Origin of the sequence: Nodosilinea sp. LEGE 06152, assembly GCF_015207525.1 — a bacterium.
In the GTDB taxonomy this organism is placed as follows: Bacteria; Cyanobacteriota; Cyanobacteriia; order Phormidesmidales; family Phormidesmidaceae; genus Nodosilinea.
Map to the genome: position 1 here is coordinate 1 of NZ_JADEWR010000010.1, position 56119 is coordinate 56119.

Here is a 56119-nt window from a genome sequence, read left to right on the forward strand (position 1 = left end):
GCAAAAGATTTGGGTCAAGTCKARRCSYGYYRGWSTSRWWGAYRYGGCKGNMRSYGMKWWSWAYWCWAYANCYTKSASYSTWWCCCTNCANGMCKYTCTTYCNAKCNACTTCACTCGTTGTCGAACTCAGGTCTAATAAGATTCAGGTGGCGGTTTGCAGGGCCTGGAGGTCAGATCCGCAGATGGCGGGCAGATGGCGGGTAATTTTCTCAATATCCCAGTGCCACCACTGAATGGTGAGTAGGGTTTCTATGGTGGCCTCGTCGAAGCGATAGCGAATGATTTGGGCAGGGTTGCCGCCGACCACGGCATAGGGAGGCACAGCTTTGGTAACCACAGATTGAGCAGCGATAATGGCTCCGTCGCCCACCTGTACGCCGGGCATGAGCGTAGCGCCGTAGCCAATCCAGACATCGTTGCCGATCGCGGTGTCGCCCTTGTGGGGCCATTCGCTGGGCATGACTGACTCCCAGCCCTGGCCAAACACAGGAAAGGGGTAGTTGGTAAACCAGTCGGTGCGGTGGTTGCCGCCGTTCATAATGAATTTGACATCGGAGGCAATGGAGCAAAACTTGCCGATAATCAGCTTGTCGCCGATGAAGTCAAAGTGGTAGAGCACATTGCGCTCAAAGTTCTCAGGATTCTCGAAATCGTCGTAGTAGGTGTAGTCGCCGACGACGATGTTGGGGTTGGTGATGAGGGTGTTGAGAAAGGCCGTGCGGGTGACACCGGGAATGGGGTAGCGGGTGGTAGGGCTGGGACCGTGGGACATGGGGAGGGCGAGGTAGGTGAGGGAGATTGGGAAAGGTGAGGGTTGGTCCCTGAGCGGAGTCGTTCGCGCTAGCGTCTCCCGTAGGGAGAAAGGGAGAGGATGGGGAAGGTGAGGCGATCAGCCGGTCCCTGAGCGGAGTCGAAGGGAGCGGAGTCGAAGGGAGCGGAATCGTTTGTCCTGTGGATAGGCTTCGCCAACGCGCTAGCGTCTCCCGTAGGGAGAAAGGGAGCTACTTTTCGCCTAAGAACAGGCCGCTTTCGGAGCAGACCCCGGCCAATGGTCTATCCCACACGTCTTTGGGCAGGCTGGGCAGGCGGGCGTACTCAAACACAATGCCCACCGTGGGAATGCTTTGCCAGGGCGACTGGCTGAGCAGGCGATCGTAGTAGCCGCCGCCGTAGCCGAGGCGGTAGCCGCGCACGTCGCAGGCGACGGCAGGAACGAGGATGAGATCGACTAAGGAAAGGTCGACCTGGGGTGACCTGGGATGGGGTTCGACAATGCCGTAGGAGCCCTTGCGCAGGGGCCAGCGATGGTTGGTCGACCAGTAGTGCCAGGTTAGCTGTTTTTTATCGGCGCAGCGGGGTAGCCCCCAGTGCTGGTGATGGGCCGTCAGGGGGCTGAGGTCGGGTTCCTGACGAAAGCTGGTATAGGCCAAGATCACTCGGGACTGGCGAAAGTAGCTCCAGTTAAGCAGGTGGGCGCAGATGCGATCGCTCTTTTGCTTCCACACCTGGGGGGGAATGCTCTGACGGGCGCTGATGAGGCGGCGGCGCAGATCGGATTTAGCCTGATGGTTGAGCTCTGAGGAAGAGGATTGAATCACGGGGGGAAGTAAACGGTCAATGGATAGCCAACAGCGACGCTCGGGCGTGTCATCAATTTTGGCCCAAAATCTTGAGAAATCAGCGTTGCCACGCCCGACCCCACAAATAGGCTAGGGGCTGCAACACGTTATCCTTGGGCAGTTAGTAGACATCTTGATGACAGCCCCTAGAAGTAAATCAGGAGATTCAAACCTGGAATGGTGCGCGAGAGCGTCCACAGGAGCAGTGCTGTGTAGAGCAGACCCAACCCCCATTGATACCACACCAGCGCGGTAACGAGGCCGGGTACATGCTCGTCTCGTAACCGAATGTCATTAAAGCCAAATTTAAGCCAGTTGTTAAGACTGAAGTCGAGATAGTTGAGCCAGTTCCAGCGGCGATCGAGCAGCAGGTAGGTGTAGCGATCGCGGAAAAACGGAAACTTTGGAATCACCGGCAGCCGCGCGATCAACAGCCTGAGCTGGCGCATGCTGCCGTCTTCGACAAAGTAGCTCTCATCCATCAGGTCGTGGTATCGACCTCGCTTGATTACCAGGCCAATCAGCACTGCTGGCACCGGCACCAGCAGCACAAACAAAAACCCCAGGGTGAGCAGCGGGTAGTCGGCGGCGCGCAGCAGGGCATTTAGCCCCAGTCCCAGCAGCAGGCTACAGCCCCCAACCAGCCATAGCCCCTCGACCAGCGGTGGCAGAATGGGCGGCGCACGGCGGCGGCGGTAGCGATCGACCAGCCAAAACATCAGCGCAAAGGTGGGAATCGCCACCAGCCCCAGGCCAAAGGTGAGGCCAAAGCTGGTGCCGTAGCGGCTCAGCACCACCAGCCCCCCCAGCCACAGCCAGCGCAGCCCCAGCGCCAGCCGCTGGGTAATTGGGTAGGCATCGCGGGCAAAAATGCGATCGCGCACTTTTAAATACGCCGCCAGGTCAACCCCCGCCACGCTCAGCACCCCCTCAGTGCCAATAAAGGTTTGAGTTTGCCGCTGCTCTACCACGGCCGCTGCCTGGGTCTCGGTAAAGCCAGCTCGCACCAGGGCTGGCACCGAGGCGGTGTTGATGTTGGTGCCCAACAGCCGCTGCTGCCAGGCCTTGAGGCGCAGGCGCTCGGCAGTATAGGCAATGTAGTTAGCGTCGCTAATTTGCTCCAGGCGGCGAAAATTGCGCTCCAGGTTGCGCAGCAGGGTTTCGTTGCCCGCTAGCTGCGGCACCGAAAACACCCGGCCAATTTTGCCAGGGGTGCCCAAAATCTGGGTCTGCTCCAGGCTAAACTCTAGCCCCGCAACATTCAGGTATGCCGAGGGCGGAAACAACGCGTCGCCAAAATCTACTTCGCTGCCCAGCATGGCGTTGCGCAGGTTGATCGGCTCACCAAAGCGGGCCTGGCGCAGCACCAGCGGCGCGTCAAAGCGGGCCTCGGTAAAAAACAGCGCCTTGGCAAAGTAGCTGCGCACAAAAAAGGCCGACCCCAGCCAAACCGTGCGGGCAAAGTCGGCTACTCCCTGCCACTGCACTCGGCTAAAGTTGAGGTCGCCCGCCAGCACCGCCCGGCTAAAGTTGACATCAGCTTTAAACTCGGCCCCCTGAAAGTTGGCCCCGGCCCGAAACTGGCTCTGATCAAAACGGGCGGCATCAAAAAACAGGCTGCCTTTGGCCTGAACCCGTTGGCGAAAGTCGGCCCCCGACAAATTTACGGGCTGATTAAAGCGCGCCCCCGGCAGCGATAGCCCCTGCTCAAACACGGCTCCGCTGGCCAGCACCCGACCTAAAAAGAAGGTGTCGCCCCCCAGCACCTGCCCCTCAACGCGAGTTTGCACCGCCACCAGCGGCGCTTTGAATAAGTAAATTTGCTGGCTGCTGCCCTGGCCCTGAATCAGCAGCGACTGCGACAGCCGACTGAGCTGCAGCAAACGCTGGCGATCGCGCTTGAGCTGCGCCTGGCCCGCCTCACTCAGCAACGGCGAGAGCGTTTCACCGTAGAGGGGTTCGCGCTGGCCCAGCCGCTGTAGGTCAAGATCGCCCTGCACAATGGCATAGCTGAGATCTAGGGCAGGAGCGGTGGCCGGCCTTTGCAGACTGTTGCTCAGCAGCCGATAGAAGCTGTCGGTCAGCGGGCTGTCGGGGCGCAGATCAATGGTGTAGTAGCGTAGGTCGATGGCGGCTCTGCCTTCCCGCTGCACCGGGGCGGCTAGCCGCTGGCGCAGCCCGTCGAGGGTGAGCGGAGGGTGACTGTCAGCGGCCAGGGCAGGGGTAGCGATCGCAATCCCCAGCGCAAACCCCGTTACCACAAACACTAGGCCGAACCAGGCTATCCACCGCCGCCAGCAGTCGGGCACCGCCGCTTACAGCGCCGCCTGCTGGCCAACATACATGGCCTGCAGCACCAGAGCGGGGTCAACCCAATTGTCTCGATATTTTAGGCCCCAGTGCAGGTGTGGTCCGGTGGTGCGGCCTGTCATGCCCACGCGACCAATGCGGGCTCCAGCGGGCAGGGTTTGACCTGCTCTGAGCTGAATGCCACCGTCGCGATCGACCATGACTTTGCCGTGACCACTGCCCTCCACATGGCCCTGCATGTGGCAGTAAATGTGGGTCCATTCGCCCGATTTGATGGCAATAGAGGTGCCACAGGCTCCGCTACCTTCGACCCAGAGCACTTCTCCGGCCCACCAGTTGCGAATGTAGCTGCCGTTGGGGGCGGCCAAATCTAACCCATAATGAAAACGAGAGCTACCGCTGTAGGGGTCACTGCGGTAGCCAAAGGGAGAGGTATAGGTTTGAAAATTCTCGACCGGGAAGGAGGCCCTTGTCCACAGCGCGGCGGTGAGGTCTTGGGCGCTGGCCGGGGGCATTGAGCGGGGCATCAATACCGCCACCGCTAGAGCCGTCGATACCCCTAGCCCTAGGAGGGCCTGAGGTCGGGGCAAGGTCTTGATCAGCTTGATTAAACGAGAGGCTACCGTCTTCACCCAGGCGGGCTTGAGGTGAGCAGCAAAGGATAGCCGGGGCAGAGTGCGGAGTCGACCGATCATGGTTCAAATGGCGATCGTAGGAGCAGCGAACATCGCCAATTAGCTTATCCCAGTTTTAGAAACTGGAGCGACTTTTTTAAAGGCTTTGCATTTAAACATCAACCGAGCATCAAGGCTCGCGAACTAGCAGAAAGCCAAAAATTTGGCCAAATTTTTGGCTTAGGTGGCTTCAGCACTTCTGTTCGCCCGGCTGCTGATAGTAAACCAGCATTCTCGCCGGTTTGGTAAAAGCACAAAACCACGGTGCAGGCCGCGCCCGATGCGGCCCGTGCAGGTGGTTCTATCTACAAAGTTGGGCTGTAGGGTTGGGCAGTGGCCCAGGGCGCGAGTCAGGCACCGTCGTCTGGGAACGTGAGCAACCGATTAGCGGCCAGCCTGGGTCGAAGCGGTGGCGGTGGCCAAAAGCTGGGGCAGCCCAATTTCGCTACACACTTCGTAAAAGGCAGTTACCGGCGGAGTCTCAAACAGGTGAGCAATTTTGCCCAAAGTCTGTTGGTAGACGGCGTCCTGGTGGCCGTCCATATTCTCAATGCTGTCCCAGAGAATGATGGCAATGCCGCGATCGCTGCCTGGTTCCTGCAGCAGGTACGCTCCCTTAAATCCTTCGGTGTAGGTCGATACCGCTTTTTCGTAGAGCTGGCGGGCTTCACTAAAACAGCCGGGCTTAAACTCGCCGATGGCCACGTAGGCGTACTTGTGGCGCAAGAAATCGTCAAAGTCACTCATAAACAGAATTAATCCTAGGTCTGGTCGTAAATGTCGTACGTTTAAGTGTCGATCAGATGGTGACAACCAGCACTTTTTCTTACCCAGGCTTTAGATTCTGTTACCGATCTTCTAAGAGCCGCTGGCCCAGCGCTTTGAGGGAGTGCCCCAGCGAGTGCCGCAGGCGCTGCCAGTTCCTGACCAACCGCTGGCCCCAGCCTTTATCCCTGGGCAGCGTGACGACAATGGCTCCCTGTTGGTAGGCCACCTGCACCTGGCGATCGATCACCCGCTCGGGCAGGGGCACCGTCTGCTGAAAGTAGTTGATGCCAAAGTTTTGTAGCAAAGAGGTACGGTAGCCCGACTGCCGCTGACCCGAAAAAATGAGCGATGTTTGAGTGGCCCGCACCTGCACCGCCTGTGGGTCTACCCCCGGCAAAAAGGCGGTTACCACCAGCGTGTCGGCGGTAGTTTCAATCTCAACGGAGGGTACCTGCACCCGGCCCGAGGGTGAAACCCCAAGCGGCATCAGGGCGGCGGCGATCGCATCCATCTGGGCCTGGGCCGCACCCAAACCCCAAATGGGCGACTGAAACGACGACTGCCGAGACGATGATTGCCAGGTCACCATAGCCTAACTCCTGCTTTCTATACTTATAATCATCGCGGTCAGCCCTCCATTTCACAGGTCGGGAAAGCCCCCTGCCCCAGTGGGGTATAACCNGYCWCYYRYMSMCACCCGCCTATGAAAAAAATCCTCCATATCGATATGGATGCGTTCTTTGCCTCCGTGGAGCAGCGAGACTTTCCGCAGTACCGGGGCAAGCCGCTGGTAGTGGGCGGTCGGCCCGAGCAGCGGGGGGCGGTGGCGGCTGCCAGCTACGAGGCCCGTCAGTATGGCATTCACTCGGCAATGCCTGCCCGCATTGCCCAGCAGCGCTGCCGCGATCTGATCTTTGCTTTACCCCGCTTTGACGTTTATAAAGACGTCTCGCGGCAAATTCGCGCCATTTTTCATCGCTATACCGATCTAGTCGAGCCGCTGTCGCTCGATGAGGCCTACCTGGATGTGACGGTCAACGCGCTGGCAGAACCCTCGGCCCTGGCGATCGCCCGCCGCATCAAGGCCGACATTCTCGCCACCACCCAGCTCACCGCCTCCGCTGGCGTGTCGGTCAACAAGTTTTTAGCCAAAATGGCCAGCGGCCAAAACAAGCCCGACGGCCTGACCCTAATTTTGCCGGAGCAGGCCGCCGCCTTTGTCGCCGCTCTGCCGATCGAAAAATTTCACGGTATTGGTCAGGTTACCGCCCGCAAAATGCACGCCCTGGGCATTGCCACCGGAGCCGACCTGAGCCAGTGGGCCGAGGCCGACCTGGTGCGGCACTTCGGCAAAGCCGGGCGCTTCTACTACCGCGTGGCCCAGGGCGAAGACGATCGCCCCGTAAACCCCAACCGCATTCGCAAATCGATCGGAGCCGAGCGATCGTTTTCCCCCGACCTAACCACCATGGCCGCCATGATCGAGGCCCTAGAGCTGGTGGCCAACGACGTGATCCGTCGGCTGCGGGAGCAGCGCCGCCGGGGTCACACCCTCACCCTCAAGGTCAAGTACGCCAACTACCGGCAGATCACCCGCAGCCGCACCTTTGTTGAGGCCATTGGTCCCGAATCGCCTCTGTTGCCCTGGGCCAAGGATATGCTGATGGCGCACTGCGATTATCGCCAGCCCGTGCGCCTGCTGGGCCTCACCCTCTCAAATTTAGAACCCGTTGGGGAACCCGGCTATGTTCAGCTTTCGCTAAAGGTCTAGACACTAGCCCATCGTTGTCAACCTACCCATGCTTTAAAAGAGCCAGCACCGCCTCGTAAATACAGGTCCCAGTACCGACTACGTAGACAAAACAAGTGAGAAAAAAACCAACCGCGCGACCGGGCGATGGCCCATAGGTTTTGATTACCCCCCAGGCATGGGCAATGCGAGCAATGGTCAGTGTAATGCCTAAAAGCCACACCACCCAGCTCGAAACCTGCATCAACTCCAGGGCCAGAATGAATAGCAGGGCAAGAGGAACAAATTCGATAAAATTGCCGTAGGCCCGTACTTTACGCTGCAACAAGCCATCATCGCTGGTCTTAGCAATCACCAATTTTTGCGCGTAGTCTTCGACAAAAGTGGCCCATTTTCCAGGTTTTTCTAGGTAGTCTGGCTGATTCGAGATATCTGCCTGAGTCTCCCCATGCCAAAGCCGAGTACGGGTTCGCTCCATGACTACCAGGGAAGAAAGGGCCAGGGCAATTAGGCCGTGTAAGCCAATAAATAGCGTTGAGATAGGAATCAGGTTGGCCATACATGCTACCTAGAAAGCCGTTGCCAAAATTAAATCACAAAACCAAAAGCCAGCTAATACGGTATGAGCGATGGATCACCCTGCGTGACTTTTGGATAGTTAACTCAAACCTATTTTGCGCTCAATTTAGTAAATGCATTGACTAAAGCTTCCGAGGCCTTGGCAAAGCAAGGCCTCGGAAGCTTATTGAGCGGGCTTTGGCAACAGAATGCTGCTTTCTGCTAGTTCATAGAAGCTGCCATTTCTTGCTGAAGCCTTTTCTTAGCTGTTTTGAAGTCGGTCGACATCTGCTCTTTCTGGGCATCACTACAGTTTTTGTCGATGGCCGCAAACATGGTAGATTCTTCCTGGCGAATGTGGTCGCCTACCAACTCCATGACCTGCTTGACTTTAGACTTGAACCTGTCGGTTTCAGTGGAAGGAATCGCTTTTATTTCGTCTAGCAAGCTTTTCATCTGGGCTTGCTCATCATATAGTTCCTGGGTGTCTTCGTCGCCGTAGTATGAGCGAATATTGGGGTAAACGACGGCTTCCTCAGCCTCAGCGTGGGCGAGCAAGTCTTTGTAGAGCTGCCCGAAATACTCCTGAAGTTTTTGAGGATCGTCTGTGGCTCCAATTTCGGTAAAGATGGTGTTCGCTTTGTTGTGGTCTAACCGAATTAGAGTTTGGATATTCATATCCTGTTTGTCGGTATTTTGGGTGACCACACTGCCCGCTACACCCGAGAGGGCCGCAACGGCGTCCTGTACCCGGCTCCATAGCCCCTGATCGGCGTCCTGGCCAGTCATCTCGCGCACACCGACCTGCTCAAGCATCCCCTTCAATTGTTCCTGGTGGGCACGACCCTCAAAGTTGACCGTGTTCAGCGGCGTAATAGCTACTTCAATATCTGCTCCCACCTTCTGAGCAGCTTTATGAATCACAATCCCACTCATGGATTGACCGTGCTTAAGCAGTTCATGGTGAACGAGCTTCTGGTAAAAGGAAAACTCATCGTCTTCCATCATCTGCTCGAACTGCGAAACAAAGGTATTCGTGGCAGTACTGGGTTCAGCTTGGATACCGTACTGAACGGTGACGGTTTCAATAATGCCAAGATTTTTCTGGTCATCGTCTAGAAAGCTCTGAAGGCGATCGCGAATATCTTGGTAAGGGCAATCTCTAATGAGCTTTTGCTCATTGGAAATAATAAGCTCCTGAAATGCTTTCAAATCCGCTAGTCTTTCGCCGATCAAAAGCCGCTTGGTATCTTCTAACGTTGCGACCATGGTTGACTCCTTCTTTGGGTTAGGTTGATTTTGCTTAAATTATTGCCGGAAGAATCTAGTTGAACACAGGCACCTCATAACGGAGCGCAGGTGTTTTAGATACTTTTCTTCATCGATTTTTTACAATCTAGAGAGCATGGACATTCATCGTCTATCTAACTTTGGGTAGAAGTTAAAATAACTCTTTGCATAGCGAGTTTGCCGAGGCACAACGTATCTTGCTGAAGCAAACTCGCAAACCCCTAACTTCCTCAAATACTGCGCTGCTCCGGTAGCTAAAGATATAAGCTGATAGCCGAAAGGCTGAAGGCTGAGTTGTTGCCCGCAAGTGCCGTAAGTGCCCCAGTAAAGCCGAGGTTTATTATGCAAAAGGAAAAGTAGTTATTTAGATGAGAAAACCTTAATTCCTTTGGTAGAGGTTTCTTAAAGGAACAGGTTCTGATCTATCCCCCATCGCTGCCCAGGGAGGGGAGCTAGGTCTGTATTAAGTGGGCAGTGCCAGACCTATTCTGGCACTCCCTGGCGCTGGCTTCGTATTTTCGGTCAATGCGGGAGGAGTACAACGAGGAGGACTCTGTGGGTTTGCTTTCTACCGAGGTAGATGCGGACCGATGCGCACAGCAATTCAAAGCGTTAGCCTGCTGAAGTATGGCTGCCTGTGACAGGAGCTTACATTATCGCCCAGGGTAATTGGCTAACCGCTGCGATCGCTACCTCCGCTCTTCCCTAGTTAGCCCTAAATCCATTAAGAAAGCTGATTAGTTCGCAAGATTTTCGGTTGATCTGCCCAATTCCTTCAAGATCCTTACTGCATCAATGGTAGAAGCTACGAGCAACGTCAGTGAATGGTCGTTTGAACATTACTTGGGCAGCAGCAGACTGAGTCGATAGCAGAGCCTATAACCATTGACAGGAGCAAGTTCTAGAAAAACTAACCCTTAAGATGATGCATCGCCTGGTCTTAATCGATACGCTTTAAACAGAAATAAAAAGAAGTTATCTTTCAGGAGAATTTGCTTTATGACGAGTACAAGCAGTAACCAATATCCATCTGGAAAGCCCGATGAGAAAATCGTAATCCAGACTACCGACCTCTCTTCTCCCCAGTCTGAGCAGACCGAGAAGTCTGAAAAAAGTCAAAGCGGCGGGCATACCGTAGCTAAAGCAGTTGGCGCAACTGGAGGCAGTGTTGCAGGTGCGGCAGTTGGTAGAATGGTCGCCGGTAAAATGGGTGCAGCCATTGGTGCTGTAGGTGGCGCGATCGCAGGTGCAGCCATTGGTGATCAAGCCGCTACAAGCATGGACCAGCAGCTAGAAAATGCGGCGGGTTCAATTAAGGATGCCGCTGAAAACGTTACCCATCAGGTTGAAGATACCCTTGATAGCGTTAAAGCGAAGATTGACGAAACCGATGTTAAAGGGTTGGCTGAGTCTGCAAAGCAGAAGATCAACGAAGCGGATGTCCGCGGTGTCAGTCAATCTATTCAAGGCAAAATCGACGAGGCAGATGTTCGCGGCGTAAGCCAGTCTGTGCAAGGCAAAATCGACGAGGCAGACGTTCGTGGCGTAAGTCAGTCTGTGCAAGGTAAAATTAACGAGGCAGACGTTCGCGGCGTAAGCCAGTCTGTGCAGGGCAAAATCAACGAGGCAGATGTCCGTGGAGTCACAAACTCTGCCAAAAGAACAATTGATGATGTAAGGCCTACGGTTAAGAACACCATCAATCAAACATCTCAAAAAGCTAGAGATGCTGCCAACAGCGCAACTTCAGCGGCCAAGAAGTCCCTAGAGGAACCCTCCTCCAACAAAAACACGAAGCCAGCGGGTTGGAAAGATCCTTTGATTGAGCAGAAGCTCCACGAGAACCAAGGGAAACTTTAGTTCTTCTAGCGCTTAGTGACTTATAAAGTTGGGGAGTTCCTGAAGAGGTGCTCCCCAATTTTTATATTTGTTCATTGCTTGCCAAGAAAGTAATTTTTTGATGGATTGCCTATATCTCGAGGAAATCGGCGATGCCGATCGAACGCCGGAAGTCTACTTCAAATACCCCGTAATTGAATTTGGTGTTCCCGAAGGAGTATCGTCTCTATCAAACACTCTTGAGCAGCTCAAGCAGTTTGCTGCTTCGCTTCAGGCAGGCCTGCGCCCGCAGCAAGTAACTTTAGCATTAGTTGCAGGAGCGATCGCTAATATTAGTGCAGTAATGTACGCTAGGCTCCTAAGTTCGCTACTAAGAATGGTTATCATCCACCAGGATGCTCCGCTGGTGTTAATAGCTTTGATAGCTCAAGCAATCCCTTTTCAGATGGCAACAACTTGGCGACGGCAACGCACATGTCCCCTCACGCTACAGGTTGGTAAGGGTTTTGCAACTCCAGGTCATGCATTTATTTAGGTAACGTATTTGGAGAAGCGAGCAATCAAACCGGGGCAAATCTTATTTCAGCAAGGCAATCTGATCGATTGCATCTATTTCGTTTAGCAAGGATTCGTTCAGCAAGGACAGGTTACCGCCTGGCTAACACTACTCGATGGGAACTGCAAGCGTATACGGAATCAAAGATCAGTAAATGAGGGGTTTTTGGTCTTGCCCGCAGCCGTATTCCTAATGCCTTTGGCGACGCCACGCTAACAGTCACCCGGGTGTGCTCTAGACCACCCAACGCTTTTTCAGCCGAACAACCCCTTTGCTTTGCTGCAGTCGTACCACGACCTCGACAACTTAATTGGGCCATCCGAACTGTTGCTGCCTGTAACAGGAGGTTACGTTTTTTACGGTCTAGGGCGATCGCAGCGGTCAGGCGATCGCCCTAGACCCGCATGGTGCAACGGTTGCGTCTTTGTATACCAATGTAAAAAGCCTGCCGAAATAACGATGCCGAAAGAATAGTTCACATCGGCAGCTAGTAAAGTTCGCTAGGCTGAAATCATTGATAAATCAGGAACTCAGCTAGACAGCAGAGTTCTAAACGGCGGTTCACCATTCATAATTCACAAGGCCTACATCAATGAATACGCTATCTCACCGTACTGCCGCGAGGCCCACCCGCTGGGTTGGGGCCGTTTTGTTTGCGCTCATGTTCTGGTTCAGCAGCAGCCTGCTGATGGACTTCGTCATTATGCCCGGCCTGTTTGTGGGCGGCATGATGAGCCAGCCCGACTTCGGCCCGGCTGGCTACGCCATGTTTTGGGTGTTTAATCGCCTGGAACTGCTGTGCGTGGGCGTCATTCTTACCGGGTTGCTGGTTGCCCGTCAGGCTCGTCACGAGCAGGATGTCATTGCTAGCGGCTTCCGCAGTCGGTGGGCAACCGAAATAGCCGTGGTGCTGCTGGGCATTACGCTGGTGCTGACCTACGCGATCGCCCCAGCTATGGGCGCGCTGGGCGCATCTCTAGACCCATTTGCTACCGCCACCGCCATACCGCCTGCTATGGATCACATGCACGGCCTGTACTTTGGCCTGGAAGCGATTAAACTGCTGGGCTGTGGTGCTCTGCTGAGCCTGTTTTATAGCGATTTTAGTCGGGCTAAAGACGCCTAATTAAGCCCTGGTTTTAATCATTAAAAACGATCGCGCCTCCGAACTAACTGGGGGCGCGATCGTTTTTAGCGTAGGTTAGAGCGAACTGAGCGTTCCAGGCTGGGGTCGTTGGCCACATTGAGGCGGGTTATTTTCTCCAGGCTGTAGTCCAGCATGGTGGCAAAGCTGTGGTTGGCCCTATATAGAACCCTCTGGGTAATGAATCGGTGTGCGATGGATTGAACTGTGCTTAAAAACCGTATCCAGCTCAGGACAGGCACCTGCGGTATCAACCTCTGATTTGTCGTCAAGGTTTGAACGCCAGCGTTTAGGTATAGAGTTGGCAGACTCATAGCTTGAATCTCTAGATGAATAACGCATGGCAGTACTTTTCTAAAGTGATAATACTATTGGACAAACGCTTGCTTAACCGTAGGGAAGCAGGCGCAATGGTGAGAAAGCGGCTTAGGGAGCAGGTTTAGGACGAATGGGACGGCGATCGCGCCTTTACTCAGCAAACGGTGCTGATAGAATTGGCCCTTACCTCAATAAACTATCCCACACATCTATCTTAAGGAGTAAATGTGACATTTTAGTGAGCACTGGATCAAGGTTGAGACCCAACTAGGTTTTGGCAGCGGCAGCCAGCGGGCGATCGTCTGAATTAACCCCCCAAAACGTTCTAGGGGGATCCAGTCTATAATTTGAGGTTTATTCTGTGGGTTAATGGCTGACGCGATCGCACTGCGGCGAGTCACTATGTCTCAGCTACCTCAGCGTTAGCACCTACCTGAGTAAGATAAGTAGATCTACTCAAAGTTGGCTTGGGCAGGGGAAGCCCTATCTCTGGCGTGAATGACCTTCACTATTAAGAGAGAGGGAACTTCACGTTTTAATTGGTTAGCTAAAGAATGATTTCGCACGAACGATTATGACATTTAGCTGGCTACGTAGTCGCCGGTTTTGGCTGCTAATTTTGGTCGGGGTTTTAATCAGCTTGGTCGGCAGCCAGCTACCGCTAGCTGAGTGGTTTACTGTGGTTAATGAGAAGCTCGCCACGCTGGGAATATGGGCAGTCCCCGCCTTTATTCTGGTATATTTTGTTGCCACTATTTTGGGATTGCCTAACATTCTTTTAATCCTGGTGGCCGGGTCTTTGTTTGGGCTATTGAAGGGTACGGTTGTAGCGTCAATTGCCGACATATTGGGTGCAGTGGGCTGCTTTTTGATTGGGCGCACCTTGGCCCGCGATCGCATCAGTCGCTGGGTGCAAAAACGGCCGCAGTTTGCTCGCATTGATCAAGCGGTTGAGCGCAAGGGCTGGAAAGTGCTGTTGCTGACCCGCCTCTCGCCGCTGCTGCCGTCGAGCATTTTGAACTATGGCTTTAGCTGTACCAACGTCAACTTCTGGCAATACGTTTTCTTCTCGTGGGTGGGCATGTTGCCCGTGATTACGCTCTACACCTATATGGGGTCGTTTGGCTCCTACCTGCTCACCAGCGAAATTACGGCACAAAAAGTAGCGCTTCAGGGGGTGGGCCTGGTGTTCGCGCTGGGGGCGGCTCTCTACATCACCCGTTTTGTTCGCCGAGCGCTAATTCCTCCGTGCTCGGCAGAAACGCCCAGCAAAGATCCTGAAACCTCTGGACGACGCTAAGCCCCAACTTTGCCGCAGTCGTTAGCTTTGTTGAGTCAATGACGCGCCTGATAGCCTTCCAGAACCGAGCTTTTTAACTAGTAGTCTGCCAATCCAAAGGTGACAGGTCAGTGGGGCCACGGTGTAAGGTGTACGGTTCACGGCAGTCCTTGAACCGTACACCTTGTACCCTGCACCCTTAGACCGTTAGAGCCTGTCACAATTAGGTTGGTCAAGTACTAGCAGCTAGCAACCTAGACTGCCGGGTCTAGTACTAATCGTTCATATCGCTGGCACGGTAGCCAATGACGACAACGGCCATAGCCGTTTCTCTGAAACGACGGCTATAGTTGGTCATTCCCAATGTTGTTGAGCCGCGTTGGCTACCCATCGGATAACAACCGCCAGGGCTCTAGCCCGCCGCTTATTCGGCTCTGACCACATCCGGCAGGGGGCGCTTCAGCCGGTACAGCCACAGCAGCCCAACCACGCTAAAGGTAATGCCCGTCAGGCTTACGACTTGAGCGATTTTCAGCGGCCCCAGCATTAGGCTGTCGAGGCGCAGGCTCTCAATCCAAAAGCGGCCCAGGCTGTAGGTGGCGAAGTAAATTAAAAAGATAGTGCCAGTCCTCAGCCGTCCAGGGTGGCGCAGGCCCCAAAAAAACAGCCAGAGCACCAGGCCCAGCACCCCCAGGTTCCACAGCGACTCGTAGAGAAAGGTGGGATGGTAATAGGCGACATCGCCAAGCCCCGGCGGACGCTGGGCCGGAGGAATGTAGACTCGCCAGGGCAGCGATGTGGGGCTACCAAAGGCTTCGGAGTTGAAAAAATTGCCCCAGCGCCCGATCGCCTGCCCCAGCACTAGGGCCGGAGCCACGACGTCTGCCAGCTGCCAAAAGGGGATTTTGTAGCGGCGGGCAAACAGCAGCGCGGCGATCGCACCCCCCAAAATGGCCCCGTGAATGGCAATGCCCCCCTGCCAAATCGCCAGAGCTGAGAGAGGGCGATCGGCATAGCGCGGCCACTCAAACAGCACGTAGTAGAGCCGCGCACCGGGCAGCGCCCCCAGCACCAGCCAAATGGACAGGTCACCAATGCGCTCTGGGTCTAGACCGCGCCGCTGGCCCAGCCGTTGGGCCAGGGTAATGCCCAACAGCAGCCCGGATGTGATCAGCAGCCCGTACCACCGAATGGTAATGGGGCCAAGCTGAAAGGCGATTGGTCCAGGGGAAGCCAACTGCCCAAGGAGGCCAAACTCAGCTCCGGCGGCAATTACATGCATCATCAACGAAATGTAGGAACGGCACAGACCCGATCGCCAGCGGTTGGCACAGGGTCGTTAGGTTCAGTGTATGGCGCTGAGCTACCCTTCTGGCCATGCAGTTTGGCTACTTTGGCGTTATTGCGCCTGCTGAGCGGCCCTAACCCTGGGGCGCAACGGCTGGGCAAGGCGCGATCGCCGCCCGGTTGCAGCAGTGGGCCTCAGCCAACACCGCCTGATGCAGCTCCCTCGCCGAGGCGATCGCCCCTCAAAACACTGTCGGGGTAGGCCAACCTAGCCCAAAAAAAGACAGAGCGAATGCACGCCGTCAGCTAGCCTGCTGATCTAGCGCCAGGTCGTGGCACAGCCTGCGAACCGAGTTGGCAACGGCGGGCGAAGCGGGCTGCAGCACCCGCTGGTAGCTGCGATAGGCGGCCCGAAACTTGCCTAATGCGTGCAGGGCCACCCCTCGAAATAGCCAGGCCTGGGTGTGGCTGGGCGATCGCCAGAGGGCCTGGTTACAGCAGGTCAGCGCCAGCCTGGGCTGGTTGAGCAGAATCAGCAGCACCGCCTTTTGTACCCACAGACGAGCATTGGCCAACCCAGCCAGGGCCTGGGCCTGCTCAATACTTTGCAGGGCATCTTCGTAACGACCCAAACAGCTCAGGGCATCGGCACGGCTGCACCAGCTTTCGGCCTGATGGGGGTCAAGGGCCAGGGCCTGCTCAAACTGCGCTAGGGCCTCCTGGTAGCAGCCCTGCTCTAGATAAAGCTTGCCCATCTCGCCGTGGCGCAGACGTTCAAAGTCGTCAGCAGGCCGACCTGAAGCCAGCGACGTGGGGCGAGGGCCAGTGGGTAAAATTTGACGATTGCGCACACAGGTTTCCATGGGTTTATCCTTCTTGTGTGAGAAAGCGATTGATTTGGTAGCTAACGGTAATTAGCCCGTATGGCAATTTTGTGTCAGCGCCATACCAGAGATATTGCGGCGATGTTGCAGCCCTTAACTTACTCAACGCCTAGAACCTATCCAGTCGCCTCAGTGGTAGGAACAGGGCGTATCTAAAGACTGGGGGACTACTGACCAACGTTAGCGATCCCTGTAATGTCGAATCCTCTTTGGTTACACCGATTTTTGGGGGCACTGCACTCCATGCCCCTACAAGATCTCTGTTTTAATCTGTGGTTTCTCAAGGCGAATTTCGTATAAGTCCTCGCCAAAAGCGATCCCCTCAAAGTTCTCTTCAGAAGGTGACTTTGAAGCGGATTAAAACCCACCTTTGAGGGGATGCAGAAGGCTTGGCCAACCGTTGCATGTGCCCGTAAGAACACCTCGTCGTCACACTATCGCCATATCAATGACATAGCTCGCCCCTAAGCTGAGGCTCAACTGAGGCTCAATACTTAGGCCACTTGTTGGCCGCTTACTGTGAGGAGGTGAAATATGCAACTGGGCCTATCCTACAAGCGCTATCAGCTCGACATTCCCCCGGCGGTGTGGTCAGAGTTTTTTGACCAGCTCACCGACGAAAATCGGGGCCGGTTGATTACGCTAAAGCTGCTGGATAACCAGTTGGGGGATTTTGAAGTGCTGCGCCACACCCCTCTCTACGCCATCACCTACGCTTTTACAGGCGATCGCCCGGACTGTGGCAGCGACTTAATTGTCACCGTGGGCCGTCCCCAGGGCCTGGGCGAAGCCACCTACGCCCACCGGGTCGTGTGCCCCCAGGCCGTTAGCATCGTCACCGATGAGGATGGCACCGTGCTGTCCTGCACAATCACCAACCGAGACCAGGCCCAAAGCAAGATCAGCTTTCAATCCTAGGGGCTGTCACTAACTACCCGCTGTGCTGCGGGAACCGACGGTTGCAGCTCTTACCCTGTGTTTTGGGGTCGGGCGTAGCAACGCCGATGGAATAGGGCTTTTGGTCAGAATTGATGACACACCTGAGGCGGCTCAAGCAAGGATTTTTATGTGTAGAAGAGTTTTTATAACGTAGTTTTGTACAGCCACTAAGCGTGAATAGTCAATGTGAGTGGGCAGCTTGGCTGACGGTGAGATGCCGAAACGGCTATCCCACGGCTGAATCTTGGTTACGGCCCCTCTGCTTGATTAAGGGGCTGCAGCTCAGGTCTGCGGAGTAAATAGGGCAATGTGCATTAAAAGCTACAAAACGTTCCTCTACGGGCAGCCTTTTAAAGCGCTGGCACAAAACCCGGCGCTACCATAGGATTCATCAACCTAAGATCCAGATAAAATCAGGCAGGCGATCGCCTTCTACCCTGGTCTTTTGACCGTTGTATCATCCCCTACCCATTTGCCGTCCGCCCATGCACAATGCCAATAGCCGCCCCTCTGATCCTCAGACCCCTCCGGCTGCCAACGTTAAGGGAGTTTTGCGCGAGACCGCCGAGACCCTGGGTTTAAGCGTGCTGCTGGCCTTTGGCCTGCGGACCTTTGTGGCCGAGGCTCGCTATATTCCTTCCGAGTCGATGCTGCCTACCCTGGAGGTCAACGATCGCCTTATTATCGACAAGGTTAGCTACGACTTTGGCAATCCTCAGCGGGGCGACATTGTGGTGTTTCGGCCCCCCGATGCCCTTGGCCAGAAAGACGCCTTTATCAAACGGCTGGTGGCGCTACCGGGAGATGTGGTCGAGGTCAAAGACGGTCAGCTCTACATCAATGGCGAGTCGAAGCCAGAGCCCTACATCGCCGCCAAACCTGACTACCAGTACGGGCCGGTGACCGTTCCTCCCGATGCTTACCTGGTGCTGGGCGACAACCGAAACAAGAGCTTTGACTCCCACTACTGGGGCTTTTTGCCCAAAGATCACTTGATTGGCCGGGCTGTCTTTCGGTTTTGGCCGCCCGATCGCCTGGGTGACTTAAACTAGAGACGATCGCCCCTGGCCTGGTTGAGCAGGGTTAAATCACCTCTGTTCGGCAGCCCTTGGGTATCAACTTGGTCAGAACGGGGGCATGCCCTTGTCACCAGCCCCAGAGCACAGCACTTAAGGAGACTGAACCCGATGGCTAAATTGGTTGCGATCGGTGACAGCATCACCCAGGGCTTTCAAAGCGGGGCTATTTTTCGCACCGATTTGGCTTACCCAACGCTAATCGCTAGGGCTATGGGCTTGAGAGTGCCCAGCGAATTTCCGATTCCGTCGTTTGCGGGCAGCGGTCTACCCGTCAATATTGAAGATCTGCTGCGATCGATGGAGCAATCCCTGGGCCAGGAGATCAGCACTTGGGAATGGGTTGTGCGGCTGCCCACCCTGCTCAACCAGTACGTCGATCGGGTCGAAGACCTCTACGAACGCGGAGCTGGATCTCGACCGGCTTCCTACGGCGGTTGCTATCACAACCTGGCGGTGTGGGGCTTCAAGGTCATCGACAGCATGACGGTCTCCTCCGCCTACTGCGACCAAGCGATTAATCGAGCTGAAGGATGGCTCGAAGACGACTTCTTTGGCCTGCCTGCGGCCCCCATGTACCGCACGGCCAAGCAGGTGCTAAACCCCAATTTTCAGGCCCAAAAGGCTAGCTGGACGCAGGTGCACAACCTCAAAGCCATTGTGCAAAGCGACGGGCAACTCGATGCGCTTATTCTCTGGCTAGGCTCTAACGACTGCTTGGGTACGGTGGTTGACCTGAACATCAAAGACATGACCGCTGCCGATGTGCAGCAGCTTGAGCAAAAGGGGCAAATTAACGACCCACAGGCCCGCCGCGACTGGAACCTCACCAACCTGAATCTGTTTCAGCGCGACTTTACCGCCCTGGTCGAGACCGTGGCCAAGATCATTTTGCCCAGCACTAAAGTGTTTGTGGGCACCGTACCCCACGTCACCATTCCGCCCATTACCCAGGGGCTAGGAGACTTTGACGGCAAATACTTTGAGTACTACGGCTCGTTTTTTGCCAGCCCCTACAACATTGGTGATCCGCCCCAGCGTCGCCACCTCACCAAGGCTGAGGTGATCGCTATTGATCAGCGCGTCGATGGTTTCAATGAGGTAATTCGCGACGTCGTGGGTCGTCAGAGCCAGGCGTGGACCATCGTTGAGACCGGAGCCATGCTAGACGCCCTGGCCGTCAAGCGCAACAACAGCACCGATGCTCCGGGCATGCCTTTGATTGAGTACTGTCGCCGCAAAGGTCGCCCTGACCATCCGCTGCTCAACCTTGAGCCAGTGCCCAGTATTCTGCGGTTTAGCACTCAAAACGCAACCCGGCTCCAGGGCGGCTTGTTTAGTCTCGACTGCATTCACCCCACCACCATTGGCTACGGGCTGATTGCCGAGGAGTTTTTGACGGCCATGCAGACCGCAGGCGTTGCCGGGGCCGACCCGCTTCGGCTCGACTGGCCCGACATCATTATCCACGACACGCTGCTTCAGGCTCCGCCGGCCCTGTGGGATGACATTCTCACCGCCGCCGAACACAATGCGGCTCTTTGGGATACGCTGCTCAGCTTTATGACCTAGTGCAGCGTGAATCCCGAAAATTAGGGTTCGCCTAGGTTGGGTGCAACGAAGTGTTCGCGCAGCGTCTCCAAAGGAGAAAACTCAGCAGCAGCAAGCCTTTGTTGGGTTCCGCTGGCGCTTCACCCAGCCTACAAATTATAGCAATGGCCATCGCGCTTAGGACGTTGGCCTCTTCCAGTGGCAAAAACTGGGACAGCGTCATGGCATATAGCCACCGCTTTAGGGGATACAAGTCATGTCCTAACCGTTTTGGCGATGGCTATAAAGCTTGGCAAAGCAACAGGTCGGCGCTAGCCCTACTGAATTGGTTTTAGCCCATCTGCAAGAGCTTATTCCAGTGATGTTTGTAGCTGCGGTAGCTAAGTCTGCTGCGGCACTGGGTCGCTGGGGCGATCGCCAGCGCTACCACCCTTAGTCGTACAGACGGCAGCGGCTAAAGTCGATTTGCTGGCCAATGGAGCACTGCACCAGACTGCGCCCCGCCGCTAGAGCGGCCTGGCTGGTCGTGTAGGCCTCACCGTCGGTGAGGGCTGACAGTTCGGGCGTAATCACCCAGCAAAAGAACCCGGCTGAGTGGCGCTGGGTCACCGCTACAATCCATTCGGGAAAGGCAATTAGGGTATTTAGCGTATCGCTTGCCATTGGCTTTACTCCCCCCAGCGGAGGCTCTAGATCAGAGGCTCTAGGTGGAGACTCTACGTTAGTTATAACCAGCCCAGGTAAGCTACAGCCAGACCAGCGGGCCGCCCGCCGTTTGGATAACTACCTATTGCTATTAAGTGCAAGTGTACTATAATGGTTCTTCAAAGACAACTGTCTCAGGGTTCAGGGGTCTGGTAACACCGTACCGAGGCGATTATGGCGGCGAAAAAAGGCAAAGAACAGACCGAGAAAGATAAGGCGCTGACCATGGTGCTGGGTCAGATCGAGCGCAACTTTGGCAAGGGCTCGATTATGCGTCTGGGCGATGCTGCCCGCATGAAGGTTGAGACTATTCCCACCGGAGCGCTAACCCTCGATTTGGCCCTGGGGGGCGGTCTGCCCAGGGGGCGCGTGATCGAAATCTACGGCCCTGAAAGCTCGGGCAAAACCACCGTAGCTCTACATGTGGTGGCCGAAGTGCAAAAGGCGGGCGGGGTGGCCGCCTTTGTCGACGCTGAGCACGCCCTTGACCCAATTTACGCCGCCGCCCTGGGTGTCAACGTCGAAGAGCTGCTGGTCTCGCAGCCCGACACGGGTGAGATGGGGCTGGAGGTGGTCGATCAGCTGGTGCGATCGTCTGCCATTGATGTGGTGGTGGTAGACTCGGTGGCCGCGCTAGTGCCTCGCGCTGAGATTGAGGGCGAAATGGGCGATGCCCACGTCGGTCTTCAGGCCCGCCTAATGAGCCAGGCGCTGCGGAAAATTACCGGTAGCATCGGCAAGTCGCAGTGCACGGTCGTCTTTCTAAACCAGCTGCGGCAAAAGATTGGTATTTCCTACGGCAACCCGGAGGTGACTACCGGCGGCAACGCGCTCAAGTTCTACGCCTCGGTGCGCCTGGACATTCGCCGTATTCAAACGCTAAAGAAGGGCACCGAAGAGTACGGCATTCGCGCCAAGGTGAAGGTAGCGAAAAATAAAGTTGCTCCCCCCTTTCGGATTGGCGAGTTTGACATTCTCTTTGGTCAAGGCATCTCCACCATGGGCTGCTTGATTGACCTAGCCGAACAGCATGGTGTGGTTGTTCGCAAAGGGGCCTGGTATAGCTACGAGGGCAACAACGTTGGCCAGGGCCGCGAGAATACGATCCAGCGCCTGCAAGAGGATGCCGAGTTTGCCCAGAAGGTCGAAGCTCAGGTCAGAGAGAAGCTAGAAATTGGTGCTGCCGTCACAGGGATTGAAGATATTGAAGTTGAAGTGGAGGACGAGGCCTACCTGAGTGAGGATGAGTAAGGGCTTGTCCTGGGGTTAGCGCCCTGTACTGCGGCAAGAACAGGCAGGCTCCATTAGAAATTTAGCTGTGCTACCAACCCCCATCCATAGCGATGGGGGTTTTCTTTGAGTCTTAATTGAGCAGGGTGCGGCAGCGGTTGAGGCCAATGCTTAGCAGCAGGCAAATCCTGCCAGGGTCGACACCTGAGCTTTGGCAGGAGTAGTCTGAGTCAATCGGTGCGACCCGGAGGCGATCGCGCCTACGCCCCCCATCTGGCGCTCGATCGCCTGGTAGACGTGCTGATCGGCCAGCCCCACTGGCCCTACAGTGCCTCCTCAACCCGTTTTAAGGCCACAATAACCGCTGTTAGCCACAGAAGGCCAATCACCACCCCAGCTACGACATCGCTGGGCCAGTGGGCTCCGAGTTCCAGGCGCGAGCTGATAATTAGACCAATCCAGCCGGTGACGGCCAGGGTAATCAAGACCCTTTCGACCCAGCTGCGCGAGGCGCGACCCCACAGGTAGCCCAGCAGACCGTAGACCGTAATTACCACCACCGCGTGCCCCGATGGAAACGAGTGCAGCCCCGAAGCTGCTACCCCATTGGCAATTAGATCGGGGCGATCGCGGTTCCAATAGCCCCAGCCAATCCATACCAGGGCAAACTGCAGCCCGTAGGCCGCTAGCATGGTAGCGGCCAGCAGAGGCCGCGATCGCGCCACCATAATGCCCACAAACACCGTCACCACAGGCAACATGCCGAGCAAATTGCCCGGCGACTCCCAGGTAATGGCCCTCGAGAAGTTCAGCGGCAGGCGATCGGCCAGCACGGTCAGCATACGGACATCCCAGGCCTGCAGCCCCTGGTCGGTGTAGGCCTTAACCCCCACGGTCAGGGCCAGGGTCATCAACGCGCACAGCCCCAGCCCAATCGCCAATGTGCCCGCCCACCGTCGCCAAATCTTTTGAGGCACCTGGCGACTATCTTGCCAAAACTGGTACCAACCCCGTTTGAGAGTCTGAGCTGTCGTCCAACGCGCCATACCGAACTCAATCTCCGATAGCCATAGGTGATTTTAGCGGACATCCGGTGATGCTCGCGCCTGCACTGCTGTCCTGGCTCAAATATCTCAAATATAAAGAACTCACCGACGATGCCGTCGAATAGGCTTCGAACACGGCGAAGATGCGAATTGTTCTGAGAGTTCCTCCAGCTCGTAACTCACAAACGCGACTGGCCTGCCAAACCTGTGCAGCTAGGGTAACTCTGCATACGGCTTTGTCTCAATTCATGCTTAAAAGTAGATCGACTGGCAAACCCTACTGCTGGAGCTAAGCTGGGGCAATACTGGCCAAAATGGCTCCCAGGATAGAAGTCGCGGCAGATAGTTTTCTTTAACCTAAAAGAGGTATAGCAGGTGTAGAAATTCATCTCGCTGCTGTCAGCGACTCGAACTGATGTCCTGAGGCCATCTGTTCCACAGCATTTGTCCTCTAGGTTTGAATTTATGGCTTTGAGTCGTGTGCCTGTGTAAATAAAAGTAGGAGCTTACTATGTGGAGTATCTTTTTGTCTGGTTTAGCCACAGCCTTAAGTCTGCTGGTCGTCGATTTGGTGGTACCTGGTATAACCATTAACACAATTACGGCTGCCGCGATCGCCGCTGGTGCTGTAGGTATCGTCAACGCGTTTGTTAAACCCTTTCTGCAGACGCTAACCTTACCCATTAACACCGTCAGTTTCGGAGCTTTTTCTCTGTTCGTGAACGGCCTCTGTCTCTGGTTGGCATCTTTGTTTGTACCGGGCTTCTACGTCACGGGCATCATCGGATTTTTGGTGGGGCCGATTGTGTTGTCTGCGGTCAACACATTTTTGGGTAACTACCTCGATAAGAAAGCCCCTGCTTTCATGAAGGATGGCTCTGAGCTAAATGCTGCCCGCAACCCTTCTCAGCTGCCCAACAGCAGTGCCACCCCAATGACGATCAAGGAAAGCGAACTCAGCACTGACGGTAGTTCTCAGGTGTAGTCTTCTGGCTATGCCCTATTTGAATGATGTCTTGAGTCAATGCTCCAGAAAGTATCGAGGTTGAGGTAGTTAAATCAGTCATTTTTTTGAAATGGCTAGCGTTATTTTCTGGAGCATCAATCTTGTCACTTGGGGCGGGCAACCAGACCGCTGCCCTATGGGTTAAAGTAGGTTGGCTTGAGGTACGAAACCCAACGCCCGCATAGATTACGCTGTCGCCAACCCATCCTAAATTTAAGTTGGCACCGCCACTTACAAAAAATTTTAGCTTTTCCTCTGCTTAGAAAAGCGTGGCGTGAAAGCCTACGCTCAGTCAATTACAAGAACAGCTAATCACCGATAACTGAACTGTCGAAGAACAGTGAAGACTCAAAAGCCCTGACCAATGGCCAGGGCTTAGTTTTGTTTGATGACAACTGTGTCAAGCACAAAGCATTGATCAAGTGCTGCGTTAGGGTGTGTTGTAGCAGCGGTTCAATGTGCCTCTATGGTTTTTCGATGCGCCATCGCTATGTTGACGCACCGAAAATCTAATAAAACCGGGTTTATTCTGTGACCGGGCCTCACCAAGATCGCTCACTAGAGCTACCTGTGCGCTCTTTCTATCGCTTAACGATAACCCACACAGCGTGAATGATGCCGGGAATATAACCCAAAAGAGTTAACAGGATGTTAAGCCAAAACTGAGCCCCAATTCCTTCCTGCAGGAAAACCCCTAGGGGCGGCAGCAAAATCGCAACCAAAATTCTAAAAAAGTCCATAAAGCCTCCTTTTACATAGCTTCTCTCATCACTAAATTAAAGAGGATAATTGACCCGTTTCCATCCTTCTTTGGGCGGTAATTTAATCTGTAAAAAGGCATAACCTAGAACTGTATGATTCTTGAGAAGGATGACTATCTTAAGAAAGCAGACAACAATATTAGTCAGATGATTTAGATTCGGTTAATTAACCCTGAGGGTGATGTCCAGTTTGCTTCCTATTTCCTCAGCTTGCTCGTTCAGGCCCTTGGATTCAAGCTCTACTGAGCTAGCTTCGACGGAAACGGTTTGGGAGGGGCGATCGCTGCCCACCCTGATCAGCCGAGAGGCAGGGCGAATCGAGAGCCGAATGAATCGGAAGTAGATAGGTGAAGTTTGGCGTTGGTTCCTAATCCGTTCTCACTGCGTTTACACGATAGGGGAACTTCCATTGAAATTTAGCCAGTGGTTGAGTTTAGTCATTCTAGGGGTTTGCCTCTACATTTTTTGGCAAATTCGCACCGTATTGCTGCTGGCTTTAGCTGCTGTTACCTTCGTCGTTGTGCTCAACCGCGCGGTCAGGCTGCTGCAAAAGCGTATTGCCGATCGCAGGGTGGCAGTTTTAATTTTGGTTGTCTCTGTTCTGCTGGTTTTGGGCGGGTTTGGGGCGATTATTGTACCGCCCTTTTTTAGTCAGCTTCAGGCAATCATTGACCTCACCAGTCAAGTGGTCAATCGAGCACAAACCTGGGTTCTCAACCTAGGAGACACTATACCGGGCTTTGCCATAGACGATTTGCAAAGTCTTGAAGCCATCCTAGATCGGCTTCAGACCCTGAACCTGGAAATGATATTTGGGCGATTTTTTACCTGGTTTTCGAATACCCTCACGATCGCGCTTAATCTGCTTTTGGTGACGGTACTGATCATCATGATATTGATGAATCCAAAAGCCTATCGAGGTATTTTTCTCAAGCTCTTTCCGTCGTCTCGTCGGCAGCAGGTAAGCCATGTGCTAGACAACTGTGAAGAGGCAATCTCAGGCTGGTTTATCGGTATTCTCTTCAATATGACGATCATTGCCACGATGAGCATGATCGGCCTTTGGGTTTTGGGTATTCCTCTCGCGTTCGCCAATGGACTGCTGGCCGGGCTGTTGGCCTTTATTCCTAACCTTGGCCCTTTTTTGAGCGTGCTTCCCCCCGCCGCGATCGCGCTGCTGGAGGCCCCCTGGAAAGCGATCGCGGTGGTCATTTTATACGTTGTGATTCAGCAAATCGAAAGCAACATTTTGACTCCGCTGGTGATGAAAAAGCAGGTTTCGCTGCTGCCAGCGGTAACGCTGCTGTCTCAGGTGGTGTTTGCCGTGTTGTTTGGCTTTTTGGGCCTGCTGCTGGCCCTGCCGCTAACGCTGATTATTCAACAGTGGGTAAACGAGTTTGTGGTCAAAGGCTTTTTAGACCAGCATTAGACCAGCGGTAGGGCACCCGCATCCTCATCGTGCGAACTGCCCAAGTGGTGCTCCTGCGTCCCGTATTCATAGAGACGCAGGAGCGCTGGCGCAATAGCAACAGGATTTGGACTAGACCCGGCCCGCCCTAGCGGTTTACGGTGCTCATGTCAGCGTAGCGATCGCCCACTGCCGCCCCCTGGGGGGCCACCGCATCCAAGCGTTCCAGGTCTGCTGTGGAGAGCGAAACGTCAACCGCCGCCACGTTTTCTTCCAGGTACTGACGGCGCTTGGTACCGGGAATGGGCACCACGTCGTCGCCCTGGGCCAGCAGCCAGGCCAGGGCAAGCTGGGCAGGGGTAACCCCCTTTTCCTGCGCGATCGCCTTCACCTGATCGACTAGGGCCAGGTTTTTGGCAAAGTTCTCGCCCTGAAAACGGGGCGCGTGGCGGCGGTAGTCGTCGGGGGCGAAGTCGTCGGGGGTTTGAAAGGCTCCGGTCAAAAACCCGCGCCCTAGGGGGCTATAGGGCACAAAGCCAATTCCCAATTCGCGCACCGTCGGCAAAATGTCGTCCTCCGGCTCTCGGCTCCAAAGCGAATATTCCGTTTGCAGGGCGGTGATTGGGTGCACCGCTGCGGCCCTGCGAATGGTCTCTGGGGCTGCCTCCGACATACCCAGGTAGCGCACTTTGCCCACCTGCACCAGCTCAGCCATCGCTCCAATCGTGTCTTCGATCGGCACGGTGGGGTCTACCCGGTGCTGATAGTAGAGGTCAATCACCTCCACCCCCAGGCGCTTGAGGGAGTCGTCGCAGCATTGTTTAACGTATTCAGGTTTGCCGTTGACGCCGCCCCAACCGCCCTCGGCGGTGCGCACGTTGCCAAACTTGGTGGCCAGCACCACCTGGTCGCGGCGACCCTGAATCGCCCGGCCCACCAGCTCTTCGTTGGTGAAGGGGCCGTACATATCGGCGGTGTCGAGAAAGCTGACCCCAAGCTCCAGGGCGCGGTGCAGGGTGGCGATCGCCTCAGATTCGTCGCGACCGCTGTAAAACTCCGACATGCCCATGCAGCCCAGCCCAATGGCTGAGACCTCTAGCTGACCTAATTTACGGGTTTTCATGGTTTAACTCCTGATTTACGTTTTGCTTAGTGGGTAAGCACTAATGCTGTTCGGCAAAGACTTCTTTGACAGCGGTCATGCCGTTAAGGGCCGCCGGAAACCCGGCATAGACGGCCATCTGAATCACGACTTCGATAATTTCTTCACGGCTACAGCCCACGTTGAGCGCTGCTTGAAGGTGAACTTTGAGCTGAGGTTTGGCGTTGCCCAGGGCGGTTAGAGCTGCGATCGTGGCAATTTCTCGAGATTTCAAATCCAGCCCAGGCCGACTATAGATATCACCAAAGGGAAACTCAATTACGTAACGAGCCAAGTCAGGGGCGATGTCTTGAAGACTGGCGATCACCTGTTCTCCGGCGGCTCCATCAATGGCGGTGAGCTGCTGCCACCCCCGCTTAAACCGGGCTGTGTCGGTATCAGGCCGATTCTCCTTTGGAGAGGCTTCGCCAATGAGTTTGGGGCGGTGTTTTGAGTGAGTCATTTAGAGTTACCTCTAGCTCGCTATAGTGCTGAATCTTCCAGTCGATGACGGCAAGGTTGTCTTGCAGCTGCTGAATCTGGGCCAACACCGCTTCGCGGTGCGATTCCAACATTTGCCGTCGACGGTGAAACCCGGAGTCAGGCTGAGACCTGACTAGCTCCGCATACTGCTGCATCTGACGAATGGGCATGCCGGTCAGCCGCAGCTTGTTTAAAAACTCAATCCAGCGCAGATCGTTGGCCGAGTAGCGCCGATGGCCACTGGTCGAGCGACCAATGGGTGCAATCAAATCGCAGCGTTCGTAGTAGCGCAGGGTGTGTACGCTAAGTCCGGTGGCCTGAGCGACCTGCTGAATGGTGAGTTCTGGTTCCATAGCTGCACCTTAAAGGTTAGAGCGCACTCTAAGTCAAGCGATTTTGGCTGCAACTTGCGATCGCTCAGCCCCTAAGCGGTGAGACTAGGTTGAAAACTAACCGCTAGCCGTGCTGCTCGTAGCTAAACCATCAACCATCATTCATACTAACGACTCAAACAAAGCGCTGTCTCAATTCTCCTCGTTTTTTATGTCTAAACAAGTCTTCTTTATTTTTTTAGAACAGTCAAAAATCTAATTTGAGTTGAGCACTGTCGTCTGTTACATCATCCCTATGGGATAAAATTGGCTTGCTTAGAGCTAATCAAGACCACCTTGTTTTGAGTTCACAATGTGGGTCTGCTTATACCTTAGGTAACTATTTACTGTAGTTTATGAAAGCAACACAACCCTATCAGCCTCTGCTCCTGCGAATTTTGCATGGTTTGACGGGGCTATTTTTAATAGCGGCAATCTTAACCGCCTTCTGGACCTACGATACCTACGATGGCCGCTGGGGCAGAATTCCTTTGCCCGTATTCAAAGATATTGAAGGAATCCACGGCACCTTTGGCCTGTGGACATTACTAATCTTTCCGGCCTTTGTTGTCTATGCATTTCACCGCGGGCAGCGGCGGCTGGTACAGCCCAACTCAGTCGCTCAGCTGGTTCAGGTCGGTCAGCCCGTTTGGTGGTATACCCTCAACCGATTTACCAACACACTGGCTCTTTTAGCCCTTACCTTTGCCCTCTTTAGCGGCAAAATGATGGACGAAACCTGGCTGCCCAAAGGAGAACTGCAGCATCGTTGGTATTACATCCATCTGATATCGTGGGTGGTGATGGTGGCTGCGATCGCATTACATCTATTAATGAATGCGAAAGTGGGCGGAACACCCCTGCTGCTGTCCATACTGTCACGAGAAATACGCGATCAAGATAGTCCAAAGCTTTGGCCCGAGCATCTTTCGCAGTGGTGGTTAGCCGTTAAAAAAGGAGCCTGGACAACCTGGTTTCAACCCATTTCGGGCTTGATCATTTTAGAGATAGTTATTTTGAGCAGTATTTTTGTTGCCTGGGTTCTTCCGTTATTGAAAAAGGCCGTCGAATTTTAGGCGAATTTTGGGCTTAGTCAGCGGGCAACTCGAACGACTTTGGGCTGTACTATACCCCATGCTCAATGGCTAGAATGGCTGTTTGGCTCAGCTCAGCCCAATCTACGGTCTCTGATGGCGGAACCGATAACGACCCTAACTGACTATGCGATCGCATTAGAGTGTCTGCTATTTGCGGCCTGGCTGCTGGGTCAAGGCTGGGTTGCAAGGCTCTGGGCAATGGCCTTTATCAACGTCGGAGGAGCAGCCTTTCTGGGCGGCACGCTGCACGGGTTTGCGCCCCAGTTGGTTTGGGAACAACGCCTCTGGCTCTGGCATGGCATGGTGCTGGCCCTAGCGATCGCCAGCCTTTGTATTCTCGTTGCCGTTGCTCTGTCGGTACACCAGCGCTGGCGCGTCGGGCTGCTGCTGCTGGCGATCGCCAAACTAGCCCTGGTACTCAGGCTAGGCACCAGTTCCTGGGCCTTTGCCGTCAGCGTTGCCGACTACCTGAGCGCCCTGGCCACTGTGCTGCTGGTTCAGCTCGGGCAGCTGAACCAGCAGCACCGCCTTTCGCCAAAGCAGCGCCCAAATCCAGACTTGGTCTGGATGGCCACAGGCCTCGCTACCTCCGGGCTGGCCGCCAGCGCTCTGCTCATCCCTCAGTCTCAAGCTTTACCCCTCAGCCCCCTGGCCGTCTACCACCTGGTGCAGATGGTGGCGCTGTACTGCATTTACCGTAGCGCTAGGGCTACAGGCCAGATCAAAGGGCGCGATCGCATCGGGCTAGAGCGATCGCGGAGGCGACCCAGGCCGTAACTTAACTAAGTCGTTGTGCTTTTGAAAAACTGTCAGAAACTAAGCCACATTAACTGGAGTGCACCACTATTAAACGTGACGCACTCCAGTTAATCCTTAGCAAGCTGTGGAGATGCTCTCAATCTGTCTCACAGGTGAGGAATTGCTGTATTAAGCTACCCCAGCTCAGGCCTATTCTTCTCCTTCTTCGTTGCCTTCACTGTCGAGCTTGACCAGGCGAATGTGCTTGTACCCAAGCTTGATTTGAAACTCATCACCCGTCTTGAGGCCCATTTCTTGGGTGTAGGCGGCCCCAATTACAATCTGACCGTTTTTATGGACCGTGACGCTGTAGGATGCTTCTCGACCCCGACCATCTTTAGTTTTTTCGGGCTCAAGTTGAATGCCCTTGGCCGACAGCAGCGCATCATAAAACTCGGCCAGGTTCACGCGAACTTGACCATCTTTGCCGACGGTGTAGTAGCCGCATTCCTTAGCAAGTTCGCGCTTAGTCAGACCATCATTTTCTTTGACCTTCGCCAGAAGCTCTTTGCCTGTCAAAGATTCCTTACTTTTTACTGCCATAGTTTCAAACATCCGTAGGGTACACGTTGAAATTCGTGATGATCGTTAGACGAGTCGCTTTAGGATCTTTTAGTACGTTTGCCCTGTCACTCTATCTAACGATGCAAAGGAAGGCTTAGAACCTTCTTTGTCGATTCCACATTGATTATAGTTACGAATAGGCTAAATAGTTCCTATATTCAAGATCGATATTCATGAAAAAACCGCGATCGCCTCGATTTATACTGTCTAGTCTACCAACCTCTTCACGCCGTGGGTCGTTTTGGCTCAGGTAAAATTTGTAGAGTAAGTCGCTTTAATAGCTGTGCCAGCGGTCGGCGAAACCAAGGATAGCCGATTTTGTCAATTAATGATTAGCTCAAAATGAGGTCTATCGAAAGGGCTGAAGCTGCTTAGGCGCAATCTGTCGATTCACCCTAAGAGTAAACAGCCGCAGCGGGCTGTCAACCCCCGACCGAGCAGGCGGTGGGGCAAGGGCCAAAAAAGATTTTCAAGAATGCCCTGAAGCAGTTTTGAAGCATTACTGGGTCAGAACTGCTTTGTTGGTAAACGCTCCATCGGCATCTACGTCGTACACGATAGGCACGCCCGTGGCCAGTTCTAAGCTGGCTACCTCAGCTTCGCCCAGGCGATCGATGTACATCAGGATCGAACGTAAAGAATTGCCGTGCGCTGCCACCAATACGTTTTTCCCGGCCTGAAGTTCTGGCAGAATAGCCTGCGTAAAAAAAGGAACCGTCCGCTTGACCGTATCGGCCAAACTCTCGCCCCCAGGTGGTCGCACGTCGTAGGAACGCCGCCAGAGGTGAACTTGTTGTTCACCAAACTTTTCTGACATTTCGGCTTTATTCAACCCCTGGAGGTCGCCGTAGTAGCGCTCGTCTAGGGCCGGAGAACGAATGATCTTGAGTTCCTTCTCGGGTTCGCCAATGTGACGATCCCAACCGTGCCAGTCAGGCTCCGCCGGATCGTGCCAGATGTACGGCATGCGATCGCCGCGTACCTCATCACATTCCGTCAGGCAAACGATCGCTGTTTCGATCGCCCGAATTAGCATACTGGTGAAACAGATATCGATGGTGTAGCCCGCATCGCGCAACTTACACGAAGCAATGGTTGCCTCTGCCCGCCCCCGCTCGCTCATGGGTACGTCAACCCAGCCCGTGAATTTATTGGCCGCATTCCACAGACTTTGCCCGTGGCGAATCAAAATGAGTTTGGCCATAGGGTGCCGTGGGGTAATAGACGGATAAGGGGTTCAGCAGATTAAATCTACCTTCTTTATAGTAAAAGAAGACGTCAATTAAGACGGTAGTGGCCAATTGTCAAATACGACCCGCCTGCTGTAGGCGCTTTGAAGGCATAGTAGGCTAAACGAAACGGCAATAGAGTTTTATATGCCATGGCTGCTCAAAAAATTTTGCTGGTTGCCCTTGGCTCTACCGGCGATGTCATGCCAATGTGTGCCCTGGCCCAGGGTTTAAAGCAGGCGGGCTATCGACCCAAGCTGATTACCCACTCAGGATTTCAGACGCTAGTAGAGGCTTACGGGTTTGAATTTGCCTCTCTGGCCGGGGACTACCGCCAATTTTTCAACTCCGAGGAAGGACATCGCTTTGTGCGGGGCGAGTTTTTACCGTGGATGTCGGTGCCGCAGTTTCAAGCCAATTTGCCCACTCAGCTAGAGCAGGTTTTAGCCGCCGCCCACGACGTTGCCGCCATCGTTACAGGGCCGCTGTCGCTCTGGGTGTACCACATTGCTGAAAAGCTCAACCTCCCCATGGTTGTCACTTCAGCCATTCCCATTGCTGAAACAGGCTATTTTCCATTTGTCGATTTTGGTGAAGTTCCAAGCTCGGTGAACGCTTTGCAGGCGGCCCTTAATCGAGCTAGCTACGGATTGGTCAGTCTGCTGGGCTGGCCCAAGGATCAAGACATTATCAACCGCTTTCGAGCCGCGCATCAGCTGCCCGAACTGTCGCTGCTGGGACCGCGCTTTCGGTTGTCTCAGCCCAAAATTTTGCAGCACATCCCAATCCTGCACCTCTACAGTGAAGCCGTGCTGCCTGCCCCACCCGATTGGGCAGAGTCTTCCCATCCCACCTATGTGACGGGCTACTGTTTTGTAACGCCGCTCAGTCCCTATCAACCAACCGCAGAACTGGAGGCGTTTTTGGCCGCTGGTGAGCCACCTGTAGCCATTGGCTTTGGCAGTATGGCGGTCGATGACCCGCCAAGAATGGCTCGGCTGCTGCTGGAGGCGGTGCAACTGGCCCAGGTGAGAGCCCTCTGGATAGCGGGCTGGGGCGACAACCAGAGCGGCTACTTGACCGAACAGGTTTACGCGGTTCAGTCCATTCCCCACGACTGGATTTTGCCACGCTGTGCGGCGGTTGTGCACCACGGAGGCTCAGGTACCGTGGCGGCCGGGTTGCGGGCGGGCATACCAGCGGTGGTTGTGCCGTTCTTTGGCGATCAGCCGGCCTGGGGAAGGCGCTTAAACTATTTGGGGGTGGCTCCACCGCCCATTCCCGTGCGGCAGCTGACGGCACAAAACCTGGCGGCGGCAATTCGAGGGGCCTTAGATACGCCCTCTATGGGGCAGCAGGCCAGCAAAATCGCCGCCGCTATTCGCTCTGAGCAAGGAGTAAACCAAGCCGCTAGTATAATCGACGATTTTGTCAGCTCAGCCGGTTGGTAGCGTGCTAAACAACGGCAAATAGCATGGCTGGTGGGTTAATTCGGCCCGCTGAATTGGGCTGTTCAAAGTCATAGAAGAAAACCCGCGCTTTGTCATTTCTCGTTTGGCAGATGTAGTTAGAGCAGTTGTCAAATCCGGTTTGAGGTTTTTCGTTATACAGAAAAAACTCTTTCGTTCGACGGAAGGCCGAAGCATAGCTGGCCCATATCCTTTAAAAAGAAGCGTGTATTGTCAATTCCGTTGTGTGGCGCTAAAGCCCAGCCCAGCGGCTTGAGCTGATGGCCCTAACCTCCGCGCTTTGCCTTTCAAAACTGAAAGAAATCAGCGTCAGGTTCAGCGTTGTTCAGCTCTAGGTTTTGCCAATTAGCTGCCCCGATCGCTGGCGAAAGGCGCTGGCGAAGCGAGAATTGTTGCTCCATTCTTTTGACTGGCGGCCTTTAACCTTACGACCTTGCTCAATAACCACAAAAGATTTTGTCCTATGAATCTCAAGCCTATAGATCAACAGGTAGTCGTCGTCGCGGGCGCAACCAGCGGTATAGGGCGAGTCACGGCGCTGCGCCTGGCCGAGAAGGGGGCAAAGCTAATTATTTCGGGCCGAAGTGACGAAAAGCTAGCCTCGCTAAAGCAAGACATTGAGGCTTCGGGAGGTGAGGCAACCACGATTCTGGCCGATGTTGCCATTTTTGAACAGGTCAAGGCCATTGGCGATAAGGCCATTGAGACGTATGGACGGCTGGATACCTGGGTGCACGTGCCCGGAGTGGTAATTTATGCGCTATTTGAGCAGACAACTCCAGAAGAGTTTCGGCGAGTGATTGATGTGAATTTGATGGGGCAGGCCTATGGGGCTATGGTGGCTCTGCCTTTAATCAAGCGGGAAGGACGAGGCGCTCTCATTCATATTTCCTCCGTTGAGGGGCTGCGCTCAATACCCTACCAAAGCTCTTATTCGGCTTCAAAGCACGGCGTGGAAGGGTTTTTAGAGTCTTTGCGGGTGGAGCTGATGCACGAAAAACTGCCCATCGGCGTGACTAGCATTAAGCCCGCCGTGATGAACACTCCCCTCTGGAATAACGCTCAAACTAAGTTGGGCTTTAAGCCCAAGGGCTTTCCACCCTACTATGCCCCTGAGCTGGTGGCTGACGCTGTAGTTCAATGTGCGACTCACGTTACCCGCGACTTCTACGTGGGAGATGTCGGTCGAGTGCTTGCGGCCCTGCAGCGCCTCTCGCCTGAGCTAGTCGATGCTCTGCTGTTGGCGATCGGTTTTGACTTTCAGCTCAGCGATGAGCCCAAATCGGCTCAAGACTCTAACAATGTCTATGAGACTGTGCCTCAAGAATCTCGCGTTGATGGCGATTTCACCAAGTGGGTGGTGCCCAGTCTGTCTGACTGGCTAGCCAAAACCTTCACAGCCGGAATGCGGCCGTAGCTGGGGCGAATTTGCGATCGCCGATTACTCTTCCTGACCTTGCTCAGACGACTGATTGGCTACTAAGTTGTCGCGCAGGGTCAGGTATTTTTTACCTTTTTCGGTGAGTTCTATGTAGTGGTTTAGCTCGCCGGCTGACGGTAGCTGATTAAGATCTGTTTTAGCGTTGATAAAGCCCAGGTGAGACAGCCGCTCTAGCTCTGCTTTTAGGTTGTTGCTACCGTCGTAGGAAACAGACCCTTGATCGGTGTTGAGCTGCTTGAGGTAGTCAAACTCGTTGTCGTTGACAAGGCTGGTTAGCAACAGCTTGAGCGACTCAACGTAGGCTTGCTCAGACTCTTCAATTTCAAAGGGGCCAATTTTGGCTTTTTGAATGTTGTTGCTCGAAAATTTTTCGAGCAGGTTGAAAAGAGGTCTGTAGAAAAACACCAGCACAATGACAATCACCAGCGGCCAGGAAAACAGAATTGGCCCTAGGACCGAAATCCAGTCGAGAATAGAGTGGTCTTCCACGTAAGGTCACCTCCGCTGATGCCAAATTTGGATGTGCAGCCTCCTTCGCGATCGCGGCCCCAGGCCAACGACCGTAGCGCCACTTAGGTACAGAAGGCAGGCAAAAAGATATCGCAGACTTCGTCGCCCGCCCAACCCATTGACGTAACAAACCACTCAGGTCGCCCAAGATAAACGGGTATCTACGGCTCAACTGCGCGAATAGCTGCGATAGACTCAGCATAGCGGGCCGTTGCCGCCAAAGAATCAATCTGTTGGAGTGTTTTGGCGAAAAAAACGAACTTAGCCCTGGTTAAGAGGGCGCGATCGCCATTTTCTCAAGCTGTCTAGCTTCTTCTAAACCTATACAGCGCTGGCCTGCGGAGATGGAGTAGCTGCACTGCCCTCAAGCTGGGGCAAAAACTTGCGAATTAGGCCAACGGTAACGCTGGGCAGCTCAAGCTGGGGCGTAAAGCCCACATCGTCTAGCTGATAAAAAATCCGAATCGCCTGGGGGTTCATTTCCTGTAGGCGGTGGCCTATTTCTGGACCCGTAAACTCAGACCCTCTGCCCCAAATAATCGCCGTAGGCACTGTGAGTTGGGTGATGTATTTTGACAGGTCAAAACAGAGATCGCCTCGCACAAAGGAAAGGGCGGCATACTCAGCGTTATTCTGCTGGGCAGATTGGAGGTAGGCCTCAACAATTTCTGGATAAACTCGCTCAGGGTTGGCAAACTGACGCTGCTCTAAATAGCTGCGAATACCAAAGCTGTTGGCTACCCCTGCGTTGTAGAGCAGCTGACTTAAGACCGGCAGGCTGGCGAACTGGGCAAATTGGGCAAATCCGCTGCGTCGGTAGTCTTGGCCGAACTCGGCTAGACCAGCCAGGGTTGTCACAATTAGCGACTTAAATAGCTCGGGCTGTTCAATGGCCGCCCGCACTGTAAAAGCCGCCGTTAAAGCCGATGCAATGACTGTGGCGGGGCCGCTACAGGTCTCTTCTAAAAACTCGATAATGATGGCAATGTAGTCTTCAACTTTATAATCTTGGGCAGGGTGATCAGATCGGCCCCAGCCGATTAGATCGGGAGCTAAAATTCGATAGTCTGCCGCAAAGGCTGGGTAAACCTTCGACCATTCGTAGGCCGAAGAACCGCCGCCAAAGCCGTGTAAAAATACCAGAGTTTCTCGCTCGTCGGCCCTATCTGAGGTAGCCCACGGCTCTCCTTGGGAGGTGTAGTAAACCATGCGGCCATACTCAGTTGTGATAGTACGACTGACAAAGCCGGGGGGAACAAACATGGATTACTCTCCTGACAGAGAAATGTCGCAGTCATGGCGATCGCGCCCAATAACCGCTGATCAAATCCTAACCACTGGCTGCACGGCTACCATCAATCGTTTGATGTAGGTTTTGTTTCTGAATGGGCTGGCGCTCGGTTTGGTTGTCTCTGGTGTTTTGGTTAATGCCCGGCTATGTCCCTCCTTTGGTGGATTTACGGAGCCAGAGGTTACTCTAGACTTTTGTTACTCTAAGAAAACCAATTGGAGCCTCTACAGGCTTCCCGTTGTCTTGCGCATGCTGGTAAGGTCAAAGCTGATTCCGACAGGATCTTGCACCAGCTCTCGGCAAGGGCAAAGCTTATATTTCGACTTTCTGCCCCTGCAAATTTTTGTTTGTGGGGCTGCTGCCGTTTCTGCCGAGCGACTGGTCTCAGGCAGGTGTGAACTATGGTAAGGGCGTATCGAGCCATAATTATCGTCGGCAATGCGTCGGGCGAGGGGCAAGGCCCGGCTAGCCAGCCCGGCCTGGTTGAGCCGTATCTGCTTAAAAATGCCGCTGTGACCTACGAGGTGGTTAACAGTCGCCACCCCCACCGCATTCTGCAGCGCTGTCAAGCCCAGGCGGTTGATGTTGTGGTTTTGGAGATTGCCGACCCCAGCGACCTGGAGCTGCTTGCAATGCTCAGGCAGCAGCTGGGGGATGGCTGCCCACCTGTGGTGGTGGTGGGCGACGAGGTGGCGGCCCTGATTATTAAAGCGTTTAAGCTGGGGGCGGCTGACTATCTGCTGAAAGACCAAGTTACGCCTGAGGCCCTGGTGCTCAGCCTGCAGGCGGCGTTGGCGGTGGGTCAGGTGCCCACCGCGCCAGCCCAGCCAGCATCAGCTCACCCTCCTCAGCCGGAAGCGTCAAAGGTTTTGTTTCAAAATGACACCGATACTACGGCGGCTCAGCCGTGGGACGTGGGCCAAACCTTTGCCAGCCTGGCGCACTACCGCTACCGGGGCGTAGACCATACCCTGGCTGAGGCTATGCCCCAAATGGTGTGGACGGCGGACGCGACCGGAATTATTGACTACTGGAACCATCGCTGGTGCGACTACACGGGGTTGAGCGCCGTCGAGTCGCGGCACTGGGGCGAGGTCGAGGTGCTGCACCCTGCCGATCGCGATCGCACCCTGCAACTGTGGCGGCGATCGGTCACCCTGGGCGAACCTTTCGAGAGCAAAAACCGAATTCGGCGTCACGACGGCACCTACCACTGGTTCATCAATCAAGCTACGCCCATTCGCGATCGCCAAAACCAAATCACCGGCTGGACGGGAACGCTCGTCAATATCGATCGCCAAAAGCAGCTCGAAGAGCGCTTTCGCCTGGTCACTCGCGCCGTCGATGGGCTGGTATTCGACTGGGATTTAAGCACCAATAGCGTCTACCGCTCTGAGAAACTGTACGAACTGGTTGGCGTTCACCCAGCCAATGCCCTACCCACCGCCGAGTGGTGGCGCGATCGCATTCACCCTGACGATATCGCTCGTCTGCAGCCGCAGCTAGAGGCCATGTTCAACAGCGCCAGCGGGCTTTACGACAGCGAGTACCGGGTGCGCCATGCCGACGGGCGCTGGGTCGATGTCTGGGAGCGCGGCTGCCTGGTGCGCGACGAGCGAGGCCAGGTTGTTCGGATCGTGGGATCTACTGTCGATATTAGCGATCGCAAACGGGCCGAAGCCGACCGCAGACGGGCCGAAGCCGCCCTCGCCGACAACGAATCTAGGCTGCAAAGTTTTGTCAATGCCAACGTGGTCGGCATTCTCTACGGTGATGCCGATGGCTACATCTACAAAGCCAACGACGAGCTGTTAAGAATTATCGGCTACAGCCGAGCCGAGCTAGAGACGCGTCAAATTCACTGGGCTGCGATTACGCCGCCGGAGAGCCTGCCGCTAGATGAGTACGCGATCGCCGAATCGCGCCAAAAAGGGGCCTGCACCCCCTACGAAAAAGAATACATTCGCAAAGATGGCACCCGAGTGCCGGTGCTAATTGGCTACAGCCAGGTGGGCGCAACCAAGGAAGAAACCATCGCCTTTGTGCTCGATTTAAGCGCCCTCAAGGCCGTCGAGGCCGAGCGCGAACAGCTGCTGCGTCGAGAACAGCTAGCCCGAGAGGAGGCCGAGCGGGCCAACCGCGTCAAAGATGAATTTTTAACGATTTTGTCCCACGAGTTGAGAACGCCCCTCAACCCCATTTTGGGCTGGGCCAAACTGCTGCAAACCCGCCAGCTCGGTGAGGCCAAAACGGCTCTAGCCCTCTCCACCATCGAGCGCAATGCCAGACTTCAGGCCCAGCTGGTTGACGACCTCCTCGACATTGCTAAAATTTTGCGCGGCAAGCTAAAGCTTGAAACCACGCCCGTCAATCTCAATGCGGTGGTTGCCGCGGCGATCGATACCGTCAAACCGGCGGCGATCGCAAAACAGATTGCGCTGCGCTTTACGGTTCAAGGGGTCGATGCTTCCCCAGAGCATCTGACCGGGGCTGAAAAGCAGGGATTGATATTTCGCGTTGCTGGCGATAAAACTCGGCTTCACCAAATTGTCTGGAATTTGCTCTCCAACGCAATCAAATTTACGCCTGAGGGAGGGCAGGTAGGGGTTCAGCTCAAGCAGCGCGATCGCCAGGTTCAAGTCATCGTCAAAGACTCTGGCAAAGGTATCAAACCCGAATTTTTGCCCCTGCTGTTTGAATCATTTCGTCAGGAAGATATTTCGATCACTCGCCAGCACGGCGGCCTGGGCCTGGGCCTATCGATTGTGCGGCATTTGGTTGAGGCCCACGGCGGCACGGTCACAGCCGACAGCCCCGGCGAAGGGTTGGGCGCTACCTTCACGCTTAGTTTGCCAGTGCTAAAGGCTCACGCTTCTGATCACCAGCCCAGTGTCCCACCCCCGCCCGCCCCAGACCTGAACGCCATTCGAGTTCTGATCGTCGATGATCATGCCGATACTCTTGAGCTGTTGGCAACGTTGCTGACTCAGTATGGGGCCACTGTCTTAGCTGTTAACTCCGCCGCTGAAGCGATGGAGGGCTTAGAGTCGTTTCAGCCCGACGTGATAGTTAGCGATATCGGCATGCCTGGTACCAGTGGCCACACCTTAATTCAAAGTATTCGCACCTTACCTGCCGAAAAAGGCGGTCAGGTGGCGGCCCTAGCGTTCACCTCCTACTGTCAAGATGACGACTACCAACAGACGCTAGCCAGCGGCTACCAGCGATTGATCGCCAAACCGCTTGAGATCGAGCAACTGATTAAAGCCATTGCAGAGCTGGCCCAGTCTGTTTAATCAGATTGGCAGAATCATGGGTAATATGCGTTAGGCATAGCAGTAGCGCATCAAAACTTTGTTCGGCACTTCAGCAATAGTCATTCTCAGTTCCGTATAAATTGATACGGGGAATACACATTTTCTAGACTTGGCCAATGTGGCAATTGGTTGATCTGTAGTAACAAGTAGTGATTAATGAATAGATTTGTTACAACACTCAAAACGATAACCAGTCTTAGTGATCAGGAGTGAACGAGATAAGTTATACAGAACTTTGCTTGTACTGTTTCAGAAAGTAAACGCTACAACACTAATTCAAACATACTAAATTTAGCGAGGGGAATGAAGCTTATATAAAGCTTGATTCTTTTATTATTGTTTTCTAGATAATTGATTGCCTACATAGGGATAGTGGCAGCGCCCAGTTGGGTACTATGAAATTGCAGGCAGCTCGGCAAATCTATTTGTGATTATGATGGCTTCACAACTCCAGGAAGCGCTTCAAAGTCTTCCGGAAAATGCACCCGAACCAATTGTTAAAGAGATCTTTAGCTCAGTTCTATTTAAAGTATTAGATTTTCAACAAGGCGAAATTCATCCTGAATATACTACGGGGCGTGGTCCTGTTGATTATGCTATTCGAAAGACAAGAGAGGATGACATATTTCTTCACACCAAAACCAATCCTTGGTTATTAGTCGAGTTAAAAGGAAGAGATGTAAATCTATCGCCTGATGCTGCCAATTATCAAAAAACTGTTAACCAACTTAAGCGGTACTTGCTAGCGGATTATACTAGCTCTTGTCAATGGGGATTGATTACAAACTCAATTCACATTCAGCTTTTCCGAAAACATGGAAGGGTCGTTCATCCGGCAACACCTTGCTTGTCTATGGATTCGAGTAACGTTGATGAGATTGCATCGCTAATTAAAGAAAAGATAGACTGTTCTGTTAAGGCTCTGACTATAGCTGTTTATAACAACAAGGGAGGAGTAGGGAAAACTACTACTACTGTCAACCTTGCTGCCATCTTTACTTTGCTTGGCAAAAAAGTTTTAATCGTTGACTTTGATCCTAATCAACAAGACTTGACAAATTCCCTTGGGCTTCCGCTTCAAGATGGCGATGTCTATAAAGCACTTACTGAGAAATCACCCAATTTGTCGAATGCTATTCATTCTTTTTCGTTGACTGAAAAACGAACCGGACAGGTATTTAGCTTTGACATTATTTCAGCCGATAAGGTTTTAGCTTATGATATTGAAGAAGCTAAGATTCGACAAGAAATCAAGATTAATACTTTACACAAAGCTTTAGAAAAATTAAAAACCCAGTACGATTACATATTGATCGATAATCCACCAAACTGGAGAATCTTTAGCCAGCTTGGTCTTTATGCTGCGGATGTGGTTTTGATCCCAACGAAGCACAATAACTTGTTTTCCTTAGAGAATGCTGCAACTGCTATGAAGCAGTTTATTCCGGAGACCCAAAAACATAAGGGCGATGGAACACCTGTTCCATTACCAGTCTTCTTCAATGGAGAGAAGATGACTCATCCTCAGCTTAAAGCCGCAAAAGAGGCGATTGCTGAGATTATCAAATTATCTAAAAAAGAAGGCCACAATTTATTGCCTTACTTCTTCCCTAAATGGTCAAAATCTACGCAAGATACTCACATTCTTGAGATTCCAAGTTATGCCAATATTGCAGGATCTGCTTTTGCTCGAATCCCTGCCGTATATAGAGATAAAACAGCCCGCGAGTATTATAAAGGTCTTGCTAAGGAGTATTTTTTGAAATGAGTAACTTTAGTGACGTCGGAAATTTGATGTACCTTTATCTGGATAATATTGATCCAGGTAGCGGAACAGGCACACCTGAATTTTTGATTCATGCCGCTGCTCATCTACTGAATCAGAAAGGGGGGCGAAACTGGAATCCTGTTATTGTTAAGGAAGTGAGCGAGGATAAATACGAAGTTATTGGCAATACTTTTATCTACGCTGTAGCTGAAGCGGCTGGACTTGAAAAGGTTTGGTGTATTATTGCTGATGATAGTGATGATGCCGCAGAGCTTTCTAAAGTGTTGGCGGGCGAGGAGATTCCTAAAGTCAATCTTTCTAAAGCATCTAGAGATGAGATTATGTCAGCTCTTCAGTACTTGATTGAGCAGCCAGGAAGCTCACTCAAAGCAGTGAAACTGCCTGTTGCAACTAATAGGATTGACGAATCTCCCCGTCAATACTGGAAAAATCTAAATGAGATTACAAAGCTTAAGTGCGGAATCACGAAAGGAAAAAAGCTTGACGCTCTAAAGCAGGTTTTTTACCTTACACCGGAACCGCTGCCTAAAACCATTAAAGACCCAGCAATCCTAAATTCACTGACTATGACAGAGCTTAAAAAAATGGCAAAGGAAAGGGCCATACCGGCTTTTGGGAAAATGAAGAAGCCCGAAATCGTTGAGGCTTTAAGTCAATAAGCACTAGCTGCTAAAAGGCGCTAGCTATAGCGATCGAAAAGATCGCCAAGCAAGTCTTCAAAGCGGCCAAAGCGGCCAAATTCCATGTCATCAAAGTCGTTCTGCTGTTTACCGCTGGGGTAGCTGGTGGTCGCGTACCCTTTCTCGGCCTTTTTCCAGTGGGCACCGTAGCGATCGTACTGACGGCGTTTTGCTGGGTCTGAGAGCACTTCGTAGGCTTCATTGAGAGCCTTAAATTGCTCTGCCGCTGCCGCATTGTTGGGGTTGAGGTCGGGGTGAAGCTGGCGGGCTAGCTCGCGGTAAGCCTGTTTTATGGTTAGCAGGCTTGCCTGTCGATTGACCTTTAGAATCGCGTAGTAATCTGAAGAGTCTTGGGGAGTTGGCATCGTTTTGTGGTCTGATTGCCCGCTGGCGAAAGTCGACTGCATCCCCTTCACTATACTAAACAGCACGGCTGATACAGGCCAGAAAACGTTAGAAAAATGACTATTTCATGCTTGCGGTCGAGGCGATCGCTAGCCGAATTGCATACCCTAGAACTACCCCTAAAGCCCTGAGCTGCAAAAGCGATCAGCGCCTTTAAACCACACCTCTCAACGGGAGGTTTTAGCCATGAATAATGTTGCTCGACCCTCTATGGCCCCAGCCCAACCTGGGCTAGCCGAGACACCCGTTGCCATGGCCGAGTCGCCAAGCCAACCGCCGCAGTGGCTAGCCGGAACCGCCAACGGTTTGGTGTTGCTCAACCCTGAGCCGCAGGTGGAGCTGGAGGGCCACAATGTCACAGCCCTAGCCGCTGGCCCCAATGGCTGCTGGGCCATTACCGATCGCAGCTCCATCTGGCAGCAAGCCGCCGATCAGCCGTGGCGCAAAGTCGCTGCGGTGGATGATCTAGAGTTAAACTGCCTGTTGCCCCTCAACGATGCGGTTTTAGTTGGCACATCGGGAGCCTGCCTGATTCGCCTAGAAAATGGCAACCTGGAGCGGCTCAACTGCTTTGAAGCGGTCGAGGGGCACGACGAGTGGTATACGCCCTGGGGTGACCCGCCCGATGTGCGATCGCTTGCCGTCAGCCCCTCCGGTGATCTTTACGTCAACGTGCACGTGGGCGGCATTTTGCGCTCTGGCGATCGCGGTCAGACCTGGCAGCCAACCATTGACTTCCATGCCGATGTGCACGAGGTTCGCACCATTGCCGACCAACCCGACTGGGTGCTGGCAGCCACCGCCGAGGGGCTGGCCATTAGCGAAGATCGGGGGCAATCCTGGCGCTTCGATCGCGCCCACCTGCACGCAGCCTACGCCCGCGCGATCGCCGTCTGTGGCGAAACCATTTTGATGTCGGCCTCGACCGGCCCGCGCACCAGCAAAGCTGCCCTTTACCGCCGTCTTCTGCATCAGCCGGGCAAATTTGCAAAATGTGAGCAGGGGCTGCCCGAGTGGTTTGCCAGCAATATCAACACGGGCACCCTGGCCACCAAAGGAGATTACGCGGCCTTTGGCACCAGCGAGGGAGAGATCTTTGGCTCTGAGGATGCGGGCCTGACCTGGCAGCGGCTAGCCACAGGGCTGGCCCCAGTGCGCTGCCTCACCGTTCTCTAGCCCCATTGTCAATCCAAGCGCTAATAAGACACGCCTGGGGTTTTCTTCAGGCAGGCGTCGTCGGTGACCTGTTTTAGCATAAAGTCGGCCACGTCGGCGCGGGAAATTTTGGCCCCAAAATCGATCGTCTCGCCAGCGCGGTACTTGCCTGTGTGCTCGTCATTGGTGAGCCCGGCGGGGCGCACAATTACCCAGTCGAGATTGCTCTGCTGAATGATGCGCTCTTTGTCTTCGTGGTCGGCGATCGCGTTGCGCAGCACCAGCGGAATGATGATGTACCGCACCAAAAAGCTCACCTGCTTGCGGCTTTCACCCACCCCCAAAGACGATTGGTAAACCAGCCGCCGCACGTTGTACTGCTCCATCGCCTCGACAATGTTTCTCACACCCGTCGTCAGGGCCGGGCTTCGCTTCAGGCTCGCCGACCCCAGGGCAGACAACACGGCATCTTGCCCCTGCACGGCTTTCTCTACGGTGGCTTTGTCGGTCACATCCCCCTCGATTGTCTTTATCGTAGGGTAGTCGGCGACTAGCTCATTGGCATGGCGAGAGAAGCCGGTGACGGTGTGCCCCTGGGCCAGGGCTTGCTTGATTAGCTCACGACCGGTATCGCCCGTTGCGCCAAAAATTAGCAGGTTCATCCTGTAGCCTCCATCATCGCCATAACCTCTCTAGGGTGGCAGAAAGCGCGATCGCTGGCTTCTACCCTTTGAAATGGATTGTGAAGGCTAAGATTGGGCTGAGGCAGGCGGCATTCGCCGAAATAGCACACTATATCTAGGCTGCATCAGGCTGTTGCTATGGCTGTTGAATTTCATTTGCTGGTAGAAAATACCGTATTTTTTGTAATAGCCACCGGGTTTTTGGCGATCGCGGGCTGGGCCTGGCGTCATGTAACCCCCTTTGAGCTGCCTAAACCGCTGCCCAACTGGTTTAAATACTGGTTTGGTTCGGTGCAGGTGCTGGGCATTGTGCCACCCCTGGGGGCTTTGGGGTGGGCAATCTGGCAGGGCGAGCCGTTGGTCTGGATGATATTGGCTGCCTACTTTGTGCTCCTGGGGCTGCAAATTTTGTCAGAACTTTTAACCCTAAAACAGCTGCGCTCGGTTGTTTGGGTTATGGTGCCTTACCTCTATGTGCCCTACCGCCTGTGGCAGCTCTATGAAGGGGTCGAGCTGACCGCAGACAGGCCCGATCTAGTGTGGATACAGCTGCTACTGGGCGCAGAAATTGTCGTTTGGGGTATTAACTATTTGCTAGATTTGGCGCAGCTGCCCAGGCTTTTTAGGTGGCCGTAGCGATCGCCCTCCTTCAGCCGTTGGCAGTCGGCACCGGGTTGCTTGCAAAAGATTTTCGCAGATACCCTGGCTGCGTTCTGTCGTTAGAAATGGGCTCTAAACCAGAGATAGACGCAGTTTTTAAGCTACTGCTTAAGAGCAAACGACCGTTTGCCCCTACGGGATACCTGTTTTGATGGCCTACTTTTGTGGCTCCTCCGGCCCCCTAAATTTAGGGAAACCGGAGGGCCAGTTCTAGGGGCTGTCATCAATGAGCTGCTAAACGCCCAAAATCAAGGTTTACAGCCCCTAGCCTGTTCTTGGGGTCGGGCGTGGCAAGGCTTAATATGCCAGGTTTGGCCACAATTGATGACACGCCCTAGCAGCCTTCAGGCAAACCAAAAGCCTAGAGCAGCTTGGCCAGGGTGGCTTCGGTACCTAACTCATGGAGCTGGTGCAGGTGCTGGGTCACCGTTTCGACAAAGCGCGGCGATTGGGGGAGGTCGCCAAAGATCTCCGTCAGATTCAGCAGCGGCATGGGGTCAGTGCCGCCAGATCTGGCCCGTTCTGTCAGCGTATCGGCCATTGGGTCATCGATGGGCATCGCGTTGCCTTGATCGTCTTTGCCGTTCAGGTAGCGGAACCAGGCGGCGATGGTGAGGCTGAGATAGTCGATCGCGCCATTTTGCTCCAGCCTGTCGCGTAGGGAACCCAGCGCCCACTTGGGCAGCTTGGCCGAGCTATTGAGGCACAGTCGGGCCAGCTGATCGCGAATTTTGGGGTTTGAGAACCGTTCCACCAGAGTCTGCTTGTACTGGCTGACATCAATGCCGGGGACCGGGTGCAGGGTGGGGGTGACTTCATCCATCAGCCGCTCGATCGCCTGGCGAATCTGGGCGTCAGCCATCGCCTCATGGGCGTAGGTGTAGCCTTTCAGCGAGCCAAGGTAGCCCAGCAGCAGGTGGCTGGTGTTGAGCAGCCGAATCTTCATCATCTCGTAGGGGTGTACGTCGTCGGTCATCTGCACACCCACCGATTCCAGATCGGGGCGATCGTTGCAAAAGCGATCTTCAATGACCCACTGGGTGAAGGGTTCCGCTACGACAGGCCAGGCATCATCGAGGTCAAACTGGTCGGCCACCATTTCCAGATCGCCGGGGGTGGTGGCAGGGGTGATCCGATCCACCATGCAGTTGGGGAAAGCGACGTTCTCCTCAATCCACCCGCCCAGCTCGGGGTTTTGCAGGTTGGCGAAGGTGGTCAGCATTCTGCCCACCATGTCGCCGTTGCCCTGGATGTTGTCGCAGGAGAGCACGGTAAAGGGCGCAATGCCCCGCTGCCGCCGCCGGGCCAGGGCGGCGGTGAGAAAGCCGTAGACCCCCTGGGGTTGCTCAGGGTTTTGCAAATCGTGCTGAATGGTGGGATGGTCGGCGTCAAACTCGCCGGTGCCTTCGACGACGTAGTAGCCGCCTTCGGTAATGGTCAGGGTGACAATGCGGCACTGGGGGTCGGCCAGGGTTGCGATCGCGGCCTCGCGGTCATGGGGCGCAAACACATACTGAGTGATCGAGCCAATCACGCGAGCGTTGTCACCGGCAGGCGATCGCTCCACCAGGGTATACAGACAATCTTGCGACTCCAGAGCGTCTCGCATTTTCTGGTCAAACTCCAGCAGGCCAACGCCGCAGATGGCCCAGTCGCTGCCGGGGTTTTGCTCCAGGTAGTTATCCATGTAGAGCGCCTGGTGGGCGCGGTGAAAGCCGCCGACGCCAATGTGGACAATGCCGGGGGTGACAGCGCTGCGATCGTACCGGGGCACGCGCACGCGATCGCTGAGCTGGTCGAGCGATCGCTCATTCAGCTTGACGAGGGACTTCGTGGGGTTGGATGGGCTGTTCATAGGTTTGCTCTCGTGGGGCTTCGGTTTGTAGCGGTACTTCGGGGTGGTGGGTGAGGCTGAGCGGATGGCGCTCGGCTTTGGGAATCGCCTGACCTGCGCCATCGAACAGGTGGCAGAGGTTGCCGTCGATAGAGACAGGGACGCGATCGCGCACCTTGGCCCGACTGTCGCCGTCGGTCTGCACGATAAAGGTGTCGCCGCCAGCGACCTTGACGTAGAGGTAGGTTTCGCCGCCCAGGCGCTCGACCACCAAGACCTCACCCATCAGCGTGGGGTTGCTGGCGTCGATCCGCAGGTGCTCGGGGCGAATACCCAGGGTGGCGCGATCGCCTGCCATCAAAGTTCTCGGCTGCACCGGAATGGTGATAGTGGCATCGCCCGGCAGGCGCACGGTGGTGCCAGAATCTTGCACCCCGGTGGTCTGCACCGCCAAAAAGTTCATCTTGGGCGAGCCGATGAACCCGGCCACAAACAGGTTGCGGGGATGGTGGTACAGCTCCAGGGGCGACCCCACCTGCTCGACTATGCCGCCCTGGAGCACCACAATCTTGTCGGCCAGGGTCATAGCTTCGATTTGGTCGTGTGTGACGTAGATCATGGTGGATTGCAGGCTTTCGTGCAGCCCCGCTAGCTCAATGCGCATCTGCACCCGCAAAGACGCATCTAGGTTCGACAGCGGCTCATCAAACAAAAACACCTTGGGGTTGCGAACTAATGCGCGACCGATCGCGACCCGCTGGCGCTGCCCGCCAGAGAGCTTGCCCGGCTTGCGATCGAGCAGCGGCTCCAGCTGCAAAATTCGCGCTACATCCCGCGCCCGCTCCATGCGCCGCTCTTTAGAAACCCCAGCCAGGCGCAGGCTAAAGGCCATGTTCTCGGCCACGGTCATGTGGGGGTACAGGGCGTAGGTTTGGAACACCATCGCCAACCCCCGCTGGTCGGGGGGCACGTCGTTCATGCGATCGCCATCCACCAGCAGGTCGCCGGAGGTGATGTCTTCGAGCCCGGCGATCATGCGCAGCAGGGTCGATTTGCCGCAGCCAGAGGGGCCGACAAAGACGACAAACTCGCGATCGTGAATGTCGAGATTGACGCCTTTAATAACTTCGTTATCAACGTAGGTTTTATGGATGTCTCGTAACGTGACGGTTGACATGGGTGGCTCACCTTATTAAGTGAAAAAGTTAAAAGTTGTAGGTTGGGTGGAACGGAGTGAAACCCAACGTTGCCTGGGTTTGTTGGGTTATGCTGAGCTTTACCCAACCTACGGGTTTAGCTGGTGGGCAGTGCCCACCCTACGAGAATTGGAATTATCTACTTGACGGCCCCAAAGGTGAGACCTCGCACCAGCTGGCGCTGGCTGACCCAGCCGAAGAGCAAAATGGGGGCGATCGCCATGCTAGAAGCCGCCGACAGCTTGGCCCAAAATAACCCCTGGGGGCTAGAGAATGACGCAATAAACGCCGTCAGCGGAGCCGCATCAAAGGTAGTCAAATTGAGGCTCCAGAAGGCTTCATTCCAGGACAAAATGATCGAGAGTAGGGCGGTGGAAAAAATTCCCGGCAGGGCCAACGGCAGCAACACATGCACCAGTTCCTGATAGGTGGACGCGCCATCCATGCGATCGGCTTCAAGAATTTCCTTCGGCACTTCTTTGAAGAAGCTGTAGATCATCCACACCACAATCGGCAGGTTGATCAGCGTGTAAATGATGATCAGGCCGATGCGGGTATCGAGCAGCCCCGTCTCCCGCGCCAGAATGTAGATCGGCACCAGCACACCCACGGCGGGCAGCATTTTGGTCGAGAGCATCCACACCAGCGTGCTCTTGGTGCGCTTGGTGGGGAAAAACGACATAGCGTAGGCCGCCGGAATCGCCAGCAGCAGCGACAGAAGCGTCGCCCCCAGGGAGATCACCACGCTATTTAGGGCGAAGTTAAAGTACGAGGCCCGAGTCTGCACCGCCACGTAATTCTCTAGAGTGGGCCGAAAGAACAGCTGGGGTGGGGTGGCCACCGCCGCCACCTCGGTCTTAAAGCTGGTGATAAACATCCAGAAAATTGGGAAGAACAGCAGGCAGGCCACTAGCCAGCCCAGCAGCGGAATCCACCAGCGGTTGGATCGATTAGTTGCCATATCAGGTGTCCAAATTACGAGCAACACTGCGCATTAAGAAAATCGCCACGACGTTCGCCAGCACAACGGCAATCAAACCGCCCGCCGAGGCCCCACCGACGTCGAACTCCAGCAGCGCTTTGAGGTAGATGTAGTAGGCCAGGTTGGTGGTGGCCAGGCCCGGGCCGCCCCCGGTAGTGACGAAAATTTCGGCAAAGATGGTGAGAAAGAAAATCGTCTCGATCATGGCGACCACGGCGATCGCCCGATTCAGGTGGGGCAGCACCACAAAGCGGAACAGCTGCATGGCGCTCGCGCCATCCATGCGGGCCGCCTCCATCTGGTCGGTATCGAGGGACTGAATGGCCGTCAGCAAAATCAGCAGGGCAAAGGGCAGCCACTGCCAAGCCACAATGATGATGATCGCCAGCAGCGGGAAGTCGGCAAACCAGTCAATTGCCCCTAAGCCCAGCCCCCGCGTGATCTGGGCAAACAGCCCGTTCACCGGGTGCATCAGCATGTTTTTCCAGATCAGGGCGCTGACCGTGGGCATAACAAAGAATGGCGAAATCGCCAGCACCCGCGCCACGCCGCGACCAAAAAACTCCTGGTTAAACAGCACCGCCAGTACGGTGCCCAGGCCAATCGTAATCGCCAGCACCGACACCACCAGCACCATTGTGATGCCGATGGAAATCCACAGGGTGGGGTCGGTGAGAATGTAGGTGAAGTTGGCAAAGCCGACAAACTCGCGCTCGTCGGGAATCAGCAGGTTGTAGCGCTGGAAGGCAAACCAGATGGCCATCGCCAGCGGCACCACCATCCAGAGCACCAGCAAAATCACCGAAGGGGCTACCAGCAGCCGGGCGGGAATTGAGCGATGCGATCGCGTCCGCGCGGGCGGCGGCGAGTGGGTAGGGGTTGCAATAGAGGACGTCATAGTTTGGGAAAGAGTGAAGGGTGAAGGGAGGGGGAGATGAGGGGATGAGGAGGTGCAAAATTCAAAATTGAGAATTCAAAATTTTTAACTTTGAATTTTGAATTTCTTCCCTTCCTCGCCTCCTTACCTTCCTCAAGCAAGCGCTACTCGATGTAGCCGGTATGACGCATGAACCGCTCAGCGACGGTCTGCGACTGGGCGATCGCCTGATCGACTGAGACCTGATTGATCAGGGCTGAGGCCATGCGCTGGCCGACCTGGGTGCCGATCGCCTGAAATTCAGGAATATCCACGTACTGCACGCCCTTGTAGGGGGTGGGCAGCGGAGACGGGTTGGTGATGTCGGCGGACTCAATGGATCTCAGCACGGTTTCGGCGAAGGGGGCGGCCTGCTGGTAGTTGGGGTTCTCGTAGGTGGAGGTGCGGGTGCCGGGGGGCACCGAGACCCAGCCGTACTCCTCTGCCACCAGCTGCACGTACTCCTTGGAGGTGGCCCAGGCGATAAAGCGCTCGGCGGCTTCCGGCGACTGCGACGTGGCCGGAATGGCCAGCGCCCAAGACCACAGCCAGTTCGAGCCGTTGGGGTAAGACTCGACCGGGGCGCGGGCAAAGCCAATGCGATCGGCCACCTGCGACTGTTCGGGGTTCGAGAGCAGCCCGGCGGCAACGGTGGCGTCAATCCACATGCCGCACTTGCCGGTGGAGAACAGGGCTAGATTTTCGTTAAAGCCGTTGGAGCTGGCTCCGGGCGGCCCGTACTGGTTCATTACATCCACGTAAAAATTGACGGCGTTTTGCCACTCGGGGCTGTCAATGGTGGGGTTCCAGTCCATATCGAACCAGCGGCCGCCAAAGGTGTTGACCAGGGTGGTGAGAAAGGCCATGTTTTCGCCCCAGCCCGGCTTGCCCCGCAGACAAATGCCGTAGACGCCGTTGGCCGGGTCGTGCACCTGGCTGGCCCATTCGCCCACCTGGGCATAGGTGGGGTTGGGGGACACCGTAATGCCCGCCTCGTCAAACAGGTCGGTGCGGTAGTAGAGCATCGAGCTTTCACCATAGAAGGGCACCGCATAGAGGGTGTCTTCGTAAGAAAGCCCGGTGCGAATTGGGTCGATCAGGTCGTCGACATCGTACTCAGCGGGCAGCCCGTCGAGCGATCGCAGCCAGCCCCGCCTGGCCCAAATCGGCGTTTCGTAAGACCCAATGGTTAACACGTCGAACTGACCGCCCTGGCTAGCCACATCGGTGGTGGTGCGCTGGCGCAGAATGTTTTCCTCCAGCACCACCCAGCGCAGTTCGATATCGGGGTTGTCGGCTTCGAACTGGCTCGACAGGTCTTGCATCACCACCATGTCGCCGTTGTTGACGGTGGCAATGGTCAGGCGAGTGCGGCCATCGGCCTGGGGGCCTGCGGAACAGGCATTGACCAACTGCACCAGCAGCAGGCTAATGAGGAATGCCGCCAGCACTCTGGCATGCACTCTGGCGCGGCGAAAAAGGCGCATCGCACGGCTCCTCGGATTGCTAAAAAAATAAACTAAATTGAACTTATGCTCTAGTCATGGGCAAAAGCCCAATAATGGAATCATACTGATGTCGCTTCCCAAAGATGAGGCGCTCACTAGTATTCGCAACAATTCTTGATTGCAGTTCTAATCTTGAGGCCAGCTGTATGAGCGCGACGGCAACCTACAATTTTCAGGGCAAAACCATTCTGATTACCGGCGGGGCAGGGGAAATTGGCAAAGCCACCGCCCACCGATTTGCCGCCAACGGAGCAACAATTGTGTTGCTGGATATTAACGAGATAGGGCTGGCCGAGGTCGCCGAGGGTTTGAAGGACAAGGCCTGCGGCAATCCTGTGTACACCGTGCGTTGCGATGTCACCGATGCTAAAGAGGTGACCGATATGGTTGCGATCGCCGTTGAGCAGGTGGGCCAGCTCGACTACGTGTTCAACAATGCGGGCTACCAGGGCGCGTTCGCCAAAACCGACGAATACCCCGAAGAGGACTTCCAGAAGGTGATCGATATCAACGTAGTGGGTGTGTTTCACATTCTCAAGGCGGCCGCCCGGCAACTGAGAAAGACTGGCGGCGGGGCGATCGTTAATATGGCTAGCCATGCCGGGGTTGATGGGCCGCCCAACATGCTTGCCTACGCCGCCTCCAAGTTTGCGGTGATTGGCATGACCCAGACGGCGGCCAAAGACCTGGCCCCCTACGGCATTCGCGTCAACGCCCTATCGCCCTCGCTGATTGGCCCTGGCTTTATGTGGACCCGGCAGACAGAACTGCAGGCGGGGGTCGGCTCCCAGTATTTTGATGCCGATCCTAAGGTGGTTGAGCAGCAGATGATAGACTCAGTGCCGCTGCGCCGCCTGGGCAGTTTGGAAGAAGTTGCCAATGGGGTGGCTTTCTTGATGAGCGACGAGGCTAGCTACATCACCGGGTTTAATCTGGATATTACCGGGGGGCAGTAGGGTGACCAGGGCAGGGTTGAGCAAAAAATCTAACTTTGGGTATGTGCTCAATCCGTCTTTGGGTGGATCTTTAATTTAAAGAAGTCCTACTTAAGAGAGTAGCGGTGGATGAGGTAAACGATGGGAGACATGTATGCAGAGAAGCGCGATCGCAAACTCGATCTAGCGGCCCACGCCGCCTGGCTCTACTACATCGCGGGCAATACTCAAGAGGAAATTGCCGCCAAACTCAACGTGTCGCGGCAGGCAGCCCAGCGGTTAGTGGCCCTGGCCGTCAGCGAAAAGCTGATCAAATTTCGCCTCGACCATCCCCTCAGCCACTGCATTGCCCTGGCCGAGGCCCTGCGCGACCAGTTTCAGTTAGCAATGTGTGAAGTCGTGCCCGACCCCGCTGTTGGTGGCGATCTCTACAATGGCCTCGGCGTCTGTGCCGCCGCCTACCTGGAGACCTACCTGGTGGCCAAAACCCCCTCTATTTTGGCTTTTAGCTCAGGGCGTACCCTGCGGGCTATGGTCGATCAAATTCCGTCGATGGATCAGCCCCAGCACAAGATTGTCTCGATCGTGGGCAACATGTCGCACTACGGGCTGGCTGGTCGCCACGAGGTGGTTATGCACCTGTCGGATCGGGTGGGGTCGCAAACCTACCCGGTGCCCACGCCAGCGGTGGCTACCAGCGTAGAAGAACGCGACCTGCTGCAAACCCAGCGATCGTTTCTGGCGGTTAAGGCCCTGGCGGAGCAGGCCAAGGTCACCTTTGTCGGCATTAGCCACATCGCCTGGAACGCACCCCTCCACGAGGACGGCTTTATCGACGACGGCGAACTGACCGAGCTGATTGAGCTGGGGGCCGTGGGCGAGATTGCGGGCTGGGCGTTTAATGCCCAGGGAAAGCTGCTGCAAGCGGGTACCAACAGCCGCGTGGCTGGCGTGCCCCTTCAGCAGCCAGCCCAGCGCTTGATCATCGGCGTTGCAGGGGGGCTTCGCAAAACCGAAGCCATTCGCGCCGCCCTGCACAGTCAGCTAATCAGCGGCTTGATTACCGACGAAGCGGCGGCCACGGCGATTTTGAAAAGGGGATGACTATTATCTGCCCGAGATCGGCTGGCTCGGATGGATGGGTTTAGAGGGTGTTGTTGAATTGAATCGTGAATTTGGGTAAGGGCAAACGGCCGTTTGCCCCTACGAGAGACGTTGCAGTTTTGATTCATACCTACATCCAGCAATGCCGGTTTAGAGCAATTGAGGAGAAAACCATGACCGAGCCTGTTATTTGTTTGGGAGAATGCTTAGTCGATCGCCTGTTTGAGGTCGGTGAAACGCCCGGTGCAGCTTCCGCCAGCGGCACCGATTACCCTGGGGGAGCACCCGCCAATGTGGCCGCTGCGATCGCAAAACTCGGCACCCCCACCCAGCTAATTAGCGCCCTGGGCCAGGACGACTTGGGTGACTGGCTAGTTCAGGTCTTGCAGGAACAGGGGGTAACCTGCCAAATTCAGCGCGTGGCCGACCTGCCCACCCGCACGGTGCTGGTGCAGCGGGATGAAACGGGCGATCGCACCTTCATCGGCTTCAGCGCCCCCGACCCTGCCGCCTTTGCCGACGCCCACCTCACCCCCGACTGGATCGATGCCGTCGATTTTGCCGGGGTAAAGTATCTGGTAATGGGCACTTTGGGCTTGGCTTACCCCACCACCGCCAGTGCCATGGAGCGGGCGCGGGACAAGGCTCAGCAGGCGGGGGCCAAAATTGTGATCGACCTGAACTGGCGGCCAGTGTTTTGGCCTGACGAGGCGATCGCGCCCAAAACCATTCAAAACTTTCTCAAGACTGCCGACCTGCTCAAGCTCTCTAAGGAAGAAGCCGAGTGGCTGCTGGATAACGATTCCGCCGCTGAGATCTGTCAGCAGTTTCCCCAGTGTGAGGCCGTATTGCTCACCGACGGAGGCAACGGCAGCACCTGCGCCACGAAGCAGCACAGCGTTTCACTCACGGCCTTTAACGTCCACAGCCAAGACACCACCGGGGCGGGGGACGCCTTTCTGGCCGGAATTCTCCACCAACTCTGCCAGCGGGGATGGGATGTTTGGCAAGACCCGGCTGAGATGGAAGCGATTTTGCGCTACGCCAGCGCGGTGGGGGCGCTAACGACGCTAAAGCCGGGAGCGATCGCCGCCCAGCCCGCCCCCCAGGAGGTCGATGCCTTTCTACACCAGCCCAAACCCTGAGGGCAAATGCCATTTGCCCCTACCCAGCACCCGTTCTTTTGCCCCTACCCAGCACCAATTCTAAAAAGGCAACCCCGTAGGGGCAAACGCCGTTTGCCCTAACCTAACCGGGGTAAATACACAGGATTTGACGCGATCGCCCCTCACGCCACCTCTAGCCCGATCTCAAATCGTCCGGTATAGCCCTCCCCAGTCTCGGTTACAGGGAGCATGAGCCGATCGCCGCCGTTGCGAAAGATGCCGTCATTCTGGTTGCGGGTGGTGCGATTCGCGAAGCGATCCGTGCCGGAATCGCCCCTGGTGCTGTAGGGGGGTTGGGCGTAGATGCGATCGCTCAAAGCATCGTCAAAGTAGAGCTGTGAGGTAAATTCGTAGCTCTGGTTAGCAGCAGTATTGTCACGAATTTTGAAGTGGATATGCACAGCCCGGCCCGGATACCAACCTGGATAAATGGTGGTGAACTCGACCGTGCCGTCAGCATTAGTAGTTTGAGACCCGCGCAGGAACTTTTGCCCCACAGTGTTGGCTCTGGGGTCAACTACGTCTGAATAGACCCCGTTGGCATCACAGTGCCAAACATCGACAATGGCCCCTGCCAAAGGCACACAGGCATTGGCACCCACCTGGGAAACTCGAAATTGTAGCGTTAGCGGAACGCCCGGTGTCACCGAGCCAGTCGCTGGGTCGGAGCGAATATCGGAGCGGTTCAGCCCTTCATCGACAAAATAGGGACCTTCGGTCTGCTGGGGGCGCACCGTACAGGCGGGCTGCCCTGCCGCCCCGGTCGAGGTTTGGGCTACGGTGCCGCTGAGTTCAGCCGAAGCCGAGGGCCTGCGAGCACAACCAAGTAGTGAAACTATCAGGCTGCCGCCAATCAAGCCCAGGGCATCTCGCCGATTGAATCTAGGGCCGTTCATTCTGAATACGTATCGTCTTGGCATTGGTTTAGGGGCGTTGCTATATCGACAGCTTCTATGGGGCCAATGCTACGCCCCTACGGGGTTCCTAATACTGCTTACGGCACCAAAGGAAATCCCCTATCTAACAACCTTCAGCGACTCATAGAGCGGGGTGTAGCGCTCAAATGCCGCCTCATAGGCCGCCTGCGACCGGGGCTGCACCGCCTCGATCGCCTCCGGCAAAATCTCAAACGCTGCCTCCAGAGACGGATACGCCCCCACCCCCACCATCGCCAAAATCGCCGCTCCGTAGGCCGCCCCTTCTTCGGCTTTGGGGGCCACCAGTTCTGTCCCCAGCACATCTGCTAGCAGGTGAAACCAGAGGGGCGATCGCACCCCGCCCCCCGTCGCCAACAGCTGCGTCACCGGAGCAATGTCCTGAATCACCTCCAGGGTCGCCCGCAGGCTAAAGGCCACCCCCTCTAGCACCGCTCGAATCAGGTCGCCCTGGGTGTGGGC

55 protein-coding genes (1 of these 55 cut by a window edge) are annotated in these 56119 nt (G+C 55.0%); 25 read left to right on the forward strand and 30 right to left on the reverse strand.

The annotated features are described in order from the left end of the window. Positions 1-142 precede the first annotated feature (142 nt). The 6 genes from IQ265_RS14505 to IQ265_RS14530 all read right to left on the reverse strand — a co-directional run bounded on the left by IQ265_RS14505 (position 143) and on the right by IQ265_RS14530 (position 5960). On the reverse strand, positions 143-772 hold the full coding sequence (locus IQ265_RS14505; RefSeq protein ID WP_194054820.1) for a CatB-related O-acetyltransferase: 630 nt from the start codon (positions 770-772) through the stop codon (positions 143-145). Positions 773-1001: 229 nt separating this feature from the next. Beyond that, the gene (locus IQ265_RS14510) at positions 1002-1598 is read right to left on the reverse strand and encodes a 5-formyltetrahydrofolate cyclo-ligase (RefSeq protein WP_194054822.1); all 597 of its coding nucleotides are present in this window, start codon (positions 1596-1598) and stop codon (positions 1002-1004) included. A 167-nt stretch (positions 1599-1765) separates the two neighbouring features. Continuing rightward, entirely contained in the window at positions 1766-3928 is a 2163-nt protein-coding gene (locus IQ265_RS14515; RefSeq protein WP_194054823.1) for a pentapeptide repeat-containing protein, read from the reverse strand. 6 nt (positions 3929-3934) lie between these two features. Beyond that, entirely contained in the window at positions 3935-4456 is a 522-nt protein-coding gene (locus IQ265_RS14520) for a M23 family metallopeptidase (RefSeq protein WP_228037950.1), read from the reverse strand. A 531-nt stretch (positions 4457-4987) separates the two neighbouring features. After that, complete coding sequence (locus IQ265_RS14525; protein ID WP_194054827.1) at positions 4988-5350, reverse strand: antibiotic biosynthesis monooxygenase; 363 nt, start codon at positions 5348-5350, stop codon at positions 4988-4990. A gap of 100 nt (positions 5351-5450) precedes the next feature. Then, positions 5451-5960, reverse strand: a complete 510-nt coding sequence (locus tag IQ265_RS14530) for an Hsp20 family protein (RefSeq protein ID WP_194054829.1) — start codon at positions 5958-5960, stop codon at positions 5451-5453. Between the two features lie 114 nt (positions 5961-6074). On the opposite strand from IQ265_RS14530, the gene dinB reads away from it, so the two are divergent. Next, the gene (gene dinB, locus IQ265_RS14535) at positions 6075-7142 is read left to right on the forward strand and encodes a DNA polymerase IV (protein WP_194054839.1); all 1068 of its coding nucleotides are present in this window, start codon (positions 6075-6077) and stop codon (positions 7140-7142) included. Positions 7143-7164: 22 nt separating this feature from the next. Here the strand turns inward: dinB and IQ265_RS14540 are convergent, their stop codons facing one another. After that, positions 7165-7680: an MAPEG family protein gene (locus IQ265_RS14540; protein WP_194054841.1), complete on the reverse strand. Its 516-nt coding sequence runs from the start codon at positions 7678-7680 to the stop codon at positions 7165-7167. 221 nt (positions 7681-7901) lie between these two features. Further along, a complete protein-coding gene (locus IQ265_RS14545; RefSeq protein ID WP_194054843.1) occupies positions 7902-8948 on the reverse strand; it encodes a hemerythrin domain-containing protein in 1047 nt (348 codons plus the stop codon). Between the two features lie 1020 nt (positions 8949-9968). On the opposite strand from IQ265_RS14545, the gene IQ265_RS14550 reads away from it, so the two are divergent. From IQ265_RS14550 to IQ265_RS14565, 4 genes are all read left to right on the forward strand, one after another. Further along, entirely contained in the window at positions 9969-10829 is an 861-nt protein-coding gene (locus IQ265_RS14550; protein WP_194054845.1) for a glycine zipper domain-containing protein, read from the forward strand. A 100-nt stretch (positions 10830-10929) separates the two neighbouring features. Further along, positions 10930-11343, forward strand: a complete 414-nt coding sequence (locus IQ265_RS14555) for a hypothetical protein (RefSeq protein WP_194054846.1) — start codon at positions 10930-10932, stop codon at positions 11341-11343. A gap of 613 nt (positions 11344-11956) precedes the next feature. Then, positions 11957-12490, forward strand: coding sequence for a hypothetical protein (locus tag IQ265_RS14560; protein WP_194054848.1), 534 nt, complete (start codon positions 11957-11959; stop codon positions 12488-12490). Between the two features lie 910 nt (positions 12491-13400). Further along, the gene (locus tag IQ265_RS14565; RefSeq protein WP_194054850.1) at positions 13401-14126 is read left to right on the forward strand and encodes a TVP38/TMEM64 family protein; all 726 of its coding nucleotides are present in this window, start codon (positions 13401-13403) and stop codon (positions 14124-14126) included. A 403-nt stretch (positions 14127-14529) separates the two neighbouring features. Here the strand turns inward: IQ265_RS14565 and lgt are convergent, their stop codons facing one another. Beyond that, positions 14530-15390, reverse strand: a complete 861-nt coding sequence (lgt, locus tag IQ265_RS14570) for a prolipoprotein diacylglyceryl transferase (RefSeq protein ID WP_228037910.1) — start codon at positions 15388-15390, stop codon at positions 14530-14532. A gap of 108 nt (positions 15391-15498) precedes the next feature. Here lgt and IQ265_RS14575 point away from each other — a divergent pair, with 108 nt between their 5' ends. Beyond that, on the forward strand, positions 15499-15654 hold the full coding sequence (locus IQ265_RS14575) for a hypothetical protein (RefSeq protein ID WP_194054852.1): 156 nt from the start codon (positions 15499-15501) through the stop codon (positions 15652-15654). Between the two features lie 40 nt (positions 15655-15694). Here the strand turns inward: IQ265_RS14575 and IQ265_RS14580 are convergent, their stop codons facing one another. Further along, on the reverse strand, positions 15695-16255 hold the full coding sequence (locus IQ265_RS14580) for a tetratricopeptide repeat protein (protein ID WP_194054854.1): 561 nt from the start codon (positions 16253-16255) through the stop codon (positions 15695-15697). A 555-nt stretch (positions 16256-16810) separates the two neighbouring features. Here IQ265_RS14580 and IQ265_RS14585 point away from each other — a divergent pair. The 4 genes from IQ265_RS14585 (at position 16811) to IQ265_RS14600 (ending at position 20278) form a co-directional block, all read left to right on the forward strand. Continuing rightward, on the forward strand, positions 16811-17194 hold the full coding sequence (locus tag IQ265_RS14585) for a DUF5335 family protein (RefSeq protein ID WP_194054856.1): 384 nt from the start codon (positions 16811-16813) through the stop codon (positions 17192-17194). 506 nt (positions 17195-17700) lie between these two features. Beyond that, positions 17701-18267 carry a signal peptidase I gene (gene lepB, locus IQ265_RS14590; RefSeq protein ID WP_194054858.1) on the forward strand — a complete coding sequence of 189 codons (567 nt, stop codon included), beginning with the start codon at positions 17701-17703 and terminating at the stop codon, positions 18265-18267. 135 nt (positions 18268-18402) lie between these two features. Continuing rightward, entirely contained in the window at positions 18403-19863 is a 1461-nt protein-coding gene (locus IQ265_RS14595) for a lipase (RefSeq protein ID WP_194054859.1), read from the forward strand. A 268-nt stretch (positions 19864-20131) separates the two neighbouring features. Further along, positions 20132-20278, forward strand: a complete 147-nt coding sequence (locus IQ265_RS14600; protein ID WP_194054860.1) for a hypothetical protein — start codon at positions 20132-20134, stop codon at positions 20276-20278. On the opposite strand, the gene IQ265_RS14605 is transcribed toward IQ265_RS14600, so the two are convergent. Next, positions 20275-20505 carry a hypothetical protein gene (locus IQ265_RS14605; RefSeq protein ID WP_194054861.1) on the reverse strand — a complete coding sequence of 77 codons (231 nt, stop codon included), beginning with the start codon at positions 20503-20505 and terminating at the stop codon, positions 20275-20277. The two genes, IQ265_RS14600 and IQ265_RS14605, sit on opposite strands and share 4 nt — an antisense overlap. 216 nt (positions 20506-20721) lie before the next feature. Here IQ265_RS14605 and recA point away from each other — a divergent pair, with 216 nt between their 5' ends. Next, positions 20722-21798 carry a recombinase RecA gene (recA, locus tag IQ265_RS14610; protein ID WP_194054862.1) on the forward strand — a complete coding sequence of 359 codons (1077 nt, stop codon included), beginning with the start codon at positions 20722-20724 and terminating at the stop codon, positions 21796-21798. A 150-nt stretch (positions 21799-21948) separates the two neighbouring features. Here recA and IQ265_RS14615 read toward each other — a convergent pair whose 3' ends face one another. Beyond that, the gene (locus IQ265_RS14615; protein WP_194054863.1) at positions 21949-22095 is read right to left on the reverse strand and encodes a hypothetical protein; all 147 of its coding nucleotides are present in this window, start codon (positions 22093-22095) and stop codon (positions 21949-21951) included. Positions 22096-22100: 5 nt separating this feature from the next. Beyond that, complete coding sequence (locus IQ265_RS14620; RefSeq protein WP_228037912.1) at positions 22101-22823, reverse strand: phosphatase PAP2 family protein; 723 nt, start codon at positions 22821-22823, stop codon at positions 22101-22103. 511 nt (positions 22824-23334) lie between these two features. Here IQ265_RS14620 and IQ265_RS14625 point away from each other — a divergent pair. Then, positions 23335-23808 carry a phage holin family protein gene (locus tag IQ265_RS14625; protein WP_194054864.1) on the forward strand — a complete coding sequence of 158 codons (474 nt, stop codon included), beginning with the start codon at positions 23335-23337 and terminating at the stop codon, positions 23806-23808. Between the two features lie 602 nt (positions 23809-24410). Here the strand turns inward: IQ265_RS14625 and IQ265_RS14630 are convergent. Further along, positions 24411-24569 carry a YqaE/Pmp3 family membrane protein gene (locus tag IQ265_RS14630; protein WP_194054865.1) on the reverse strand — a complete coding sequence of 53 codons (159 nt, stop codon included), beginning with the start codon at positions 24567-24569 and terminating at the stop codon, positions 24411-24413. Positions 24570-24999: 430 nt separating this feature from the next. On the opposite strand from IQ265_RS14630, the gene IQ265_RS14635 reads away from it, so the two are divergent. Next, on the forward strand, positions 25000-26019 hold the full coding sequence (locus tag IQ265_RS14635; protein ID WP_194054866.1) for an AI-2E family transporter: 1020 nt from the start codon (positions 25000-25002) through the stop codon (positions 26017-26019). Positions 26020-26146: 127 nt separating this feature from the next. Here the strand turns inward: IQ265_RS14635 and IQ265_RS14640 are convergent, their stop codons facing one another. From IQ265_RS14640 to IQ265_RS14650, 3 genes are read right to left on the reverse strand one after another with little or no spacing between them, the layout of a single operon-like run. After that, complete coding sequence (locus IQ265_RS14640; RefSeq protein WP_194054867.1) at positions 26147-27121, reverse strand: aldo/keto reductase; 975 nt, start codon at positions 27119-27121, stop codon at positions 26147-26149. Positions 27122-27161: 40 nt separating this feature from the next. Then, complete coding sequence (locus IQ265_RS14645; protein ID WP_228037914.1) at positions 27162-27602, reverse strand: carboxymuconolactone decarboxylase family protein; 441 nt, start codon at positions 27600-27602, stop codon at positions 27162-27164. Continuing rightward, complete coding sequence (locus IQ265_RS14650) at positions 27538-27975, reverse strand: MerR family transcriptional regulator (RefSeq protein ID WP_194054868.1); 438 nt, start codon at positions 27973-27975, stop codon at positions 27538-27540. Before IQ265_RS14650 ends, IQ265_RS14645 begins: the two co-directional genes overlap by 65 nt. Before the next feature lie 374 nt (positions 27976-28349). Between IQ265_RS14650 and IQ265_RS14655 the strand changes: the two genes are divergently transcribed. Both IQ265_RS14655 and IQ265_RS14660 read left to right on the forward strand, forming a co-directional pair. Then, positions 28350-29069 carry a cytochrome b/b6 domain-containing protein gene (locus tag IQ265_RS14655; protein WP_194054869.1) on the forward strand — a complete coding sequence of 240 codons (720 nt, stop codon included), beginning with the start codon at positions 28350-28352 and terminating at the stop codon, positions 29067-29069. A 114-nt stretch (positions 29070-29183) separates the two neighbouring features. Next, positions 29184-29867 carry a hypothetical protein gene (locus tag IQ265_RS14660; protein ID WP_194054871.1) on the forward strand — a complete coding sequence of 228 codons (684 nt, stop codon included), beginning with the start codon at positions 29184-29186 and terminating at the stop codon, positions 29865-29867. 171 nt (positions 29868-30038) lie between these two features. On the opposite strand, the gene IQ265_RS14665 is transcribed toward IQ265_RS14660, so the two are convergent. Beyond that, positions 30039-30431 carry an AbrB family transcriptional regulator gene (locus tag IQ265_RS14665; protein ID WP_106872661.1) on the reverse strand — a complete coding sequence of 131 codons (393 nt, stop codon included), beginning with the start codon at positions 30429-30431 and terminating at the stop codon, positions 30039-30041. Positions 30432-30951: 520 nt separating this feature from the next. Then, positions 30952-31656, reverse strand: a complete 705-nt coding sequence (locus IQ265_RS14670; protein WP_194054873.1) for a 2,3-bisphosphoglycerate-dependent phosphoglycerate mutase — start codon at positions 31654-31656, stop codon at positions 30952-30954. Positions 31657-31833: 177 nt separating this feature from the next. On the opposite strand from IQ265_RS14670, the gene IQ265_RS14675 reads away from it, so the two are divergent. Next, on the forward strand, positions 31834-33132 hold the full coding sequence (locus IQ265_RS14675) for a glycosyltransferase (RefSeq protein ID WP_194054875.1): 1299 nt from the start codon (positions 31834-31836) through the stop codon (positions 33130-33132). Between the two features lie 481 nt (positions 33133-33613). Further along, the gene (locus IQ265_RS14680) at positions 33614-34567 is read left to right on the forward strand and encodes an SDR family oxidoreductase (RefSeq protein ID WP_194054877.1); all 954 of its coding nucleotides are present in this window, start codon (positions 33614-33616) and stop codon (positions 34565-34567) included. Positions 34568-34591: 24 nt separating this feature from the next. On the opposite strand, the gene IQ265_RS14685 is transcribed toward IQ265_RS14680, so the two are convergent. Together IQ265_RS14685 and IQ265_RS14690 are read right to left on the reverse strand one after the other, a co-directional pair. Continuing rightward, positions 34592-35080: a hypothetical protein gene (locus IQ265_RS14685; RefSeq protein WP_194054878.1), complete on the reverse strand. Its 489-nt coding sequence runs from the start codon at positions 35078-35080 to the stop codon at positions 34592-34594. A 342-nt stretch (positions 35081-35422) separates the two neighbouring features. After that, entirely contained in the window at positions 35423-36364 is a 942-nt protein-coding gene (locus tag IQ265_RS14690) for an alpha/beta hydrolase (protein ID WP_194054879.1), read from the reverse strand. A gap of 429 nt (positions 36365-36793) precedes the next feature. Between IQ265_RS14690 and IQ265_RS14695 the strand changes: the two genes are divergently transcribed. From IQ265_RS14695 to IQ265_RS14705, 3 genes are all read left to right on the forward strand, one after another. Next, a complete protein-coding gene (locus tag IQ265_RS14695; protein WP_194054880.1) occupies positions 36794-39688 on the forward strand; it encodes a PAS domain-containing protein in 2895 nt (964 codons plus the stop codon). Between the two features lie 457 nt (positions 39689-40145). After that, positions 40146-41477, forward strand: a complete 1332-nt coding sequence (locus IQ265_RS14700) for an AAA family ATPase (protein WP_228037918.1) — start codon at positions 40146-40148, stop codon at positions 41475-41477. Further along, the gene (locus IQ265_RS14705; protein WP_194054881.1) at positions 41474-42157 is read left to right on the forward strand and encodes a Rho termination factor N-terminal domain-containing protein; all 684 of its coding nucleotides are present in this window, start codon (positions 41474-41476) and stop codon (positions 42155-42157) included. Before IQ265_RS14700 ends, IQ265_RS14705 begins: the two co-directional genes overlap by 4 nt. 20 nt (positions 42158-42177) lie before the next feature. On the opposite strand, the gene IQ265_RS30120 is transcribed toward IQ265_RS14705, so the two are convergent. Beyond that, complete coding sequence (locus tag IQ265_RS30120) at positions 42178-42543, reverse strand: DnaJ domain-containing protein (protein ID WP_194054882.1); 366 nt, start codon at positions 42541-42543, stop codon at positions 42178-42180. A gap of 226 nt (positions 42544-42769) precedes the next feature. Here IQ265_RS30120 and IQ265_RS14715 point away from each other — a divergent pair, with 226 nt between their 5' ends. Then, positions 42770-43759, forward strand: coding sequence for a hypothetical protein (locus tag IQ265_RS14715; protein WP_228037920.1), 990 nt, complete (start codon positions 42770-42772; stop codon positions 43757-43759). Between the two features lie 20 nt (positions 43760-43779). On the opposite strand, the gene IQ265_RS14720 is transcribed toward IQ265_RS14715, so the two are convergent. Beyond that, on the reverse strand, positions 43780-44400 hold the full coding sequence (locus IQ265_RS14720; RefSeq protein ID WP_194054883.1) for an SDR family oxidoreductase: 621 nt from the start codon (positions 44398-44400) through the stop codon (positions 43780-43782). Positions 44401-44559: 159 nt separating this feature from the next. Here IQ265_RS14720 and IQ265_RS14725 point away from each other — a divergent pair, with 159 nt between their 5' ends. Beyond that, positions 44560-45057 carry a hypothetical protein gene (locus IQ265_RS14725; RefSeq protein WP_194054885.1) on the forward strand — a complete coding sequence of 166 codons (498 nt, stop codon included), beginning with the start codon at positions 44560-44562 and terminating at the stop codon, positions 45055-45057. A gap of 385 nt (positions 45058-45442) precedes the next feature. Here the strand turns inward: IQ265_RS14725 and IQ265_RS14730 are convergent, their stop codons facing one another. The 5 genes from IQ265_RS14730 to IQ265_RS14750 form a co-directional block, all read right to left on the reverse strand. Next, positions 45443-46936, reverse strand: coding sequence for a mannitol dehydrogenase family protein (locus IQ265_RS14730; RefSeq protein ID WP_194054886.1), 1494 nt, complete (start codon positions 46934-46936; stop codon positions 45443-45445). Further along, positions 46890-48092, reverse strand: a complete 1203-nt coding sequence (gene ugpC, locus IQ265_RS14735; RefSeq protein WP_194054888.1) for a sn-glycerol-3-phosphate ABC transporter ATP-binding protein UgpC — start codon at positions 48090-48092, stop codon at positions 46890-46892. The genes IQ265_RS14730 and ugpC overlap by 47 nt, the downstream gene beginning before the upstream one ends. A 158-nt stretch (positions 48093-48250) precedes the next feature. Continuing rightward, positions 48251-49072, reverse strand: a complete 822-nt coding sequence (locus IQ265_RS14740) for a carbohydrate ABC transporter permease (protein ID WP_194054890.1) — start codon at positions 49070-49072, stop codon at positions 48251-48253. A 1-nt stretch (position 49073) separates the two neighbouring features. Further along, positions 49074-49991, reverse strand: a complete 918-nt coding sequence (locus tag IQ265_RS14745) for a sugar ABC transporter permease (RefSeq protein ID WP_194054892.1) — start codon at positions 49989-49991, stop codon at positions 49074-49076. A 143-nt stretch (positions 49992-50134) separates the two neighbouring features. Next, entirely contained in the window at positions 50135-51496 is a 1362-nt protein-coding gene (locus IQ265_RS14750; protein ID WP_194054894.1) for a sugar ABC transporter substrate-binding protein, read from the reverse strand. A gap of 167 nt (positions 51497-51663) precedes the next feature. Between IQ265_RS14750 and IQ265_RS14755 the strand changes: the two genes are divergently transcribed. The 3 genes from IQ265_RS14755 to IQ265_RS14765 all read left to right on the forward strand — a co-directional run bounded on the left by IQ265_RS14755 (position 51664) and on the right by IQ265_RS14765 (position 54701). Continuing rightward, on the forward strand, positions 51664-52473 hold the full coding sequence (locus IQ265_RS14755) for an SDR family NAD(P)-dependent oxidoreductase (RefSeq protein WP_194054896.1): 810 nt from the start codon (positions 51664-51666) through the stop codon (positions 52471-52473). Between the two features lie 120 nt (positions 52474-52593). After that, entirely contained in the window at positions 52594-53556 is a 963-nt protein-coding gene (locus IQ265_RS14760; RefSeq protein WP_194054898.1) for a sugar-binding transcriptional regulator, read from the forward strand. Positions 53557-53729: 173 nt separating this feature from the next. Continuing rightward, entirely contained in the window at positions 53730-54701 is a 972-nt protein-coding gene (locus tag IQ265_RS14765; RefSeq protein ID WP_194054900.1) for a carbohydrate kinase, read from the forward strand. Positions 54702-54844: 143 nt separating this feature from the next. Here IQ265_RS14765 and IQ265_RS14770 read toward each other — a convergent pair whose 3' ends face one another. Further along, on the reverse strand, positions 54845-55618 hold the full coding sequence (locus IQ265_RS14770; RefSeq protein ID WP_194054902.1) for an intradiol ring-cleavage dioxygenase: 774 nt from the start codon (positions 55616-55618) through the stop codon (positions 54845-54847). Between the two features lie 120 nt (positions 55619-55738). Then, positions 55739-56119, reverse strand: the final stretch of a protein-coding gene (gene xylB, locus IQ265_RS14775; RefSeq protein WP_194054904.1) for a xylulokinase. It continues 1086 nt past the right edge of the window; the window shows 381 of its 1467 coding nt (coding positions 1087-1467); its start codon lies off the right edge, out of view; the stop codon is at positions 55739-55741.

Bases quoted from the DNA above. Each gene is read 5' to 3' on its own strand.
- IQ265_RS14505 (WP_194054820.1), bottom strand. From the start codon at position 772: ATGTCCCACGGTCCCAGCCCTACCACCCGCTACCCCATTCCCGGTGTC.
- IQ265_RS14520 (WP_228037950.1), bottom strand. From the start codon at position 4,456: ATGCCCCGCTCAATGCCCCCGGCCAGCGCCCAAGACCTCACCGCCGCG.
- IQ265_RS14525 (WP_194054827.1), bottom strand. From the start codon at position 5,350: ATGAGTGACTTTGACGATTTCTTGCGCCACAAGTACGCCTACGTGGCC.
- IQ265_RS14530 (WP_194054829.1), bottom strand. From the start codon at position 5,960: ATGGTGACCTGGCAATCATCGTCTCGGCAGTCGTCGTTTCAGTCGCCC.
- dinB (WP_194054839.1), top strand. From the start codon at position 6,075: ATGAAAAAAATCCTCCATATCGATATGGATGCGTTCTTTGCCTCCGTG.
- IQ265_RS14540 (WP_194054841.1), bottom strand. From the start codon at position 7,680: ATGGCCAACCTGATTCCTATCTCAACGCTATTTATTGGCTTACACGGC.
- IQ265_RS14545 (WP_194054843.1), bottom strand. From the start codon at position 8,948: ATGGTCGCAACGTTAGAAGATACCAAGCGGCTTTTGATCGGCGAAAGA.
- IQ265_RS14550 (WP_194054845.1), top strand. From the start codon at position 9,969: ATGACGAGTACAAGCAGTAACCAATATCCATCTGGAAAGCCCGATGAG.
- IQ265_RS14555 (WP_194054846.1), top strand. From the start codon at position 10,930: ATGGATTGCCTATATCTCGAGGAAATCGGCGATGCCGATCGAACGCCG.
- IQ265_RS14560 (WP_194054848.1), top strand. From the start codon at position 11,957: ATGAATACGCTATCTCACCGTACTGCCGCGAGGCCCACCCGCTGGGTT.
- IQ265_RS14565 (WP_194054850.1), top strand. From the start codon at position 13,401: ATGACATTTAGCTGGCTACGTAGTCGCCGGTTTTGGCTGCTAATTTTG.
- lgt (WP_228037910.1), bottom strand. From the start codon at position 15,390: ATGATGCATGTAATTGCCGCCGGAGCTGAGTTTGGCCTCCTTGGGCAG.
- IQ265_RS14580 (WP_194054854.1), bottom strand. From the start codon at position 16,255: ATGGAAACCTGTGTGCGCAATCGTCAAATTTTACCCACTGGCCCTCGC.
- IQ265_RS14585 (WP_194054856.1), top strand. From the start codon at position 16,811: ATGCAACTGGGCCTATCCTACAAGCGCTATCAGCTCGACATTCCCCCG.
- lepB (WP_194054858.1), top strand. From the start codon at position 17,701: ATGCACAATGCCAATAGCCGCCCCTCTGATCCTCAGACCCCTCCGGCT.
- IQ265_RS14595 (WP_194054859.1), top strand. From the start codon at position 18,403: ATGGCTAAATTGGTTGCGATCGGTGACAGCATCACCCAGGGCTTTCAA.
- IQ265_RS14605 (WP_194054861.1), bottom strand. From the start codon at position 20,505: ATGGCAAGCGATACGCTAAATACCCTAATTGCCTTTCCCGAATGGATT.
- recA (WP_194054862.1), top strand. From the start codon at position 20,722: ATGGCGGCGAAAAAAGGCAAAGAACAGACCGAGAAAGATAAGGCGCTG.
- IQ265_RS14620 (WP_228037912.1), bottom strand. From the start codon at position 22,823: ATGGCGCGTTGGACGACAGCTCAGACTCTCAAACGGGGTTGGTACCAG.
- IQ265_RS14625 (WP_194054864.1), top strand. From the start codon at position 23,335: ATGTGGAGTATCTTTTTGTCTGGTTTAGCCACAGCCTTAAGTCTGCTG.
- IQ265_RS14630 (WP_194054865.1), bottom strand. From the start codon at position 24,569: ATGGACTTTTTTAGAATTTTGGTTGCGATTTTGCTGCCGCCCCTAGGG.
- IQ265_RS14640 (WP_194054867.1), bottom strand. From the start codon at position 27,121: ATGAAAACCCGTAAATTAGGTCAGCTAGAGGTCTCAGCCATTGGGCTG.
- IQ265_RS14645 (WP_228037914.1), bottom strand. From the start codon at position 27,602: ATGACTCACTCAAAACACCGCCCCAAACTCATTGGCGAAGCCTCTCCA.
- IQ265_RS14650 (WP_194054868.1), bottom strand. From the start codon at position 27,975: ATGGAACCAGAACTCACCATTCAGCAGGTCGCTCAGGCCACCGGACTT.
- IQ265_RS14655 (WP_194054869.1), top strand. From the start codon at position 28,350: ATGAAAGCAACACAACCCTATCAGCCTCTGCTCCTGCGAATTTTGCAT.
- IQ265_RS14660 (WP_194054871.1), top strand. From the start codon at position 29,184: ATGGCGGAACCGATAACGACCCTAACTGACTATGCGATCGCATTAGAG.
- IQ265_RS14665 (WP_106872661.1), bottom strand. From the start codon at position 30,431: ATGGCAGTAAAAAGTAAGGAATCTTTGACAGGCAAAGAGCTTCTGGCG.
- IQ265_RS14670 (WP_194054873.1), bottom strand. From the start codon at position 31,656: ATGGCCAAACTCATTTTGATTCGCCACGGGCAAAGTCTGTGGAATGCG.
- IQ265_RS14675 (WP_194054875.1), top strand. From the start codon at position 31,834: ATGGCTGCTCAAAAAATTTTGCTGGTTGCCCTTGGCTCTACCGGCGAT.
- IQ265_RS14680 (WP_194054877.1), top strand. From the start codon at position 33,614: ATGAATCTCAAGCCTATAGATCAACAGGTAGTCGTCGTCGCGGGCGCA.
- IQ265_RS14690 (WP_194054879.1), bottom strand. From the start codon at position 36,364: ATGTTTGTTCCCCCCGGCTTTGTCAGTCGTACTATCACAACTGAGTAT.
- IQ265_RS14695 (WP_194054880.1), top strand. From the start codon at position 36,794: ATGGTAAGGGCGTATCGAGCCATAATTATCGTCGGCAATGCGTCGGGC.
- IQ265_RS14700 (WP_228037918.1), top strand. From the start codon at position 40,146: ATGGCTTCACAACTCCAGGAAGCGCTTCAAAGTCTTCCGGAAAATGCA.
- IQ265_RS14705 (WP_194054881.1), top strand. From the start codon at position 41,474: ATGAGTAACTTTAGTGACGTCGGAAATTTGATGTACCTTTATCTGGAT.
- IQ265_RS30120 (WP_194054882.1), bottom strand. From the start codon at position 42,543: ATGCCAACTCCCCAAGACTCTTCAGATTACTACGCGATTCTAAAGGTC.
- IQ265_RS14715 (WP_228037920.1), top strand. From the start codon at position 42,770: ATGAATAATGTTGCTCGACCCTCTATGGCCCCAGCCCAACCTGGGCTA.
- IQ265_RS14720 (WP_194054883.1), bottom strand. From the start codon at position 44,400: ATGAACCTGCTAATTTTTGGCGCAACGGGCGATACCGGTCGTGAGCTA.
- IQ265_RS14725 (WP_194054885.1), top strand. From the start codon at position 44,560: ATGGCTGTTGAATTTCATTTGCTGGTAGAAAATACCGTATTTTTTGTA.
- IQ265_RS14730 (WP_194054886.1), bottom strand. From the start codon at position 46,936: ATGAACAGCCCATCCAACCCCACGAAGTCCCTCGTCAAGCTGAATGAG.
- ugpC (WP_194054888.1), bottom strand. From the start codon at position 48,092: ATGTCAACCGTCACGTTACGAGACATCCATAAAACCTACGTTGATAAC.
- IQ265_RS14740 (WP_194054890.1), bottom strand. From the start codon at position 49,072: ATGGCAACTAATCGATCCAACCGCTGGTGGATTCCGCTGCTGGGCTGG.
- IQ265_RS14745 (WP_194054892.1), bottom strand. From the start codon at position 49,991: ATGACGTCCTCTATTGCAACCCCTACCCACTCGCCGCCGCCCGCGCGG.
- IQ265_RS14750 (WP_194054894.1), bottom strand. From the start codon at position 51,496: ATGCGCCTTTTTCGCCGCGCCAGAGTGCATGCCAGAGTGCTGGCGGCA.
- IQ265_RS14755 (WP_194054896.1), top strand. From the start codon at position 51,664: ATGAGCGCGACGGCAACCTACAATTTTCAGGGCAAAACCATTCTGATT.
- IQ265_RS14760 (WP_194054898.1), top strand. From the start codon at position 52,594: ATGGGAGACATGTATGCAGAGAAGCGCGATCGCAAACTCGATCTAGCG.
- IQ265_RS14765 (WP_194054900.1), top strand. From the start codon at position 53,730: ATGACCGAGCCTGTTATTTGTTTGGGAGAATGCTTAGTCGATCGCCTG.
- IQ265_RS14770 (WP_194054902.1), bottom strand. From the start codon at position 55,618: ATGAACGGCCCTAGATTCAATCGGCGAGATGCCCTGGGCTTGATTGGC.